Annotated in this window: 46 protein-coding genes, 2 pseudogenes and 3 riboswitches (1 of these 51 cut by a window edge); of the genes and pseudogenes, 23 read left to right on the top strand and 25 right to left on the bottom strand. The window is 74.6% G+C overall.

Annotated features, from left to right (window positions below; all coding sequences use genetic code 11):
• The 3 genes from ABT112_RS24825 to ABT112_RS24815 all read right to left on the bottom strand — a co-directional run.
• Positions 1-21, bottom strand: partial view of a substrate-binding domain-containing protein gene (locus tag ABT112_RS24825; protein WP_351513072.1) — the 5' portion only. It extends 861 nt beyond the left edge of the window; 21 of the gene's 882 nt are visible here — the first part of the coding sequence; the start codon lies at positions 19-21; its stop codon lies off the left edge, out of view.
• A 431-nt stretch (positions 22-452) separates the two neighbouring features.
• Positions 453-1,589, bottom strand: coding sequence for a helix-turn-helix domain-containing protein (locus ABT112_RS24820; RefSeq protein WP_351513070.1), 1,137 nt, complete (start codon positions 1,587-1,589; stop codon positions 453-455).
• Positions 1,590-1,725: 136 nt separating this feature from the next.
• On the bottom strand, positions 1,726-2,970 hold the full coding sequence (locus tag ABT112_RS24815; RefSeq protein WP_351513068.1) for a helix-turn-helix domain-containing protein: 1,245 nt from the start codon (positions 2,968-2,970) through the stop codon (positions 1,726-1,728).
• A 156-nt stretch (positions 2,971-3,126) separates the two neighbouring features.
• On the opposite strand from ABT112_RS24815, the gene ABT112_RS24810 reads away from it, so the two are divergent.
• On the top strand, positions 3,127-3,546 hold the full coding sequence (locus ABT112_RS24810; RefSeq protein WP_351513066.1) for an ATP-binding protein: 420 nt from the start codon (positions 3,127-3,129) through the stop codon (positions 3,544-3,546).
• Positions 3,547-3,645: 99 nt separating this feature from the next.
• Positions 3,646-3,833: riboswitch (cobalamin riboswitch) on the top strand.
• A gap of 170 nt (positions 3,834-4,003) precedes the next feature.
• Complete coding sequence (metE, locus tag ABT112_RS24805; protein ID WP_351513064.1) at positions 4,004-6,334, top strand: 5-methyltetrahydropteroyltriglutamate--homocysteine S-methyltransferase; 2,331 nt, start codon at positions 4,004-4,006, stop codon at positions 6,332-6,334.
• Positions 6,335-6,448: 114 nt separating this feature from the next.
• Here the strand turns inward: metE and ABT112_RS24800 are convergent, their stop codons facing one another.
• Together ABT112_RS24800 and ABT112_RS24795 are read right to left on the bottom strand one after the other, a co-directional pair.
• Positions 6,449-6,970: a GNAT family N-acetyltransferase gene (locus tag ABT112_RS24800; RefSeq protein WP_351513062.1), complete on the bottom strand. Its 522-nt coding sequence runs from the start codon at positions 6,968-6,970 to the stop codon at positions 6,449-6,451.
• On the bottom strand, positions 6,967-8,232 hold the full coding sequence (locus tag ABT112_RS24795; RefSeq protein ID WP_351513061.1) for a helix-turn-helix domain-containing protein: 1,266 nt from the start codon (positions 8,230-8,232) through the stop codon (positions 6,967-6,969). Before ABT112_RS24795 ends, ABT112_RS24800 begins: the two co-directional genes overlap by 4 nt.
• A 227-nt stretch (positions 8,233-8,459) precedes the next feature.
• Here ABT112_RS24795 and ABT112_RS24790 point away from each other — a divergent pair, with 227 nt between their 5' ends.
• From ABT112_RS24790 to ABT112_RS24730, 13 genes are all read left to right on the top strand, one after another.
• Positions 8,460-8,873 carry an ATP-binding protein gene (locus ABT112_RS24790; RefSeq protein ID WP_351513059.1) on the top strand — a complete coding sequence of 138 codons (414 nt, stop codon included), beginning with the start codon at positions 8,460-8,462 and terminating at the stop codon, positions 8,871-8,873.
• A complete protein-coding gene (locus tag ABT112_RS24785; protein ID WP_351513057.1) occupies positions 8,870-9,070 on the top strand; it encodes a hypothetical protein in 201 nt (66 codons plus the stop codon). The genes ABT112_RS24790 and ABT112_RS24785 overlap by 4 nt, the downstream gene beginning before the upstream one ends.
• Before the next feature lie 74 nt (positions 9,071-9,144).
• Positions 9,145-9,927, top strand: coding sequence for a GntR family transcriptional regulator (locus ABT112_RS24780; protein WP_351513055.1), 783 nt, complete (start codon positions 9,145-9,147; stop codon positions 9,925-9,927).
• Positions 9,928-10,101: 174 nt separating this feature from the next.
• Positions 10,102-11,223 carry a TIGR03364 family FAD-dependent oxidoreductase gene (locus ABT112_RS24775; protein WP_351513053.1) on the top strand — a complete coding sequence of 374 codons (1,122 nt, stop codon included), beginning with the start codon at positions 10,102-10,104 and terminating at the stop codon, positions 11,221-11,223.
• Positions 11,224-11,228: 5 nt separating this feature from the next.
• Complete coding sequence (locus tag ABT112_RS24770; RefSeq protein ID WP_351513052.1) at positions 11,229-11,957, top strand: phosphonatase-like hydrolase; 729 nt, start codon at positions 11,229-11,231, stop codon at positions 11,955-11,957.
• Entirely contained in the window at positions 11,954-13,114 is a 1,161-nt protein-coding gene (locus tag ABT112_RS24765; RefSeq protein WP_351513050.1) for an ABC transporter ATP-binding protein, read from the top strand. The genes ABT112_RS24770 and ABT112_RS24765 overlap by 4 nt, the downstream gene beginning before the upstream one ends.
• Complete coding sequence (locus tag ABT112_RS24760) at positions 13,107-14,078, top strand: 2-aminoethylphosphonate ABC transporter permease subunit (RefSeq protein WP_351513048.1); 972 nt, start codon at positions 13,107-13,109, stop codon at positions 14,076-14,078. Before ABT112_RS24765 ends, ABT112_RS24760 begins: the two co-directional genes overlap by 8 nt.
• Positions 14,065-14,862, top strand: coding sequence for an ABC transporter permease subunit (locus tag ABT112_RS24755; protein WP_351513046.1), 798 nt, complete (start codon positions 14,065-14,067; stop codon positions 14,860-14,862). The genes ABT112_RS24760 and ABT112_RS24755 overlap by 14 nt, the downstream gene beginning before the upstream one ends.
• A gap of 27 nt (positions 14,863-14,889) precedes the next feature.
• Positions 14,890-15,948 carry a 2-aminoethylphosphonate ABC transporter substrate-binding protein gene (locus tag ABT112_RS24750; protein WP_351513045.1) on the top strand — a complete coding sequence of 353 codons (1,059 nt, stop codon included), beginning with the start codon at positions 14,890-14,892 and terminating at the stop codon, positions 15,946-15,948.
• A 302-nt stretch (positions 15,949-16,250) separates the two neighbouring features.
• A complete protein-coding gene (locus ABT112_RS24745) occupies positions 16,251-16,754 on the top strand; it encodes a hypothetical protein (RefSeq protein ID WP_351513043.1) in 504 nt (167 codons plus the stop codon).
• 102 nt (positions 16,755-16,856) lie between these two features.
• Positions 16,857-17,621: a DsbA family protein gene (locus ABT112_RS24740; protein WP_351513041.1), complete on the top strand. Its 765-nt coding sequence runs from the start codon at positions 16,857-16,859 to the stop codon at positions 17,619-17,621.
• Entirely contained in the window at positions 17,618-18,442 is an 825-nt protein-coding gene (locus tag ABT112_RS24735) for a cytochrome c biogenesis CcdA family protein (RefSeq protein ID WP_351513040.1), read from the top strand. Before ABT112_RS24740 ends, ABT112_RS24735 begins: the two co-directional genes overlap by 4 nt.
• A 389-nt stretch (positions 18,443-18,831) precedes the next feature.
• The gene (locus ABT112_RS24730; RefSeq protein WP_351513038.1) at positions 18,832-20,277 is read left to right on the top strand and encodes an FAD-binding oxidoreductase; all 1,446 of its coding nucleotides are present in this window, start codon (positions 18,832-18,834) and stop codon (positions 20,275-20,277) included.
• 78 nt (positions 20,278-20,355) lie between these two features.
• On the opposite strand, the gene ribA is transcribed toward ABT112_RS24730, so the two are convergent.
• A complete protein-coding gene (gene ribA, locus ABT112_RS24725; RefSeq protein ID WP_351513036.1) occupies positions 20,356-21,009 on the bottom strand; it encodes a GTP cyclohydrolase II in 654 nt (217 codons plus the stop codon).
• Between the two features lie 217 nt (positions 21,010-21,226).
• Between ribA and ABT112_RS24720 the strand changes: the two genes are divergently transcribed.
• Positions 21,227-21,964: a creatininase family protein gene (locus ABT112_RS24720; RefSeq protein ID WP_351513034.1), complete on the top strand. Its 738-nt coding sequence runs from the start codon at positions 21,227-21,229 to the stop codon at positions 21,962-21,964.
• Between the two features lie 57 nt (positions 21,965-22,021).
• Positions 22,022-22,834: pseudogene (locus ABT112_RS24715) on the top strand (RibD family protein); the annotation flags it as partial.
• A gap of 108 nt (positions 22,835-22,942) precedes the next feature.
• Here the strand turns inward: ABT112_RS24715 and ABT112_RS24710 are convergent.
• The 5 genes from ABT112_RS24710 to ABT112_RS24690 all read right to left on the bottom strand — a co-directional run bounded on the left by ABT112_RS24710 (position 22,943) and on the right by ABT112_RS24690 (position 27,486).
• On the bottom strand, positions 22,943-23,947 hold the full coding sequence (locus tag ABT112_RS24710; protein WP_351513032.1) for a lysylphosphatidylglycerol synthase transmembrane domain-containing protein: 1,005 nt from the start codon (positions 23,945-23,947) through the stop codon (positions 22,943-22,945).
• Entirely contained in the window at positions 23,947-24,861 is a 915-nt protein-coding gene (locus ABT112_RS24705; protein WP_351513030.1) for a methyltransferase domain-containing protein, read from the bottom strand. The genes ABT112_RS24710 and ABT112_RS24705 overlap by 1 nt, the downstream gene beginning before the upstream one ends.
• A complete protein-coding gene (locus ABT112_RS24700; protein WP_351513078.1) occupies positions 24,858-25,928 on the bottom strand; it encodes a glycosyltransferase family 4 protein in 1,071 nt (356 codons plus the stop codon). Before ABT112_RS24700 ends, ABT112_RS24705 begins: the two co-directional genes overlap by 4 nt.
• 47 nt (positions 25,929-25,975) lie before the next feature.
• Entirely contained in the window at positions 25,976-26,374 is a 399-nt protein-coding gene (locus ABT112_RS24695; protein WP_351513029.1) for a 6-pyruvoyl trahydropterin synthase family protein, read from the bottom strand.
• Between the two features lie 119 nt (positions 26,375-26,493).
• Positions 26,494-27,486: a zinc-dependent alcohol dehydrogenase gene (locus ABT112_RS24690; RefSeq protein WP_351513027.1), complete on the bottom strand. Its 993-nt coding sequence runs from the start codon at positions 27,484-27,486 to the stop codon at positions 26,494-26,496.
• Between the two features lie 109 nt (positions 27,487-27,595).
• Between ABT112_RS24690 and ABT112_RS24685 the strand changes: the two genes are divergently transcribed.
• Positions 27,596-28,438: a CDP-alcohol phosphatidyltransferase family protein gene (locus tag ABT112_RS24685; protein ID WP_351513026.1), complete on the top strand. Its 843-nt coding sequence runs from the start codon at positions 27,596-27,598 to the stop codon at positions 28,436-28,438.
• Between the two features lie 58 nt (positions 28,439-28,496).
• Here ABT112_RS24685 and ABT112_RS24680 read toward each other — a convergent pair.
• The 3 genes and pseudogenes from ABT112_RS24680 to cobN all read right to left on the bottom strand — a co-directional run bounded on the left by ABT112_RS24680 (position 28,497) and on the right by cobN (position 34,653).
• Positions 28,497-30,001, bottom strand: a pseudogene (locus ABT112_RS24680) (cryptochrome/photolyase family protein).
• Positions 30,002-30,432: 431 nt separating this feature from the next.
• Positions 30,433-30,879 carry a hypothetical protein gene (locus ABT112_RS24675; RefSeq protein WP_351513024.1) on the bottom strand — a complete coding sequence of 149 codons (447 nt, stop codon included), beginning with the start codon at positions 30,877-30,879 and terminating at the stop codon, positions 30,433-30,435.
• A 147-nt stretch (positions 30,880-31,026) separates the two neighbouring features.
• Positions 31,027-34,653, bottom strand: coding sequence for a cobaltochelatase subunit CobN (gene cobN / locus ABT112_RS24670; protein ID WP_351513022.1), 3,627 nt, complete (start codon positions 34,651-34,653; stop codon positions 31,027-31,029).
• 110 nt (positions 34,654-34,763) lie between these two features.
• A riboswitch (cobalamin riboswitch) is annotated at positions 34,764-34,834 on the bottom strand.
• Between the two features lie 115 nt (positions 34,835-34,949).
• On the opposite strand from cobN, the gene cobG reads away from it, so the two are divergent.
• The 3 genes from cobG to ABT112_RS24655 are packed head-to-tail and all read left to right on the top strand — an operon-like array spanning position 34,950 to position 38,442.
• Positions 34,950-36,260: a precorrin-3B synthase gene (gene cobG / locus ABT112_RS24665; RefSeq protein WP_351513020.1), complete on the top strand. Its 1,311-nt coding sequence runs from the start codon at positions 34,950-34,952 to the stop codon at positions 36,258-36,260.
• The gene (locus ABT112_RS24660; RefSeq protein ID WP_351513019.1) at positions 36,257-36,898 is read left to right on the top strand and encodes a precorrin-8X methylmutase; all 642 of its coding nucleotides are present in this window, start codon (positions 36,257-36,259) and stop codon (positions 36,896-36,898) included. Before cobG ends, ABT112_RS24660 begins: the two co-directional genes overlap by 4 nt.
• A complete protein-coding gene (locus tag ABT112_RS24655) occupies positions 36,895-38,442 on the top strand; it encodes a precorrin-2 C(20)-methyltransferase (protein ID WP_351513017.1) in 1,548 nt (515 codons plus the stop codon). Before ABT112_RS24660 ends, ABT112_RS24655 begins: the two co-directional genes overlap by 4 nt.
• Positions 38,443-38,573: 131 nt before the next feature.
• Here ABT112_RS24655 and ABT112_RS24650 read toward each other — a convergent pair whose 3' ends face one another.
• A complete protein-coding gene (locus ABT112_RS24650; protein WP_351513015.1) occupies positions 38,574-39,326 on the bottom strand; it encodes a cobalt-precorrin-6A reductase in 753 nt (250 codons plus the stop codon).
• An 80-nt stretch (positions 39,327-39,406) separates the two neighbouring features.
• Between ABT112_RS24650 and ABT112_RS24645 the strand changes: the two genes are divergently transcribed.
• On the top strand, positions 39,407-40,543 hold the full coding sequence (locus ABT112_RS24645; RefSeq protein ID WP_351513013.1) for a cobalt-precorrin-5B (C(1))-methyltransferase: 1,137 nt from the start codon (positions 39,407-39,409) through the stop codon (positions 40,541-40,543).
• A 192-nt stretch (positions 40,544-40,735) separates the two neighbouring features.
• Here the strand turns inward: ABT112_RS24645 and cobM are convergent, their stop codons facing one another.
• The 7 genes from cobM to ABT112_RS24610 form a co-directional block, all read right to left on the bottom strand.
• Entirely contained in the window at positions 40,736-41,554 is an 819-nt protein-coding gene (gene cobM, locus ABT112_RS24640; RefSeq protein WP_351513011.1) for a precorrin-4 C(11)-methyltransferase, read from the bottom strand.
• Positions 41,551-43,083, bottom strand: a complete 1,533-nt coding sequence (cbiE, locus tag ABT112_RS24635; RefSeq protein ID WP_502975432.1) for a precorrin-6y C5,15-methyltransferase (decarboxylating) subunit CbiE — start codon at positions 43,081-43,083, stop codon at positions 41,551-41,553. Before cbiE ends, cobM begins: the two co-directional genes overlap by 4 nt.
• A 263-nt stretch (positions 43,084-43,346) precedes the next feature.
• On the bottom strand, positions 43,347-44,003 hold the full coding sequence (locus ABT112_RS24630; protein ID WP_351513007.1) for an NADPH-dependent FMN reductase: 657 nt from the start codon (positions 44,001-44,003) through the stop codon (positions 43,347-43,349).
• Positions 44,004-44,643: 640 nt separating this feature from the next.
• Positions 44,644-45,813 carry a (2Fe-2S)-binding protein gene (locus tag ABT112_RS24625; RefSeq protein ID WP_351513006.1) on the bottom strand — a complete coding sequence of 390 codons (1,170 nt, stop codon included), beginning with the start codon at positions 45,811-45,813 and terminating at the stop codon, positions 44,644-44,646.
• On the bottom strand, positions 45,810-46,757 hold the full coding sequence (locus ABT112_RS24620; protein WP_351513004.1) for an ABC transporter ATP-binding protein: 948 nt from the start codon (positions 46,755-46,757) through the stop codon (positions 45,810-45,812). Before ABT112_RS24620 ends, ABT112_RS24625 begins: the two co-directional genes overlap by 4 nt.
• A complete protein-coding gene (locus ABT112_RS24615; protein WP_351513076.1) occupies positions 46,754-47,728 on the bottom strand; it encodes a FecCD family ABC transporter permease in 975 nt (324 codons plus the stop codon). The genes ABT112_RS24620 and ABT112_RS24615 overlap by 4 nt, the downstream gene beginning before the upstream one ends.
• 76 nt (positions 47,729-47,804) lie before the next feature.
• Positions 47,805-48,806 carry an ABC transporter substrate-binding protein gene (locus tag ABT112_RS24610; RefSeq protein ID WP_351513002.1) on the bottom strand — a complete coding sequence of 334 codons (1,002 nt, stop codon included), beginning with the start codon at positions 48,804-48,806 and terminating at the stop codon, positions 47,805-47,807.
• Positions 48,807-48,842: 36 nt separating this feature from the next.
• A riboswitch (cobalamin riboswitch) is annotated at positions 48,843-49,020 on the bottom strand.
• Between the two features lie 230 nt (positions 49,021-49,250).
• Between ABT112_RS24610 and ABT112_RS24605 the strand changes: the two genes are divergently transcribed.
• Positions 49,251-50,690, top strand: a complete 1,440-nt coding sequence (locus tag ABT112_RS24605) for an NAD(P)/FAD-dependent oxidoreductase (RefSeq protein WP_351513000.1) — start codon at positions 49,251-49,253, stop codon at positions 50,688-50,690.
• Between the two features lie 191 nt (positions 50,691-50,881).
• Here ABT112_RS24605 and ABT112_RS24600 read toward each other — a convergent pair whose 3' ends face one another.
• From ABT112_RS24600 to ABT112_RS24590, 3 genes are all read right to left on the bottom strand, one after another.
• The gene (locus tag ABT112_RS24600) at positions 50,882-52,219 is read right to left on the bottom strand and encodes an NAD(P)/FAD-dependent oxidoreductase (protein WP_351512998.1); all 1,338 of its coding nucleotides are present in this window, start codon (positions 52,217-52,219) and stop codon (positions 50,882-50,884) included.
• On the bottom strand, positions 52,216-53,724 hold the full coding sequence (locus ABT112_RS24595) for an NAD(P)/FAD-dependent oxidoreductase (RefSeq protein ID WP_351512996.1): 1,509 nt from the start codon (positions 53,722-53,724) through the stop codon (positions 52,216-52,218). Before ABT112_RS24595 ends, ABT112_RS24600 begins: the two co-directional genes overlap by 4 nt.
• Positions 53,725-53,954: 230 nt before the next feature.
• Positions 53,955-55,424 carry an FGGY family carbohydrate kinase gene (locus ABT112_RS24590; RefSeq protein ID WP_351512995.1) on the bottom strand — a complete coding sequence of 490 codons (1,470 nt, stop codon included), beginning with the start codon at positions 55,422-55,424 and terminating at the stop codon, positions 53,955-53,957.
• Between the last annotated feature and the right edge of the window lie 863 nt (positions 55,425-56,287).

The raw sequence follows: 56,287 nt of genomic DNA, 5'->3' as shown, positions 1-56,287 counted from the left end.
CCACTCCGTGCTGTGTGCCATGCGCCCCACCCCAACTCTCGCTGTTCGATGTCTCCGGAGAGCATCACCGTCTGCCTGCCCTGGAGGTTCATCGTTCACTCATTCAGTTGGTCACTGATTCACCGTGCGTACCCGGCAGGGAAGTTGGGGACCGGCTCGTCCGATTCCGGTTGCTGAGCCGCCCCGTCCGGTTCCGGTGCCGAGCAACCCCGTCCGGTTCCGGCCGGGGGCCGGCTCGTCCGGTTCCGGTCCGGCCGCCGGGTACGGGACGACCGTACTGCCGCGTCCGTCGATGACCAGGGCGGAACCGGGCCGGAAACCGCGGGCGCCGGTCCGGCACGACACCGCGCACGCCGGTCCGGCAGGTGAACGGTGCTGACCGCGAGGTCGGAGGGGACTGGGGTGGCCCGGCTGCGCAAGCAACAGGTGTGCGTAGTCCGCCGGTCCGCGTCCTACCCGGCTGCTGCCACCTCGCGGGCGGTGTCCGCGAGCCACGACGGGGCGTCGCAGTCGATGGCGCGCAGCGTGGACCGGAGGCGGACGCGGGTCCGGGACGACGTGACCGTGCGCAGGATCGGTTCCAGCCGGAGGAGCGGCGCTTCGGCGTCCCGCCACGCCCCGAGCTGCACCAAGGCGGTCAGCTCCGCGAGCACGTTGCCGAACTCCCGGCGGCCCCCGCCTCCCCGGGAGCCTTCCGAACTCCGCTGAAGGTGCGGCAGCGCCGCGCGCGGGTCCCCGAGGCTCAGCAGCGCCTCGCCGGTGTGCAGCTCCACTTCGGTTCTGTCGATCCACCACGTGAACGCGGGGTCGTTGGCTTGTATCGAGTCCTGGAGACCCCCTGTGGCCCGCTCCAGGGCGTCCAGCGCCCGGCGCTTCTCTCCGGCCTGCGCAAGGCTCCGTGCGCGCCGAACGCGAGCCATGAGCGCCACACGGCCGGGTACCTCACGGCCGGTCAGCATCTCGTCCGTGATCGCCACGGCCTCACCGGCACGGCCGGTGTGCACGTCGACCATGGCGATCATGTCCAGGATGAACCACTCCAGCGGGGCGTCACCGGCGAGGCGGGCCAGGGTGTGCGCCTCCGCGAGCGTGGCGCGCGCCTCGTGGAACCGGGCCGCGTCGTGCAGCAGCCACCCGGCCACTTCCCCGATCTCCGCCACCTGTGCGAGGTGCTGCTTGTCGTCACCGGTGATCCTGCCCCGTTCGGCCTCCCACACCTGCGCGGCGGCGTCCGCCACGTGGTCCCCACCGTGGCGGTTGTCGTGCGCGAGCAGCCACCCCACGGCGTCCTGCACGTAGGTGTCCGGCGCACGGTCGGCGCAGACCTGTGGCTCGGCTTCGCCCCGGGCCCGCGCGGCTTCCCGCTCCAGGCCGTCCAGTGGCACCGCGAGCACCTGCGCGAGCGGTGGTAACCAAGCGTCCGGGATGTGCCCGCCGCGCTCCCACCGGGAAACCTCATGACGCGTCAAGGTGGTGATCCCGGCAGTGACGCACAACCGGAGCGCCAGCGAGCGCTGCGAGAGACCCGCGCGCTTGCGCAGGCCCGCCAGATGGGCGCCGAACCGGGCGCGTCTCGCTTGGTCGTTCATGCAGTGCCTCCCTGCGACCAAGCTACTCGTCCTGGCCCCTCCCCCTGGCCTCCCGTGCGGCCCCTCCCCTCGATCGGGAACGCCGGTTACCTGAACGCACAGCGCCCCGGCGACCGTGCGAGCCGGAGTGGCCCCGTCACGCAAGCAACAGATGTCCGAAGTCGGCCAGCACCTCGCGCACCTCCGGCACGTCCTCGAACTCCTTCAGGCGGCGCAGCACCGTTCGGGCCCGCTCCGCCGTGCGCTCCGACGTCAGATCGCCGGACGTGTCGATGACCCGACGCGCTTCGTCGGCGGCTTGCTCGGGCTCGTTGGCGTCGGCCAGCGCCACCGCCAGCCACGAGCGGTACAGCGCCATCTCCCGGGCGTGGGTGGCGTCGTAGCGCCCCAGCACGTCCCGCAGCAGTGGCACCGCGCGCAGCGGGCGGTGCAACTCGGTGAACACCCGGGCGTCCATGACCTCCAGTTCTTCGCGGCTCACCCAGTACGCCCAGGTGGGCGCCGGGGCGCCGTCCGTGGTGTCCAGGGCGGCGTGTGCCTCCCCGAGTGCCCGGAGAGCCGGTCGGTGTTCTCCCACGCGGGTGTGCGCCCACGCCACGCGGTCCAGGAACAGAGCGCGCGTCGCGGCCGGGGCGTCCGGTCCGGCCTCCGCCACCGCCGCCTTCGCCAGCTCCAGGCCCTCGCGTTCCCGGCCGCTGTTCGACAGGTGATAGCCGAGACTGCCCGCGAGCTGCGCCACGAGCACCGCGTCCCCGGCCTGCCGGGCCGCGGAGATTCCCAGCCGGTAGGCCCGTTCCGCGTCCGCGCCGCGCCCGGCGTCGGAGGCGATCCAACCTGCGATCTGCCCCAACTCCCCGATCCGGACCAACAGGCCCCGTCCGGTGTCCTCGGAGTGGTGGGACTCACGGAACAGGCGCACCGCGGCACGCAGCTCCCGGAAGGCAGGCACGATCAGGTCTCCCCCGGACAGCATGTCGTCGGCCAACCGGAGGCCGTGCACGCGGGCGGCCAAACCGTCCACGGCGGCGGTACCGACCCGGCGCCCGCAGGGACCGGACCGCTCCAGTGCGTCCCCGTCGGGCAACAGATCTGCCAGGGTGGCCGCGACCCCGGGAAGGGCGGCCCGGGCGTCGCCCCGGGCGTATGCGGCGGCCTGTTCGAGCTCATACAGCGGCACACCGAGTACCTGAGCGAAGGCGGGAAGCCACACGTCCGGAATCCGCACACCGCGCTCCCACCGGGAGACCTCGTTCCGGGTGATCGACTGGGCGCCGGAGACAGCGCACAGCGTCGCGGCGAACCGGCGCTGCGAGTGACCGGAGTGCCGCCGCAGTCCGGCGAGGTAGGCGCCGAACTCCCGCCGCCGGTCAGTGCTCGTCATTCCGGCCCCCTTCCGCATTCCGTATCCATGGTGGCCCCTCCCTGGCCCCCTGGTTGGCTCCTCCGCACGATCGAGCAGACCGGTTTCCTGAACGCACAGCGCCCCGGCGGCCGTGCGACCGGCCCGGGGCCCGGCCGATCCGAGAGAGCAACCGACATGCCGCAACCCACGACTCAGGCGCGCCCGACCGGCTGCCCCGGGTACAGCGAGACCCTGCCGCGCGAGCCCGTGAGCGCCGCGGCCGCCCGGCGCCTGGTGCGCGTCGCACTCGCCGCCTGGGGACTGGACGAGTTGTCCGACGACGGCGCCCTGATCGTCTCCGAGCTGGTGTCCAACGCCGTCCGGCACGCGCGCAGAGAATCCATCCGGGTCGTCGTCGACCGCCCCGAAGCGCGGCGCGTGCGGATCGGCGTCGTGGACTTCTCCCCGGCCTGTCCAGTGCGCGGAAACCCCAGCGCCACGGATGAGAACGGGCGCGGCCTCGCGCTCGTGGGGGAGTTGGCGGAGGTCTGGGGGACCGACCCGCTGCCGTGGGGCAAGCGGGTGTGGGCCGAGTGCGCTCTCAACGTCGACTGACTCCGGCCCGTGGACGGCGTCGGGCCGGAGACCGCGGGCGCCGGTCCGGCATGTGAACGGTGCTGACCACGGCGCCGGACGGGGCTAGGGTGGCCGGTGCAGCTGGTTCGCCGTGTCCGCCAGGCAGGGCGTCGCAAGAGGGAACCCGGTGGAATTCCGGGACTGCCCCGCAGCGGTGAGTGGGAACGACCGCCGTCATACGCACTGGGTCCGACGGGCCTGGGAAGCGACGGCCAGTAGGGGTCTGCCCGGCAGACGTGCCCGCGAGTCCGAAGACCTGCCCGTTGCCCGTGCGCCCACCCGGCGCGCGGAGATCCCGGTGACCTCGAGGGCGGGTCGGCGCACGGAAGCAGGCGGGTACCGCGGCAGCACCGCGTACGGCCTGTCCTCCGGTCGTCCCTTCGCGCCCTCGGCCCGTGCCGGGGTTCTCAGGAGCACACTCGCGAAGGAGAGTTCTGTGACCAGCACATCCGCAGCCGCGCCCGCACGGGCCACCGTGCACGGCTACCCGCGACAGGGCCCGGACCGGGAGCTGAAGAAGGCCGTCGAGGGCTACTGGAAGGGCACGGTCACCGCCGGCGCCCTGCACGACACCGCGGCCGGGCTGCGCCGTTCCCAGTGGCGGCAGCTCGCCGAGGCGGGCCTGGACGAGGTCCCCACCGGCGGCTTCTCGTACTACGACCACGTCCTGGACACCAGCGTCATGGTCGGCGCGATTCCCGCCCGGCACCGCGCGGCCGTCGAGGCCGACGCGCTGGACGGCTACTTCGCGATGGCGCGCGGCACTCAGGACGTCGCGCCGCTGGAGATGACCAAGTGGTTCGACACCAACTACCACTACCTGGTGCCGGAGCTGGGCCCGGACACGGTGTTCACCGCCGACCCCGGCAAGCAGACGGCCGAGCTGCGGGAGGCCCAGGCTCTCGGTCTCGCCGCCCGTCCGGTGCTCGTCGGGCCGGTCACCTATCTGCTGCTGGCCAAGCCCGGGCCGGAGGTGCCGGACGACTTCGATCCGCTCACCCTGCTGGACCGGCTGCTCCCGGTCTACGCCGAGGTGCTCGCCGCGCTGCGGGCCGCCGGGGCGGAGTGGGTCCAGCTGGACGAGCCCGCCCTGGCCCAGGACCGCACCCCGGCCGAGCTGAACGCCGCCGCCCGCGCCTACCGGGAGCTCGGCGGCGCGACGGACCGGCCGAAGCTGCTGGTGGCCTCGTACTTCGACCGGCTGGGCGAGGCGCTTCCGGTGCTCGCCAAGGCACCGGTCGAGGGGCTGGCCCTGGACTTCACCGGCACCGCCGCCGGCAACCTGGAGGAGCTGGCGGCGGTCGGCGGACTGCCCGGCAAGCGGCTGGTGGCCGGTGTGGTGAACGGCCGCAATGTGTGGATCAACGACCTCGGGGCGTCCCTGACGACACTGGGCACCCTGCTCGGCCTCGCCGGCCGGGTGGACGTCGCGTCCTCCTGCTCGCTGCTGCACGTGCCGCTGGACGCCGCGGCCGAGCGGGACATCGATCCGCAGATCGCCCGCTGGCTCGCCTTCGCCCGGCAGAAGACCGCCGAGATCGTCACCCTGGCCCGCGGGCTGACGCACGGCACCGGCGCCATCACCGCCGAGCTCGCCGCCAACCGTGCGGACCTGGCCTCCCGCACCGGCTCGCCCCTCACCCACGACCCGGCGGTGCGCGCCCGCGCCGCGGCGGTCACGGATGCCGACGGCCGGCGGTCGGCGTCGTACCCGGAGCGCTCGGCCGCCCAACGGGCCCATCTGGGGCTGCCGTTGCTGCCGACCACCACCATCGGCTCGTTCCCGCAGACGGGCGAGCTGCGCACGGCACGCGCCGAACTGCGCGCCGGCCGCATTGACGGCGAGGCGTACGACAAGCGCATCGCTGCCGAGATCCAGGAGGTGATCGCCTTCCAGGAGCGGGCCGGAATCGACGTGCTGGTGCACGGCGAGCCCGAACGCAACGACATGGTGCAGTACTTCGCCGAGCGGCTCACCGGCTACCTGGCCACCCGGCACGGCTGGGTCCAGTCCTACGGCACGCGCTACGTCCGCCCGCCGGTCCTGGCCGGCGACATCTCCCGGCCGGAGCCGATGACGGTCCGCTGGACCCGCCACGCCCAGTCGCTCACCGAACGCCCCGTCAAGGGCATGCTCACCGGCCCGGTCACCATGCTCGCCTGGTCCTTCGTCCGCGACGACCAGCCGCGCGCCGAGACCGCCCGGCAGGTCGCCCTCGCCCTCCGCGAGGAGGTGAAGGACCTGGAGACGGCCGGGACTTCGGTGATCCAGGTGGACGAACCGGCGCTGCGCGAGACGCTGCCGCTGCGCTCGGCCGACCGGCCGGAGTACCTCGCCTGGGCCACCGAAGCCTTCCGGCTCGCGACCAGCGGGGTCCGTCCGGACACCCAGATCCACACCCATATGTGCTACGCCGAGTTCGGTGACATCATCCGGGCCATCGACGACCTGGACGCCGATGTGATCAGCCTGGAGGCCGCCCGCTCCCACATGCAGGTCGCCGGGGAGCTGGCCGCCGCCGGCTACCCGCGGGAGGTCGGGCCGGGCGTCTACGACATCCACTCGCCCCGTGTCCCGGATGTGGCCGAGGCGGCGGGCCTGCTCCGCCGGGGCCTGGACGCGATCCCGGCCGAGCGGCTCTGGGTCAACCCGGACTGCGGGCTGAAGACCCGCGGCTGGGCGGAGGTCCGGACGTCACTGGAGAATCTGGTCGCGGCGGCCCGCGAGGTCCGGGACGGACTGCCGGCTCCGACGACGGAGTCCTGACCGGGGCCGACCGGAGGGTGGTGCCGGATGCCCCTGGTGTCCGGCACCGCCCGCGGGCCGCGGGACCGACGGGGCCCCCGCCCACGCATCGCACGGACGTGCAAGCCGCGCGGCTCAGGTCAGCGGCAGATCCAGAAGCATCACGGCGAACACCGGGGAGTCCGGGAACGGCTGGTCCTCCCCCACCTTCCGGTACCCCCAGGACTCGTACAGCGCTTGGACCTTCGGGTGCGTCACATCCACCAGCAGCGCCGCGAGGTGTTCGGTCCGGGCCTCCATGAGCGCCCGGTGCAGCCGCTCGGCCGCACCCGTCTTCCGCCACCGCTCACGCACCATCAGCTCCGAGAAGTGGAACGTGCGCCCCCTCTCCGGCGCCGGATCCACGTGCTCCCGCCACCACTCGCGGCCCTCGGCACCAGGGGCACCGTAGGCGAAGCCCGCCACCTCGTTGCCGTCGTGCGCGATGACGCAGGCGAAGTCCGGGTGGCCGCCCCAGCGATCCACGAACCAGGGAAACCGCTGGTTGAACTCGTCCATCTCGGCCGCGTAGACATCGGCGTGTACATCGATCAACGTCTGCCGGATCTGCGGCAGGTCGTGGTGGCTGAAATGGCGCAGCTCCAAGGCTGAGGTCATCGATCCTGACTCCATTCCGATCGGTGGCGGTCCGTCCACTCTCGCGCGGTGCCGGAGTCCGGCGAAAGCGTGATCAGGTCGCGACAGAAGTCCCCCAAGCGCGACCTCATGCGGCCCGGCAGAGTGGTGCCCTCCATCAACACGAACACCTGTTCCGCAGTGGCGCATGCCTGGTCGATGTCCCGTTGGTGAAGCTGGGTCAGGGCAAGTTGCAGGGTGGCCAACGCGCGATTCCGGCGGAACCTCTCCGGGATGGCGGCCAAAGCACGATGTGACGCAGCCTCAGCCTCGGCAGCGTCCCCGGTGCGGTCACGCACGATGGCCGTGATCGCCAACAGCTCGGCGGGACCGTAGAACGCCACCCAAGCAGGCCGGGGAGTATCCGCAGCTGCCTTGCCCAACGCCTCTTCGGCACACCCCAGCGACCTCAGGGCTCCTCGTCTGTCCCCGGCGTTGGAGTACCCGATGGCCGTGCGCGCGTGGGCGAGGGAAGCGAACAGCGGGTCCCGGCGGGTTACGGCTGTCGCCTGGGCGGCTTGCGCGGCGCTCACCGCTAGGGCATGGTCCCGCTGCTGCCCAGCTGCCATGGCATACAGGTTCCACACATCCAGTTCCGCGATGGAGTCCTGTGCCATGCCCGCCAGGTACAGCGCCCGGTTCAGGTGGCCCTGTGCGCGGTCGCTCCGGCGAGCATCCACGGCCGACCATGCCGCGGCAGTCGTGAATTCGGCGGCCACGCTGAACAGGCGCTGCCGGATCCGTTGGGAGGCCGCCCGCTTCTGGAGGTCCAGTGCCTCGGCGGCACCCGCGAGCGCGGCCCTTTCCAGTGCCTCGTGACCTCCTCTGGCGGCGTCCAGCGCCGTCAGGGCGTCCAGGCCACTGCGGAGGCGCATCACATCGGTGGTGCCGACCGCGTAGGGTCGGGCCGCGACCAGGGGCACGGCTGCTGCCGTCGCCCCGGTGGTGGCGGTCAGGAAGTTCCTGCGGTGCACAGGGTCCTCCGTCCTGGTAACGCTCGGTCGGCCCGCCGGAGGGGTGAAGCCCAGCACCTCGGCGGTACGACCGAATATGGCCTCCAGTGCTTCGCGCTGCCGAGGGTGGGGCCAGCGGGACTTTCCGGTCAGCCAGTGGCGCACCGTGCGGTCGCTCACGGTGCCTTCCCTGCCGAGGGACCGAAGGTAGTCGTTCACGGCCTCCGCCAACTCGACCTGTGTCAGACCCGCTTCACTGAGCGCGGCCGCCAACTGTTCGTTCGCCTGCACGTCTTCACGGTAGCGAGGTGGCCGGGATCACGACGCCGGACCAGCCGTGAAATTTCCGGTTTCCCGCGCTGCACGTCGAAGCGAACTTTCCTCACAGCCTGTCACCGTCCGTCGTTCACTGAGTGACAGGCCGCCGCCGAAGGGACAGTTCGGCGACCGGCCGGAGTGGCCCGTGCCCGCCCCCGTCGGGGCGGGCCGCACCGCCCGATCACTGACGAGGGTTCCTGATGAACATGACCACCACCTCCCGCGCGACCGGACACCCCGGATACAGCGAGACCCTGCCGCGCGAGCCCGGGAGCGCCGCCACCGCCCGGCGCCTGGTGCGCGTCGCACTGGCCGCCTGGGGCCTGGACGACGTGGCCGAGGACGGCGCTGTGATCGTCTCCGAGCTGGTGTCCAACGCCGTCCGGCACGCACGGCGCGAGAGCATCCGTGTGGTGGTCGAGCGCACCGCCGTGCGAACCGTCCGGGTGGCCGTCGCGGACTTCTCCCGTGCGCGGCCCGTACCGCGAGCCCCCGGGAACGGCGAAGAAGGCGGGCGCGGTCTGTTCCTCGTGGCGGCACTGGCGACCGCCTGGGGCACGGACGAGCGGCAGTGGGGCAAGGTCGTGTGGGCGGACGTGGAAGGACGAGGGTGAGCGTCTTGGGGCGGACCCCCTGGGTGGGCGACCTGGTCCAGCACGAGGACGCCGACCGGCGCGGTGTCGTCACGGACGTGCGCGGTGGTGCGCTGTGGGTGCTGCGGCCGGAGCACGGGCCGGGGCAGTGGGCCTCGGAGCATCCGGAGCGGCTGACCGTGGTGACGCCCCGCGAGGAGATGCAGGACCGCCTGTAGGTGCGGAGAGGTCGCGGCACGGCGACGGTCGCCCGCCTGATCGGCCACCGGTGCGCGTCTGCGACGATCCCCCCGTGGACTACCCCAACGACCAGTCGCCCGGCGCCCCCGTGCGGTCAGGCATCCCCGAGCACGGACGCGTACCGAAGTACTACGCCGTCAAGACCCGGCTGAGCACGCTCATCGACGAGCTGGGCGAAGGGCAGACGCTGCCGACCGAGCGCGACCTCTCCGTGCGGTACGAGGTCTCGCGCGAGACCGTGCGGCAGGCACTGCGCGATCTGCTCCTCGAAGGGCGGCTGCGGCGCATGGGGCGGGGGACGGTCGTCGCGGGCCCGAAACTGGAGCAGCCGCTCTCCCTCGCCAGCTACACCGAGGGCGTGCGGCGCCAGGGCCTCCGCCCGGGCCGCACCCTGATCTCCCTCGACCGTTTCCCCTGCCCCGCCGGGCTCGCCGACGAGACCGGTCTCACGCGCGGCGAACCCGTCTGGCACCTGGAGCGGGTGCTGCTCGCCGACGACGAGCGGGTCGGGCTGGAGAGCACCTATGTGGCGGTGGCGCGGGTGCCGGACCTGGACACGGACTTCGACCCGGACTCCTCCTTCTACGGCTATCTGCACGACCGGCTCGGGATCGGCTTCGGAGACGCGGACGAGCGGCTGGAGACGGTGCTCGCCACCCCTCGGGAGGCGCTGCTGATCGGGACGCCGCCGGCGCTGCCGATGCTGCTGATCCACCGGGTGTCGCGGGACGTCGCCGGGCGTCCGCTGGAGCGGGTCCGGTCGCTCTACCGGGGCGACCGGTTCAGCTTCACCACCCGGCTGGGCGGGGCGTCCGCGGCCGGCGCCCCGGACTGATCGCGGGGCGCCGGCGGCCCGCGGGGCAGCGCCGAGAATCATCATGATCCGGGCGATACCCTCCTCCAAATATCACGGAAAGATAACGGGTCTAGGCCAAGCTTGGGTCCGTGTTCACCACGGCGACGCCGACCCGATTCATCCGGGCCACCCGGTACGAGGAGCGTCGTCGCCATGCGAGTAACCGTTGTCGGAGCCGGCGTGCTGGGCACCCTGCACGCCTGGCAAGCAGTCGAACGCGGCCATGAGGTCGTCCATCTGGAACGCGAGACCGAGGCCCGGGGCGCCTCCGTGCGGAACTTCGGCCTGATCTGGGTCGGCGGGCGGGCCGGGGGCGAGGAGCTGGAGACCGCGCTGCGCGCCCGCACGCTGTGGGAGGGGATCGGCGCCCGGGTGCCCGGGCTCGGTTTCCGGCCCGCGGGCTCCCTGACCGTCGTCACCACCGAGGCCGAACGGGCCGTCGCCGAGGAGGTGCTCCGCCGGCCCGACGCCGCGGAGCGCGGCTACCGGCTGCTGGGCGCGGAGGAGACCCGCCGGGCCAATCCGGCGCTGCGGGGCGACTTCCTCGGCGCCCTGTGGTGCGGGCGGGACGCCGCGGTCGAGCCCCGTACCGCGCAGCGCGCCCTCCGGGCCGAACTGCTGCGCTCCGGCCGGTACACCTACCTCGGCGGCCGCGAGGTCCGGGAGGTGGTGGGCCCGGCCGCCGTCCGGGACGACCACGACGAGGTGCACCGCGGCGACGCGGTGGTGCTCTGCACCGGTGCCTGGCTCGGCGGGCTCGTGCGGGAGCTGGTGCCCCGGCTGCCGGTGCGCCGGGTCCGGCTCCAGATGATGCAGACGGCACCGCTGGGCGAGACCCTGACCACCGCCGTGGCCGACGCGGACAGCTTCCGCTACTACCCGGCGTACGGCGGCCCGGCCCTGGACGCGCTGGCCGCGGCGCAGGCGCAGCCGCCGGTCGCCGAGGAGCACCGGATGCAGCTGCTGATGGTGCAGCGCCGCGACGGCGGGCTGACCATCGGCGACACCCACGCGTACGAGGACCCCTTCGACTTCGACGTCCTGGAGGACCCGTACGAACACCTGACGGGCGTGGTCGAACGGATGCTGGGCCGCCCGCTGCCCGCCGTGCGGCGCCGCTGGGCCGGGGTGTACGCGCAGTGCGCCGACCCGGCCCGGGTCGTGCACCGGCAGCAGGTCGCCGACGGGGTGCACCTCGTCACCGGGCCGGGCGGCCGCGGCATGACCTGCTCCCCCGCCATCGCCGAAACCACCGCGAACGAACTGGGCTGGTGACACCGATGACCGACACCACCGACAGCAGCATCGATCTGGTCGTGCTCGACATGGCCGGAACCACCGTCGCCGACGACGGGCTGGTCGAAGAGGCCTTTTCCGCGGCGGCCGAACGGCTCGGCGTCGCACCGGGCTCGCCGGAGCACGCCTCGCAGCTCGCCCATGTGCGCGCCACGATGGGCGAGTCCAAGATCTCCGTCTTCCGGCACCTCTTCGGCGACGAGGAGCGGGCGCGGCGCGCCAACTCCGCGTTCGAGGAGGCCTATCACGACCTCGTCGACGGCGGACGGTGCGCGCCGCTGCCGGGAGCGGTCGAGGCGATCGAGGCCCTGCGGGCGGCGGGCCGGCGGACCGTGCTCACCACGGGCTTCTCACGGGCCACGCAGGACCGCATCCTCGCCGCGCTCGGCTGGCAGGACCTCGCCGACCTCACCCTCTGCCCGGCCGACGCGGGACGTGGCCGCCCCTACCCGGACCTGGTGCTCACCGCGCTGCTGCGGACCGGGGCGGACGACGTCCGCCGGATCGCGGTGTGCGGCGACACCTCGTACGACATGCTCACCGGCCGCCGCGCCGGGGCGTCGGTCGTCGCCGGTGTGCTGACCGGGGCGCACGGCGACGCCGCGCTGCGGGAAGGCGGGGCGACGCATGTCCTCGGCTCCGTCGGCGAGTTGCCCGCCGTGCTGGCCGTCGCCGACGCGGAGGCCGCCCGGCGGCCGGGAGCCCCGCGGTGACCGGGCGGCAGGGCTCGGCGCAGGACGCCCCGGCGGGCATCCGCTTCGACGGGGTGTCGGTCTCCTACGGCGGGACCCCGGTGCTGGACTCGTTCGACCTGACCGTGCGGCCGGGTGAGGTCATGGCGCTGCTCGGGCCGTCCGGCTCGGGCAAGACCACCGCGCTGCGGACGGTCGCCGGATTCGTCACGCCGTCCTCGGGGCGGGTGTTCCTCGGCGACCGGGACGTCACGGAGCTGCCGCCGTACCGGCGGGGCATCGGGATGGTCGTCCAGCAGTACGCGCTCTTCCCACATCTGCGGGTCGCGGACAATGTGGCGTTCGGCCTGCGGGCGCAGAAGGTGCCGCGCCGCGAGATCGGCGCCAGGGTCGCCGAGGCCCTCGACATGACGGGCATGACCGGCCTCGCCCGGCGGTATCCGCGGGAGCTGTCGGGCGGTCAGCAGCAGCGGGTGGCGATCGCGCGGGCGCTGGCCGTCCGGCCGGGGGTGCTCCTGCTGGACGAGCCGTTGTCGGCCCTGGACGTGCAGCTCCGCTCGGGCATGCTGGCCGAACTGGGCCGGCTGCACCGCGAACTGCCGGACGTCCCGGTCCTGTACGTCACGCACGACCAGGTCGAGGCGATGACGCTGGCGGACCGGATCGCCGTCATGGACGGGGGCCGGATCCAGGACTGCGGAACGCCGCAGGAGCTGTACCGCAGGCCCCGCACCGAATTCACGGCCTCCTTCGTCGGACACGCCAATCTGCTGCGGGTGACGGTGCGGGAGACGGCGGCGGACGGTGCGGTCGTGGCCACCCTCGCCGGTACGCGGATCCGCGCCACCGCCGCGGGCGGCGGCCGGCCCGTGCCGGGAGCGGGCGCCGTGCTCTGTGTCCGTCCCCATCTCGTCGCCCTGGGGCCGGGGCCCAACGTGCTGCGCGGCACGGTCGCCGAGGTGCAGTGGCGCGGCCCCACGCACCGGATCCTCGTGGACACCGCGGGCGGCCGGGTCACGGCCGACGTCCGGGAACTCCGGGAAGCCCCCGCCGTCGGCGCGGACGCCGAGGTGCACTTCGCGCCGGAGGACGCGGTGCTGCTGCCCGCACCGGCGGACGAGCCGGCCGCCCGGGAACCGGCGGCTGCGGGTGCGGCTGCGGGGGTGGCCCATGGCTAGCGCGGTACGGTCCGGCGGGCCCGGGCGGCCCGTTGCGGCCGGCGCCGGACCGGACGCGGGCGGGAGCGAGGTCCGCGGGGCGGAGCGGCCATCCCTCCGTGAGCCGGGCGCTCCTCCCGGCGCCCACCGTCCGGGGCGCCGCCGCACCCTGATCCGTCTGCTGTGGGTGCTGCCGCCGGTGGCCGTCCTGGCAGCAGTCTTCCTCCATCCGCTCGCGCTGGTGGTCCGGCAGTCCGTGACCCCCGACGAGGGTGGCGTCTCCGTCGAGCCGTACACCGAGGTGTTCGCCTCCGCGGTGTTCCGGGAGGCGCTCGGGACCACGGTGGGCATCGCCCTCGCCGCGACCGCGGGCTGCCTGGTGCTCGGCTTCGGGCTCGCCGTGGTGATCGCCTTCGTGCCGTTCCCCGGTGCCCGGGCGGTGTCCCGGTTCGTCGACGTCTTCCTCTCCTTCCCGTCCTTCCTGATCACGCTCGCGCTGCTCTTCCTCTACGGCACCGCCGGGATGGCCAACGGCATCTGGACGGACGCCACCGGCGCGGCCACCGGGCCGTTCCGGTTCCTCACCACGCCGTGGGGTGTGATCCTCGCGGAGATCACCTACTTCACGCCGTTCGTGATGCGTCCCCTGCTCGCCGCCTTCGCGCAGCTGGAGACCGCCCAGCTGGAGGCCGCCGCCTCGCTCGGCGCCCGGCCGGCCCGGATCGTCCGGCGGGTGATCCTGCCGGAGGCGATGCCGGCGCTCGCCGCCGGCGGCAGTCTCGTTCTGGTGCTGTGCCTCAACGAATTCGGCATCGTGCTCTTCACCGGCGCCAAGGGCGTCACCACGCTCCCGACGCTCGTGTACGGCAAGGCCATCCTCGAATCCGACTATCCGGCGGCCTGTGTCGTCGCCGTCGTCAATGTGGTGATCTCCGTGGGCATCTACGGCCTCTACAGGACGGTGAGCCGCCGTGCTGGTGCATAGCCGGGCCGGCCGCCGGGCCGTCCACACCGTCTTCTTCACCCTGTTCGTGCCGCTGTTCGCGATACCGTTGCTGGTCGTCGTGGCCGCCTCCTGCGCGACGCACTGGAGCGGCGCCTTCCCGTCGGGGCCGACGGGAAGGCACTACGAGGCGGCGGTCCAGGGCGCCTCCGTCCACGCGCTGACCACCAGCCTGGTCACCGCGGCCGTGGCCAGTGCTCTCGCGCTGCTCCTCGGCACCTGGGCGGCGCTCGCCGCCGCCGCTCTCGGCCCCCGCGGGCGGCGTCTGGTCGACGCACTGTTCATGCTGCCGGTGGCGGTGCCGTGTGTGGTCGTCGGCCTCGCCGTCCTCGTGGCGTTCAGCAGTCCGCCGCTACTGCTCAACGGCACCCGGTGGGTCGTGATCATCGCGCACACCGTGCTGGTCACCGCGTTCGCCCAGCAGTCGGTGTCGGCGGCCGTGGCGCGCCTCGACCCGATGTACGAGCAGGCCGCCGCCGGCCTCGGCGCCCGCCCCTGGTACGTGCTGTGGCGGGTGAAGCTGCCGCTGCTGCTGCCCTCGCTGTCGGCCGCCGCCGGACTCTGCTTCGCCCTGTCCATGGGCGAGTTGAGCGCCACGATGATGCTCTATCCGCCGGACTGGATGCCGCTTCCGGTCCAGATCTTCGCCGCCACCGACCGGGGCTCGCTGTTCACCGGCTCCGCCCTGGCCGTGGTCCTCATGGGAACGACGCTGCTCGTGCTGCTCGCCGTCTCCCGCCTCCGCACCCGGGCCTCCTACCGCTGACCCGTATCCCCGAGGAGTCACAACGTCATGTTCCGTCACAGCAAGCCGGTCACCGCCCTCTCCGCAGCCCTGTTGCTCACCGCTCCGCTCTCCGCGTGCGGCACGCCCTCCGCCTCGCAGGACAAGAACGTCGTCACCGTCTACAGCGCCGACGGCCTCAAGGGAGAGAAGGGCGACGGCTGGTACGACCGGGTCTTCCGGGACTTCGAGAAGAAGACCGGCATCACGGTGAAGTACGTCGAGGGCGGCTCCGGCGAGATGGTGCAGCGCGCCGTCCGCGAGAAGGTCAACACCCAGGCGGACGTCCTGGTCACCCTGCCGCCCTTCATCCAGCAGGCGGACGCGAAGGGGCTGCTGGCCCGGTACGAACCCGCCGGTTCCGACAAGGTCGCCCCGGCGGGCAAGGACCCCGACGGCGCGTGGACCGCCGTCGTGAACAACTACGCCGGCTTCATACGCCACCGCAAGCAGCCGAAGGAGGCCCCCACCACCTGGGAGGACCTGCTCGACCGCGGCTACCGGAACAAGCTGCAGTACTCCACCCCCGGGGTCGCCGGTGACGGCACCGCGGTCCTCATCAAGGCGATGCACGACTTCGGCGGCAAGGAGCCCGCCATGGCCTTCCTGAAGAAGCTGCAGGCCAACAACGTCGGCCCGTCCTCCTCCACCAGCAAGCTCGCCCCCAAGGTGGACAAGGGCGAGATCCTGGTCGCCAACGGGGACGTGCAGATGAACCACGCGCAGTCCGCATCGATGCCCAACCTCGGCATCTGGTTCCCGGCGAAGCAGGGGAAGAAGCCCACCACCTTCGCCCTCCCCTACGCCGCCGGACTGGTGAAGAACGCGCCGCACGACGCCAACGCCAGGAAGCTCCTCGACTTCATGCTCGGTGCGGCGGCCCAGAAGCAGGTCAGTGAGATCGGCGGCGGTTTCGCGGCCCGCACCGACATCGAGGCCACCGACCCGAACGCCAGGGAACTCGACCGGATCGTCCGGGGCGTCGAGGTCTTCCAGCCGGACTGGCAGGACATCCACCGGAACCTCGACACCTATCTGGACGCCTGGCGGACCGCGACCGGAAGCTGAACGCCTGGCGGACCCCGGCCGGAAGCCGACCGCCTGGCGGACCGCGGCCGGAAGCCGACCGCTTGGCGGACCGCGACTGGAAGCCGACCGCCACCCGTGGCGCGGAGTCGCCGGCGCTCCGCGCCACGGGCAACTTGGGGCCGGGGATGGCGACCGCCCCCGGACGCGGTGCGCCGCTTCATCGCGCCGGGCAGGAGCGGCGTCCGGGGCGGGACCGGAGCGTTGCCGGGGACCCGCTCGTGCCCCCGCCGGGCGGGAGTCGGTAGCATTCCGGAGCAATTCCCCCTGGACGAGGACGGCTCATGAGCACCACCCCGGCACGACGGCGCGCGACCGCCGTCGTCGTGGGTGTGCTCCTGGCGCTGACCGGGGTGCTGCTGTGCAAGCCGTGGGTACCGGCCGGCCCCCAACAGGCCGCCGCAGCCCCGGTCGGTACAGCCCCGGTCGACGCAGCCCCGGTCGACGCAGCCCCGGTCGGCACAGCTCCGGCCGCCGCGGACCCGGCCACTACGGGCCCGGCAACGGCCCCGTTCCGCACCGATGCCGACGGCTCCACCCGCGTCGACGACGCCACCGGACTCGACGGCTCCGGCGCACCGGGCTGTCAGGAACGGGACCGGGACACCGGCTCCCAGCCCGCCGTGCCGCCCCGCAGCGGGCCTTCGCAGGACCATGTGTCGCTGCTGGCGGAACGGCCCCGGCCCGACTGCCGGACCGTGCTGAGCGTGGTGCACACCCGGCCGGCCGTGACTGCCGCGGCGCTCACCGCGCCCACCCCGGTCGAACTCTCGGTGCTGCGGGTGTAGACGACGCCGGGCCTCCGCCCGTGCCTTCGTCCCCCGTACTTTCCCCGGTGCGCGCGGCGCTCAGCGCTCGCGTGCTCCGTCCTGCACCCTGAGGAGATCCTCATGGCTCCGGCCACCCCATCCGGTCGCAAGACCTCCCGGCGCGGCATCGTCATCGGTATCGGTGTCGCGTTCGCCGCGCTGCTGCTCGGCTTTCTGTCCCAGTTCGCCACCGGCTCGTCGGACGGCTCCGGAGGGGCCGGCGACGCAGCGTCCGACGCGGGAGCCTCCGGTTCCGAGGCGGACACCTATGCCCAACTGACGAAACTGGCCCGCCGCGACCCCGGCGACAAGCTGGCGCAGGGCCGCGCGGACGCTCCCGTGGTCATGATCGAGTACGCGGACTTCGGCTGCTCGTTCTGCGGGAAGTTCGCCCGCGACACCGAACCCGGCCTGGTGAAGAAGTACGTCGACCGCGGTGTGCTCCGCATCGAGTGGCGCAATCTGCCCATCTTCGGCAAGGCCTCCGAGCGGGCCGCGCGCGCCTCCTGGGCAGCCGGCCGGCAGGGCAGGTTCTGGGAGTTCCACAAGGCGGCCTACGCGGATGAGGACTCCAAGGCCAAGGGCTTCGGCGCGGACCGGCTCGACGCGCTGGCCCGCGAGGCGGGCGTGGACGACCTGAAGCGGTTCCGGAACGACCTCGACAGCGCGGCGGCGCGGAAGGCCGTGCGCCGCGACCAGCAGGAGGGCTACCGGCTCGGCGCCTCCAGCACACCGTCGTTCCTGGTCAACGGGCGTCCCATCGCCGGGGCCCAGCCGCCGGAGGCGTTCGCCCAGGCGATCGACGCGGCGCGGGAGGCGGCCGGCCGGAAGGCGGCCGGGAAGTGACCGACATCGGCTACCTCGCGGCGTTCCTCGGCGGGCTGCTGGCGCTGCTGAGCCCGTGCAGCGCCCTGCTGCTGCCCGCGTTCTTCGCCTACTCGATCGACTCGGCGTCGCGGCTGCTGGCCCGGACCGGCATCTTCTACCTGGGGCTGGCGACGACGCTGGTCCCGCTGGGTGCCGCGGGTTCGCTGGCCGGGCGGCTCTTCTACGGGCACCGGGACCAGCTGGTCACCGCGGGCGGCTGGCTGATCATCGCCCTGGGCGCCGCCCAGATCCTGGGGCTGGGCTTCGTGTCCCGGCGGCTGCAGGCCGCGTCCGGGCGGATCCGGCCGACGACCGCGCTGTCCGTCTACGCGCTCGGCGCGGTCTACGGGCTGGCGGGCTTCTGCGCGGGGCCCATCCTCGGCAGTGTGCTGACCGTCGCGGCGGTGCACGGCTCTCCGGCCTACGGCGGTGCGCTGCTGGCGGTGTACGCGCTCGGCATGGCGATGCCGCTGTTCCTGCTGGCGCTGCTCTGGGAGCGTTTCGACCTGGGCCGTCGCCGCTGGCTGCGGGGCCGGCCGCTGCGCGTCGGGCGGCTGGAACTGCACACCACGTCCCTGTTGTCGGGGGCCTTCTTCATCCTGCTGGGCACGGTCTTCCTGGTGTACGACGGCACGTCCGCACTGCCCGGGCTGCTCGGCGTGGACGACTCCTACGAGGCCGAGCGGTGGGCGCAGCAGGTCGGGACGGCCGTCCCGGACGGTCTGCTGCTGGCCGGGATCGTGGCCGCGGTGCTGGTGGTGCTGCTGGTCCGGGGGCTGCGGAGCCGCAGGGAGCAGTAACCCGGGCCTGCCGACGGGCCGAGGGGACTCGGGCCGCTCGTTGCGCCGGTGCGCGTACGGGCGGCCCGACTCCGTGGGGACCAGCTCCGTGTGGGGCCCGGTTCCTTGGAGCCCAGGTCGTCGGGGCCCGGCTCCTCGGTGGCCCGCATCCGCTTGGGTCCGGTTTCCGGGCCGATGATCAGTGCGGCCGTCCGCCGCTCAGGAGACGGCCGTTCGTCGATCGGGTGATGTCCGGCCGGCAGGCCGTGGCTCGCCGGTCGCGGCGGGCGGGAGCCGGGAGACTGCTCCCGCATCGATGGTCACGCTGTGAAGTGGGTGGGCGAATGCGGCCGGTCAGCCGACGACGGGTACTCCAGGGCAGTGCGGTCACCGCCACGGCGGTGACGGGCGTGGCGGGTTCCCCGTTCGCCGGGTTCGGCGGGCTGGTGCAGGCCGCTCCGCGCGGGACCGTTCCCGACTCCGCGTGGGAGGAGTTGAACCGGTCGCTGGAGGGGACGCTCATCCGGCCGGAGGACGACGGCTACAACACGTGGGGACACCCGCAGAACCTGCGGTACGACGCGAAGCGGCCGGCGGGCGTGGCGGTCTGCCACACCGCCCGCGGTGTCCGGACGGCCATCCTCTGGGCGGCGCGGACCGGGGTGCACCTGGCCGCCCGCTCCGGGGGCCACAGCTACGGCGGCTACTCCGCCACCACCGGGCTGCTGGTGGATCTGGGCCAGCTCGACCGGGTCCGGGTGGACCGGCGGGAGGGCACCGTCACCGTCGGTGCGGGAGCCCGGAACACCGATCTCTACAACGCCCTGCAGCCGTTCGGCGCGGCCGTTTCGGCGGGGCGGTGCCCCACAGTGGGGATCAGCGGGCTGACGCTGGGCGGCGGCTTCGGCTTCAGTTCCCGGATGCTGGGCCTGACCTGCGACAGTCTGCTCCGGACCACGGTGGTGACGGCCGCGGGCAATCTGCTGGAGAGCGACGCGGTCCGGCACTCCGATCTGTTCTGGGCGTGCCGGGGCGGGGGCGGCGGGAACTTCGGCATCAACACCGGGTTCACCTTCCGTACGACCCCGGTCGACCGGGTGTCGGTGTATCAGCTCGACTGGGACTGGGAGGACGTGCCGGCGGCGTTCGCGGCGGTCCAGGCCCTGGTCATGGAGGCGCCGAACGCCTTCTCCTGCCGGATCGGCGGCGGGGCCGCCGGCCGGACCCGGAAGGAGATCCGGTCCCGGCGGACCCTGTCCGCGCTCGGGCAGTACTTCGGCCCCGCGGACGAACTCCGGGAGCTGCTCGACCCGGTGCTGCGTGCCGCGCGGCCGCAGCGGGTGCTGATCGAGAACCGGACCTTCTGGCAGGCGAAGGACTTCTTCTACCACAGCGTCCCCAGCGGCCGGTACGCCGTGGGCTCCCGGTACCTCGACCGCCCGCTGCCCGACCGGGGCGTCGAGGCGTTCGTCGACGCCGTCGACGTCTGGCCCGGCAGTTCGAACCCGGACGGGGCGGGCATGGCGCTGTTCGCCTGGGGCGGGGCCATCGGCGACACCGGTCCCCGGGAGACCGCGTTCTGGCACCGCTCGGCCCGCTTCCTGCTCGCCACCGAGACGACCTGGGCGGAGCAGGACCCACCGTCCCTGGTCCGTGCGAACCTCGACTGGCTGAACGCCCTGAACCACGCGCTGGAGCCGTACGACAACGGGTACGCCTACCAGAACTTCATCGATCCGGCGCTGCGCGACTGGAAGCGGGCCTACTACGGCGGGAACTACCCCCGGCTCACCGAGGTGAAGCGCGCCTACGACCCCGGGGATCTCTTCCGGTTCCGGCAGAGCATCACGGGCTGACCGCGCGCGGCGGCGCCCCGGACCGGCCGGTCCGGGGCAGGCCGTGCACCGGCCGGCGGAGCCTCGTAGGCCGCAGGGTCACTCGGCCACGCCGTCCAGGTGCGGCAGATAGTGCTCCAGGCGCTCCCGCTTGGCCCGCAGATAGCGGATGTTCTCCTCGGAGGGCGGCATCAGCAGCGGCACCTGCTCGGCGATCTTGACGCCGTGGCGCAGCAGCGCCTCGCGCTTCAGCGGGTTGTTCGACAGCAGCCGCACGGACCGCACATCGAGGTCGTGCAGCATCTCCGCGGCCACCCGGTAGTCGCGGGCGTCGACCGGGAGCCCGAGGGCGAGATTGGCCTCGACGGTGTCCAGGCCCTCGCTCTGCAGCTTCATCGCCTGGAGCTTGGCCAACAGGCCGATGCCCCGCCCCTCGTGGCCGCGGAGGTAGACGAGGATGCCGCGCCCCTCGGACGCGATGGCGCGCAGCGCCGCGGTGAGCTGGTCGCCGCACTCGCAATGCGTGGACCCGAAGCCGTCGCCGGTGAGGCACTCCGAATGCACCCGGGTGAGAACCCCCTCCCCTCCCTCCACATCGCCGTATACGAGCGCGACTTGTTCTTCCCCGCTCGCTCGGTCCAGATAGCCTATAGCGAGAAAATCGCCGTGCACGGTAGGCAGTCGGACATTTACCACGCGCTCGGCGCCTTGCGGCCGAGTACTGCCGTCGAACACGACATCACTAACTGTCATGGCGGGATCCTACCTCTGCCGGTAATCGCTCAGCTGTGTAGGCGAACAATGCCATAAGAACGCCAACGAAGCACCCCCGCCATCCAGTTCGGCCGACGTTCCGGCAGGTCCGCGTAGGGTACTCCTGCGGACGCGTTCGGAAAGGCCGGTTGCGCCCGTTCATTCTGGCCGCCCGGTGGCGGCACCCGCAGCGCAAAGAACGAAAGGCCGGAAAGACATGAGCGGTTCGGGAACGCACGACAGGCCCTCCGGCCTGCTGCCGCGGAGCACCACCGAGGAGGTCCGGGAGCGGCGGCCGGCCGTCGCGATCCTGCCCGTCGGCAGCTTCGAGCAGCACGGCGCCTTCCTCCCGCTGGCGACCGACACGGTCATCGCCTGCACCATCGCACGGGAGATCGCCGCAGCGTACCCGGTGTTGCACCTGCCTCCGGTGACCGTCTCCTGCTCCCACGAGCACGCGGACTGGCCGGGGACGGTGAGCATCTCGGCCGCCACCCTGCACGCCGTCGTGGGAGACATCGCGGCCTCGCTGCGGCGGTCCGGCATCGGATCCTTGATTCTGTTGAACGCTCACGGCGGGAATTACGTACTCCGTAACGTGGTTCAGGAATCTGCCGGCAGTGGCACCCGCATGGCACTTTTCCCGGGACCCGCGGACTGGGATGCCGCGCGGAACCGGGCCGGTGTACAGACGTCCTCGCACAGTGATATGCACGCGGGAGAACTGGAGACGTCCATCCTGCTGCACGCGCATCCGGAACTGGTCGGAACCGGCTATGAAACGGCGGACTGTCTTGCGGACGACCGCCGGCATCTGCTCAGTCTCGGTATGGCGCCCTATACGGAGTCCGGAGTGATCGGCCGTCCTTCCCTGGCGTCCGCGGAGAAGGGAAAGGAGTTGCTGGCCGGTCTCGTCGATTCCTTCGACGAGTACCTCACGCTTCTCACCGCATAGCAGACATTCACCCCGTCCTGTCCCTTTCGGCGAGCCCCGCGGGCGGCCGGTGACAGGATGCGTTCCGCATGCCCCGACGGACATGCCCCGACAGAGGGGAGAGACACCGCGGCCGTACCGCGGACCCCTCTCGTGACGAAAGGCGCCCATGACCCGATCGACCGACTCCGCCGTCGTCCCCCGGCTGGTCCGTTCCCGGCAGGTGACCCGATGACCGGCCCCGCCGAGCAGCGCGGCGGCGCCCCGCTCGACGCCGGGAGCGCCTGGGACCGGATCCGCGGAATCCGCTCCGCGGCGGACGCCGGGGCCGCCGGGCTGGTCCCGGACGGGAACGGCGGTCTGCGCTGGGAGCAGGACGCCTCGCCGGAGGCGGCGCTGCTGGCCGACCGGTATCTGCCGCTGTGCCTGGGCGGCCCGCGGCTCGCCTTCGCCCAGCTCGGGCAGAGCCTCGACGGGTTCATCGCCACCCGCACCGGCGACGCCGACTACGTCACCGGCGAGGAGGACCGCTGCCATCTGCACCGGCTGCGGGCGCTGGCCGACGCGGTGCTCGTCGGCGCCGGGACGGCGGTGGCGGACGATCCGCAGCTCACCGTGCGGGCCTGTACCGGGGTGAGCCCGGTGCGGGTGGTGCTCGACCCGGACGGCCGGGTGCCGCTGCGGCGCCGGGTGTTCACCGACGGGGCCGCACCGACCCTGTGGGTGGTCGGTGCCGGCCGCGAGCGGGAGCGCGCCGTGCCGGACGGGGTCGAGGTGCTGACCCTGCCGGACCGCGCCGCGTTCGCTCCCCGCCGCCTGGTCGAGGCCCTCGCCCGGCGCGGTCTCGGCCGGGTGCTCGTCGAGGGCGGCGGCGTCACCGTCTCCCGCTTCCTGGACGAGCGCGCCCTGGACCGCCTCTATGTGACCGTGGCTCCGGTGCTGCTGGGGGACGGCATACCGGGGCTCCGCTTCCCCGGCACACCGGTGATGCGCGATGCGCTACGCCCGCCGGTGCGCCGCGCCGCTCTCGGCGAGGACACGCTCTTCGAACTCGATCTGCGGGCGCTCCCGCCGCAGCCGGGTGACGAACGGGCCGGCGAGCACGCCGACGCCGGGCAGGCTCGCGGCGAAGGCCAGCACGCCGTACACCACGGAGACGGTCAGCCCCTGAGCCGCGCCTAGTCCGGCGACCCCGAACGCCCAGGCGGTGACGCCCTCCCGTGGCCCCCAGCCGCCGACGTTCAGCGGCAGGGCCATGGCGAGCAGTGCCAGCACCGCCAGGGGCAGCAGGGCCGCGACGGACGCCTGCGACCCGGCCACGCGGGCGGCGAGGACGAACATGCCGAGGTGTCCCGCGAGGACCGCCAGCGAGGAGACCACCACGCCGGGCCAGAGGTCGCGGGCGAGCAGCGCCCGGCGCGCCTCGGCCAGCACGGCGCGGACGGCCCGGCTCCGGCGGGAGGTGCCGGGCCGGCCGCGCAGCCACAGGACGGCGGCGGCGCCGGCCGCGGCCAGCACGGCGAAGGTGACGACGGCGCCGGGGGTGGTCAGTGCGTGCCGGACGGCGGCGGACGCCGGGGACAGCGGGGCCAGCACCACGGCGGCCCCGACGGCGATCAGCGCCACCTGGCCCGCGGCCCGTTCGAGGACCACCGCGCGCACCCCCCTTCCGAGGTCGCCGGCGTGCTGCCCGTGCTGGACGGCACGGTGGACGTCGCCGAGGACACCGCCGGGCAGTGCCGCGTTCAGGAACAGCGCCCGGTAGTAGTCGGCGACCGCCCGGCCCAGCGGCAGCCGCAGGTCCAGCCCCCGGGCGACCAGGCACCAGCGCCAGGCGCTGCAGACGGTGGTGAGCACGCCGAGGGCGACGGAGGCCAGCAGGGCCGGGCCGTCGATCCTGCGCAGTCCGTCGAGGAACGCGCCGGTGCCCAGCCGCCACAGCAGCACCGCGAGGATGGCCACGCCGGCGAGGGTGCGGAGCCGTTCCCGTGCGGTACGCGACATCACGCGGCCGCCGGGGGCAGGGCGAGCAGGTCGCTGTGGTGCACCACCACCCGCAACTCCCCCGCCGCGCACGCCGCCAGGCGGCGCCGCAGATACTCCTCCGCGCGGTCGGTGAGCTCCGGGCGCTGTTCGCAGGCGGCGGCGACCCAGCCGCGGAGCCACTCCGCCGCGAGCGCGGACGCGTCGGGGCCCAGCCGCCACGCACTGGTGGCGACCCGTACCGTCGCGCCCGCCGCTTCGAAGGCGTCGGTGGCGGCGGCGACGGCGTCCGACCCCAGCAACTCCTCGCGCCGCTGGTGGGCGTTGAACGCGTCGGCGATCTCCGCGTCCAGCGGGTCGGCGGGGGTGATCTCCACCCGGCCGACGACGGAGAGCGCCAGCAGGGCCGGGCACCCGGCGCCGGTGCAGGCGGCGACGAGCCGGTGCAGTTCCTCGGGGGTGAGCACGTCGAGCAGCGCGGAGGCGGTGACGAGCGCGGTGCCCGCCAGGGCCTCCGCCGTCAGGCCGGCGATCGGACCGCACGCGGTGGCCACGGTGACGGGGCTGCCGTCGGCCGCCCCGGACGGGGCCGACGCGGCAGCCCGGGCGAGCAGTTCGGGGTCGTGGTCGTGCAGGATCCAGTGCTGCGCACCGGGCAGGCGCGGGGCGAGCCAGCGGCCCATGGAACCGGTGCCGCAGCCGAGGTCGCGGACGACCTGCGCCCCGTCCTCCGCGTCCCGCCGGCCGGACGCCAGGTGGTCCCGCAGCGGGCCGAGGAGTGCTTCGGCGCGGGCGGCGGCGTCCGCGGGCTCCCGCAGCTGCAGCCACTCCGGGGCGTAGCGCGTGGTGTCGTCGTCGAGTCCGTCCGCGGTGTGCGGGGCGGCGCCGGCCGCGTCCTGCGGGGTGTGGGGTGTCGTGGTGTCGGTGGTGCTCATGCGGCCCTCCGGGGCTCCTGTCGAAGCTGTTCCAGCACTCCGGCGAGACGCTTCGCGGTGCTGTCCCACCCTTCCAACGTGCTGCGTCGCTGCCGGGCGGCATCGCGCAGCCGGCGGCGCAGACCGGGCTCCTCCAGCCAGCGGCGGAGCGCCGCGGTGAGCGCGGCCCGGTCGCCCGGCGGCACGAGGATGCCGGGCACGGTGCCGTCGGGCGCCCGGCCGACGGCCTCCGGGAGGCCGTCCACGGCGGTCGCCAGCACGGGGGTGCCGCGGGCCAGGGCCTCGGTCACGACCATGCCGTAGGTCTCGGCGTAGGACGGCAGAACCAGCAGGTCGGCGGCGGCGTAGCAGGCGTCCAGTGCCGCGCCGGAGCGCGGCCCGACAAGCCGCAGCCGCTCCTGCAGGCCGTGTTCCTCGACGAGTTCGCGCAGCCGGGCGACGTGCGCGAGGTGCTGCTGGAGGCTGCCGACGCAGTCGCAGGTCCAGGGCAGGTCGGCGACGGCCGCCAGGGCCTCGGCGAGCCGGTGCTGCCCCTTGCGCGGCGTGACCGCGGCGACGCAGAGCAGCCGGGTGCCGCCGTCGGTGCCGGGCGCCTCGGGTGCGAGGTCGACGCCGGGGGCGGCGACATGGACCCGGGCGGCGTCGAGCCCGTGGTGGGCCACCAGCCGGCGGCCGGCCCAGGTGCTGGTGGCCACGACCGCCGGGACGGCGCGCAGGGTGCCGCGCTCCCGGGCGTCGAGGTCCGCGGCCAGGGCGGGGGCGAGCCCGGTCTCGTCGCCGAGCGGCAGGTGCACCAGGACCGCCAGCCGCAGCCGCCCGGCCTCGGGGCCGACGATGTCGGGGACGCCGCAGGCCACGAGACCGTCGAGGAGGACGACGGTGCCGTCCGCCAGCTCCGCGAGCAGCCGCGCCAGGTCCCGGCGCGCGGCCGTTCCGGCCTGCGGCCAGGCTCCCGGGACGGTGTGCTCGCGGACCTGCCAGCCGGCCGCGGGCAGCTCCTGGCAGATCCGGCGGTCGTAGGTGTTTCCGCCGCTCGGGGCGGCCGGGTCGTCGACGCCCCCGGGCATGACGACGTGCACCGTGCGCGCGTCGTCCGCCGCGGGGCCGGCGCCGTTCACAGCGGGCGCTCGTAACTCGCCCAGGCGACGTGCGACTCGTGCAGGGTGACCGTGATGCCGTCGAGCCCGCGGGCTCCTTCGCCGAGCGCGCCGGCGTGGACGCGGTCGGCCAGCCGGTCGGCGACGACCTTGGCCAGGGCCTCGGTGGAGGTGTTGATCCCGGTGAAGTCGGGTTCGTCGTCGAGGTTGCGATAGTTGAGGTCACCGAGCACGGCGGCGAGTTCCTGGCCGGCCAGCCCCATGTCGACCACGATGTTGTCGGCGTCGAGTTCGGCGCGGCGGAACGAGGCGTCCACGATGAAGGTCGCTCCGTGCAGGCGCTGTGCCGGGCCGAAGACCTCACCGCGGAAGCTGTGGGCGACCATGAAGTGGTCGCGGACGGTGACGCTGAACAACGGATGCCCCTCCGGGATTCTTGTGCCCCTGGGCGGGGCACGGGTGGCTCACCCGGGTCCGTGGTCCGGGCCCGGGTCGGTGCGTGTGCTGATGAGTACGGACCGGGCCGCGCTCCTGCTCAGACCGGATTCTCCGCGTCGTCGTACCGCACGCGGTGGCACAGCGCCGGGAGGTCGCCGGAGGCGAGCCGCGGCATGACCGCCGGCAGCTCGTCGAAGGCGCACTCCCCGGTGATCAGCGCGTCGAACGCCGGGTCGGCGAGCAGGTCGAGGGAGAGCGCGAGCCGGTCGGCGTAGGTGCGGCGGGAGCGCCGCGCCGGGGACACCGCCCCGACCTGGCTGCTGCGCACGACCAGGCGGCGCGAGTGGAAGGCCTCGCCGAGCGGCAGACTGATCCGGCGGTCGCCGTACCAGCTCATCTCCAGGACCGTGCCGTCCGGGTCGAGGAGTTCGAGGGAGCGGGCGAGGCCGGCCTCGGTGGCGCTGGCGTGCACCACGAGGTCGAGGCCGTCCGCGGCCTTCTCCGGGAGGGCGAAGTCCACGCCGAGGGCCTCGGCGATGCCGGCCTTCTCCGGGTCGGCGTCGACGAGCTGGACCCGGACGCCGGGGTACCGGTTCAGGAGGGCGGCGACGCTGCAGCCGACCATGCCCGCGCCCACCACGGCGATCCGGTCGCCGATCATCGGGGCGGCGTCCCACAGGGCGTTCACCGCGGTCTCGACCGTTCCCGCCAGCACGGCCCGGTGCGCGGGTACGGTGTCCGGCACCGGGGTCACGGCGCTCGCCGGGACGACGAAGCGGGTCTGGTGCGGGTAGAGGGAGAAGACCGTACGGCCGAGCAGTTCGGGCGGCCCCTCCTCGACGCGGCCGACGTTGAGGTAGCCGTACTTGACCGGCCCGGGGAAGTCGCCGTCCTGGAAGGGGGCGCGCATCGTGGCGTGCTGGCTCTCGGGTACCCCGCCGCGGAAGACCAGGGTCTCGGTGCCGCGGCTCACCCCGGAGTACCGCGTCCGCACCAGGACCTCGCCGGCGGCGGGCCCGTTGAGGGGGGCCGGCCGGATCTCGCCGTGGCCGGGAGACCGGAGCCAGAAGGCGCGTGCTGTGCGCTGCATCGACATCCTCCTGAACAGTCGGGCGCTGGCTCACGTACGTACGTCGTGACGAGGGCGCGGTCACGATACGCGGCCCTCACGCAGCTTGTCACACAACGGGAGGAGGCCCATGGCCGTCTACGAGGGCTACGGCACCCAGGTGTTCCACCGGGAGACCACCACGGGAATGGGCGCGCAGCTGGTCCTGCTGGGGCTGCTCTGGACAGCGGTCGGACTGGGTCCGGCGGGCTGGCTCACCGGGGCGGTCTTCGCGATGTCCACCTGGGTGGTGCTCACCCGTGCCCTGCGCCGGTCGTGGACCCGGTCGTTCGGACCGGCCAACGGCGTCACGCTGGCCCGCGCGATCCTGGTGGGGGGTGTGACCGCGCTGGTCGCGGACTCCTTCGTACGGGAGCCGTCGGTGGCGGTGCTGGTCGCCCTGGCGACGGTGGCGCTGATCCTCGACGGGGTGGACGGGCAGGTCGCCCGGCGCACCGGGACGGCGACCCCGCTCGGCGCGCGCTTCGACATGGAGGTCGACGCGTTTTTGATCCTGGTGCTCAGCGTGCAGGTCGCGACGGCGCTGGGGCCGTGGGTGCTGCTGATCGGCGCCATGCGGTACGCGTTCGTCGCCGCGGCCCGGGTGCTGCCCTGGCTGAACGGGGCGCTGCCGCCGAGCACCGCCCGCAAGGCGGTGGCCGCCTCGCAGGGGATCGCCCTGGTGGTGGCGGCGGCCGATGTCCTGCCGCAGGCCGCGGCGTTCGCCGTGGTCCTGACGGCGCTCGCGCTGCTGGTCTGGTCCTTCGGGCGGGACATCGCCGGGCTGTACCGGGGCCGGGAGATCCCGGCCACCGCCGCAGCGGCTGCCTCCGGCACGACGGCTCCCGAGGTCGCAGCACCTACGGTCGCAGCACCTGAGGTCACTGCACCCGAGGTCACGGCCCCCGAAGCGACGGTCCGGCAGGCGGCCTGACGGCCGTTCGTCCCCCGCGCACCCTGAGGAGCGCTCCGGCCACGGGGCTTCGCAGACGTCACGGCGGCTGGTCCCCGCGGGCGCGCTCCCGGCGGACCACCTCGGGCAGGTCGGCGAGCCGGTCCAGTCCGCGCAACGGCTGCCGCATCCGGGCGTTGCCGGCCAGTTCCGTGCGGTGCCGGTCGAGGAACCACCAGTACCCCGCGGAGTAGGGGCAGCCGGTGGGCCCGGTGCGCTCGCCGGGCCGGTAGGCGCAGGGCCCGCAGAAGTCGCTCATCCGGTTGATGTAGGGCCCGCCGCAGACATAGGGCTTGGTGGTCATCCGGCCGCCGTCGGCGTACTGGGACATCCCGATGACGTTCGGCACCATCACCCAGTCGTAGCCGTCGACGAAGCTGCGGTGGAACCAGTCGGTGACCCGGTCCGGGTGCCAGCCGCGCTGCAGCGCCCAGTTGCCGAGCACCATCAGCCGGGGGATGTGATGCACCCAGCCGCGGTCGCGGACCTCGGCGAGGACACCGGCCAGGCAGCGCGCGGTGACGGCGTCCGCGTCGAGCTCGGTGAACCAGCCGGGCAGCGGCCGGTGGTGGCGCAGCGCGTTGCGCTCCCGGTACCGCGGCCGAAGTGCCAGTACACCTGCCAGACGTATTCGCGCCAGCCGGCGATCTGCCGGACGAAGCCTTCGACCGCGTTGAGCGGTGCGGCCCCGGAGCGGTAGGCGCGCTCGGCGGCGGCCAGGCACTCGTCGGGGGTGAGCAGCCCGAGGTTGAGCGGGGCGGAGAGCAGGCTGTGGCTCATGGCCCAGTCGTCGGCGAGCATGGCGTCCTCCCACCGGCCGAAGGTGGGCAGACGCCGTTCGACGAAGGCGCGCAGGGCCCGGCGGGCCTCGGCGCGGTCGGCGGGGAAGATCCGCGGGCCGTCCCGGCCGACGAAGGAGACCTCGCCGGCCCGCTCCCACCGGTCGAGGTCGGCGCGGACCTCGTCGTCGACGGCGTCCTCGCGCGGACGGTACGGGCGGGGCACCGGCAGGGCGGAGGCGCCGCGGGGCGGGGGCTCCCGGTTGTCGGTGTCGAGGTTCCACCGGCCGCCGGCGGGCCGGTCCCCGTCCATCAGCAGATCGCGGCCGCGGCGCACCGTGCGGTAGAAGTCCTCCAGCCGCAGTCCCGGGCCGCGCGTGCCCTCCGCCCACCGGGCGAATTCCTCCCGGGGGACGAGGAAGCCGCGCGGCGGCAGGACGTCGGCCTGATCCAGGGAGTTCACCAGGGCGAGGGCTGCGTGCGAGGTGGGGTGATGGACGGTCACCCGGGCGTCGCCCACGGCCCGGCGCAGCCCTTCCCGGTAGGTGTCGGCCCGGATGTAGCGCACGGCGTCGCCGAGTTCGGCGGCGCGGTGGCGCATGGCGGAGAGCAGCAGATGGGCCTTGGCCCGGTGGAAACGGCGGCGGCGCAGCACGGCGCGGGACTCGATCATGACGAGGGTGGTGCCCGGCGGGGCGAAGTGCGGGCCGAGCTGGTCTCCGAAGATCCAGTGGAAGGGGGCGCTCCGGGCGGTGTGACGGGCCATCCGGCGCATTATGTCCTGACGGGTGGTCAGCCCCCGGGAATGGCGCGGGCGGTTCGCGGAGTGGAGACGCGGAGCGGACCGGACGCAAGCCGGACGGAGGCTTCCGCGATGACGCGCGGGCGCGGAAAGAGGCAGCGGTTCCCCGAACAACCCCCGTGCGTTCGGGGAACCGACATTCCTGATCGGGCGGCAGGCGGCGTACGGTCCTCGCCCGCCCCGACGCGGCGGCGCCGGCGGTTCGATCCGCGGCTCCTCGGTCGGCTCACCCGAAGGCAGGCGCACCCGGGGGCCGGTGGCTTCGAGCCGTTCCGGGGTCCGAGGTGCGCTGACGAGGTAACGCTAGGCGAGGCGGTCACCTGCGTCAAGTTCATTGGACAGCTGATGGACAGTCGGAGAACGGAGAGACGGAACCGGTCGGTCGGCCCAGTCCGTCAGGCCTCGCCGTGCGAAGGGTGGGGAGCGGCCGCCGCCGTGGGAGCGGCTCCGTCGGCCGCCCGCTCCTTGACCATGCGGAGCGCCCGCTCGATGGCTTCGAGCTCCTCGGGCCGCAGCAGCGCGAAACGGTACGCCAGGGCCTCGTCCAGCCGCCCGTCCCCGTCGCACGGAGCGGCGGTGACGGGAACGAAGTAGGAGGGCGGCAGCCCGAAGAAGCCGGCCAGCATGTCCCGCGTCTTGTCGGTGATGTTGGTCGCGTCACCGTTCAGGATGTTGTGGACGTGGCCGTGCGAGATGGTGGCGCCGTCGTTCGCCTCCCGGATGCACTGGGTGAGCTTCCGGACGGACGGCACGTTCCCCCGGCCGTACTTCTCCTCCAGGAGGCTCCACACCGTACGGGCGAGCCACACCCCGGAGGTGTCACTCGACGCGGCTGCGTTCATGCCCGGCGACCTCCCCTCAAGCGCCTGCATGTCCTCCCGAGTGTACCTGTGGGAGGACATGTCCTGAGGGGTACTCACATCCCTGACGGATCCGCCCCGCGCCGGCGGGAGGGCCGGGCGGGGCGGATCAGGAGGGACGGGGAGCGGTCAGTCGTCGCCGCCCTCGAGGTCGCCCTCGGTCTCCAGGAACACCTGACGCAGCTCGTCGAGCACGGCCGGGTCGGGCTTGGCCCACATGCCCCGGCTCTCGGCCTCCAGCAGCCGCTCCGCCATGCCGTGCAGCGCCCAGGGGTTGGCCTCCTGGAGGAACTCCCGGTTCTCCGGGTCGAGCACATAGGTCTGCGCGAGCTTGTCGTACATCCAGTCGGCGACCACGCCGGTGGTGGCGTCGTAGCCGAAGAGGTAGTCGACGGTGGCGGCGAGTTCGAAGGCGCCCTTGTAGCCGTGCCGGCGCATCGCCTCGATCCAGCGGGGGTTGACCACGCGGGCGCGGAACACCCGGGAGGTCTCCTCCACCAGGGTCCGGGTCCGCACGGTCTCCGGCCGGGTGCTGTCACCGATGTACGCCTCGGGGGCGGTGCCCTTGAGAGCGCGCACGGTGGCGACCATGCCGCCGTGGTACTGGAAGTAGTCGTCGGAGTCGGCGATGTCGTGCTCGCGGGTGTCGGTGTTCTTGGCCGCCACCGCGATCCGCCGGTAGGCCGTCTCCATCTCCTCGCGCGCCGGGCGGCCTTCGAGCTCCCGGCCGTAGGCGAAGCCGCCCCAGACCGTGTACACCTCGGCCAGGTCGGCGTCGGTGCGCCAGTCGCGGCTGTCGATGAGCTGGAGCAGTCCGGCGCCGTAGGTCCCCGGCCGGGAGCCGAAGATCCGGGTGGTGGCCCGGCGTTCGTCGCCGTGCTCGGCGAGGTCGGCCCGGGTGTGCGCGCGGACGAAGTTGTCGTCGTCGCCCTCCTCCAGGGAGGCGGCGAGCCGCACCGCGTCGTCCAGCAGCCCGATCACATGAGGGAAGGCGTCCCGGAAGAAGCCGCTGATGCGCAGGGTGACATCGATCCGGGGGCGGCCCAGCTGGTCGAGCGGGACCGGCTCCAGACCGGTGACGCGGCGGGACGCCTCGTCCCACACCGGCCGGATGCCCAGCAGGGCCAGCGCCTCGGCCACGTCGTCGCCGGAGGTGCGCATCGCGCTGGTGCCCCACAGGGACAGGCCCACCGACCGCGGCCAGTCGCCGTTGTCGGTGCGGTAGCGCTCCAGCAGCGAGTCGGCGAGGGCCTGTCCGGTCTCCCAGGCCAGCCGGCTGGGGACGGCCTTGGGGTCGACGGAGTAGAAGTTGCGGCCGGTCGGCAGCACGTTGACCAGACCGCGCAGCGGCGACCCGGAGGGGCCCGCCGGGACGAAGCCGCCGGCCAGGGCGTGCACCGCGTGGTCGATCTCGTCGGTGGTGGACGCCAGCCGCGGCACGACCTCGCGGGCGGCGAAGTCCAGGATCGCGGCGACGCCCTCGCGCTGCTCCTCGGGGAGGCCGAGGCAGACCTTCTCGGTGGCCGCCGGGTCCCAGCTGGCGTCCTCCATGGCCTGGACGAGGGCGCGGGCGCGCTCCTCCGCGTCGTCGGCGCCGGTGCGGGTGGCGGCGGACTCGTCCAGGCCGAGGGCCTCGCGCAGACCGGGGAGCGCGGACGTGCCGCCCCAGATCTGCCGGGCGCGCAGGATGGCGAGCACCAGGTTGACCCGCTCCGGGCCGCCGGGGGCCTGGCCGAGGACGTGCAGACCGTCGCGGATCTGGGCGTCCTTGACCTCGCACAGCCAGCCGTCGACGTGCAGCAGGAAGTCGTCGAAGCCGTCGTCGTCCGGCCGCTCCTCCAGACCCAGGTCGTGGTCGAGCCGGGCGGCCTGGATCAGGGTCCAGATCTGGGCGCGGATGGCGGGCAGCTTCGCCGGGTCCATGGACGAGATGGCCGCGTACTCGTCGAGCAGCTGCTCCAGCCGCGCGATGTCGCCGTAGCTGTCGGCGCGGGCCATCGGCGGGACGAGGTGGTCGACCAGCGTCGCGTGCACCCGGCGCTTGGCCTGGGTGCCCTCGCCCGGGTCGTTGACCAGGAAGGGGTAGATCAGCGGCAGGTCGCCGAGCGCGGCGTCCGGCCCGCAGGCCGCGGAGAGGCCGGCGTTCTTGCCCGGCAGCCACTCCAGGTTGCCGTGCTTGCCGAGGTGCACCATGGCGTCGGCGCCGAATCCGCCGTCCTCCTGCGCGGCGGCGATCCAGCGGTAGGCGGCCAGGTAGTGGTGCGAGGGCGGCAGGTCCGGGTCGTGGTAGATCGCGATGGGGTTCTCGCCGAAGCCGCGCGGCGGCTGGATGAGGACGAGCAGATTGCCGCGGCGGAGCGCGGCGAGCACGATCTCGCCCTCGGGGTCGCGGCTGGTGTCGACGAACATGCGGCCGGGCGGCGGGCCCCAGTGCTCCTCGACGGCGTCCCGCAGCTCCTGCGGCAACCGGCCGTACCAGCGCCGGTAGTCGGCGGCCGGGATGCGGACCGGGTTGCGGGTGAGCTGCTCCTCGGTGAGCCAGTCCTGGTCGTGCCCGCCGGCCTCGATCAGGGCGTAGATGAGGTCGTCGCCGACGCCGGAGGCGAGGCCGGGCAGCGCGTCCGGGCCGTCCTCGGGGCCGAGGTCGTAGCCCTCGGCGCGCAGCCGGCGCAGCAGGGCGACGGCGCTGGCGGGGGTGTCGAGGCCGACCGCGTTGCCGATCCGGGCGTGCTTGGTGGGGTACGCGGACAGCACCAGGGCGAGGCGCTTGCCGGCGGCCGGGACATGGCGCAGCCGGGCGTGGCGCACGGCGATGCCGGCGACGCGGGCGGCGCGTTCGGGGTCGGCCACATAGGCGGGCAGCCCGTCCTCGTCCACCTCCTTGAAGGAGAACGGCACGGTGATCAGGCGCCCGTCGAACTCGGGGACGGCGACCTGGGTGGCGGCGTCGAGCGGCGAGAGACCCTCGTCGTTCTCCTCCCAGGCGGTGCGCGGTCCGGTGAGGCACAGCGCCTGGAGGATCGGCACGTCGAGGGCGGCGAGCGCGCCGGCGTCCCACGCCTCGTCGTCACCGCCGGCGGAGGCGTCGGCGGGGCGGGTGCCGCCCGCGGCGAGGACGGTGGTGATCACGGCGTCGGCCGCGCCGAGGGCCTCGACCAGCTCCGGCTCGGGGGCGCGCAGCGAGGCCACGTACAGCGGCAGCGGGCGCCCGCCGGCGTCCTCGATGGCGGTGGACAGGGCTTCCACGAAGGCGGTGTTGCCGCTCATGTGGTGCGCCCGGTAGTAGAGCACCGCGACGACGGGGCCGGTGGCGTCCGCCCGCGGGGTGCGCTCCAGCGGGCCCCAGGTGGGGGCGGCGGCGGGCGGCTCGAAGCCGTGCCCGGTGAGCAGCACGGTGTCCGAGAGGAACCGGGCGAGCTGTTCGAGGTTGGCGGGCCCGCCGTGCGCGAGGTAGGCGTGGGCCTCGGCGGCGATGCCGATGGGGACGGTGGACGCCTCCATCAGCTGGGCGTCCGGCGCCTGTTCGCCGGTGAGCACGACGACCGGACGCGGCCCGGCGAGGAGCGTGTCGAGCCCCTCCTGCCAGGCCCGCAGGCCGCCGAGCAGCCGGACGACGACGAGGTCGACGCCGTCCAGCAGGGCGGGCAGGTCGTCCAGTGCGAGCCGCGCCGGATTGGCGAGCCGGTACGGGACCGGTCCGTCACTCGCGCGGGCGCTGAGCAGGTCGGTGTCGGACGTCGACAGCAGCAGGATCATGCGGCGCTCCCCAGGGCATCGGTGGTGGCGTCAGGGGTGCGGCGGGGGCATGTGCGCATGCGGCAGCGGCCTTCCTCGGGGTCCGCGCCCCGGGCGGTGGAGGACGGCGGGAGTTCCTGGCTCACGCGGCTGTGCCGCGGTCACAGTGGCGGGACCGCGCCGGACTCGCACCGGCTTCCTCCCCTGGCGCCGTCGCTGGCGTCCGGCGGTTCCGGTTGAACCGCCGTGAGCATCGTAAGGGCTGCCGCTCACCGGCGGTACATACACCCGTGGGGAGGGTCGGTATGCTCCGCGCCATGCCTCTCACACCCGCGACCAGCGCACGGAGGGCCGGACCGCCCGCTCGCGGGGGCGGGGACGCCTGCCCCGGCGCGCTGCGTCTGCACACCGCGGACGACGGTTCGCTGGCGCGGATCCGGCTGCCCGCCGGTCTTTTGACGTGCCGTCAGATCGACGCCCTGGCACGGGTGTCGGAGGAGCTGGGGGACGGGCACCTGGACCTCACCTCCCGCGGCAACGTGCAACTGCGGGGCCTGGCCGCCGATGACGGCGCCGAACTCGCCCGCCTGCTGCGGGACGCGGATCTGCTGCCCTCGGAACGGCACGAGCGGGTGCGCAACATCGTCGCCTCACCGCTGTCCGGACTGGACGGGGCGGGGCACGCGGATGTCCGGCCCTGGGTCCGCGAACTCGACACCCGGGTGTGCGCGAACCCGGACACCGCCATGCTTTCCGGGCGTTTCCTCTTCGCCGTCGACGACGGGCGCGGGGATGTCGCCGCGCTGGGCCCGGACGTGACATTGATCGCAGCGGAGCACGGGAGCGCCGTGCTCCACCTCGACGGGGACGGCCCGGGGCTGCGCATCGCCGCGGCCGACGGGCCGCGGGCCGCCGTGCTGGCCGCCGAGGAGTTCCTGGACGCGGCCGGGGCGGCGGGCGGCCGCGTCTGGCGGGTACGGGACCTGCCCCCGGCCGACGCGCTGCCGGCCCGGGTGCACGGCCGGCTGGCCCGCGAGGGCATCGACGCGCAGCCCGTCGAGGAGCCCCCGGCACACGGCGCGCCGCCCGCGGCCGGGGTGATCCACGGCCCGGACGGCCGCTGTTCGCTCTCCGTCGGGGCGCCGTTGGGGCGGCTGTCCGCGGCGCAGTGGCGGCTGCTCGGGGTCACGGCCGCCCGCGGCGGACCTGCGGAAGCGCGTGTGACACCCTGGCGCGGCATCGTGCTGCCCGGATTCCCGCCCGGTGCGGCGGCGGCCGGTCTCGACGCCCTGGAGCAGGCCGGATTCGTCACCGGCCCCGGGTCCCCGTGGCGGGGGGTGGGCGCCTGCACCGGGCGGCCGGGGTGCGCCAAGTCCCTGGCGGACGTGCGCGCCGACGCCGTGGCGGCGGTGGCGGGCAGCGGGAGCGGCAACCCCGGTCTGCTGCCCGTGTACTGGTCGGGGTGCGAGCGCCGGTGCGGCCACCCGCAGGGCCACTGGGTGGACGTCCTGGCCACCGGCCGCGGCTACCGGGTGACCGTCCGGGGCGGACCCGCCGGCGGCACGGGCACGGAAGCGGCAGCAGAGCAGACGGCCGGCGCGGTGGCGGCGGCTCGCGGAACGACATGAACGAGGACACAGTGTTCGACTACGAGAAGGACGGCGCGGCCATCTACCGCCAGTCCTTTGCGACGATCCGCGCCGAGGCGGACCTCGGGGCGCTGCCCCCGGACGTCAGCCAGGTCGCGGTGCGGATGATCCACGCCTGCGGCATGGTCGACCTCGTCCGGGACCTCGGCCACACGCCCGAGGTGGTGTCCCGCGCCCGCGCCGCGCTGCACGCCGGGGCGCCGATCCTCTGCGACGTCGCCATGGTCGCCAGCGGGGTCACCCGCAAGCGGCTGCCCGCCCGCAACGAGGTGATCTGCACCCTGTCCGACCCCGGGGTGCCGGAGCTGGCCGCCCGGATGGGCACCACGCGCAGCGCCGCCGCCCTGGAGCTGTGGCGGGACCGGATGGAGGGCGCGGTGATAGCCGTCGGCAACGCGCCCACCGCCCTGTTCCGGCTGCTGGAGATGATCGAGGAGGGGGCGCCGCGCCCGGCCGCGGTCATCGGCGTTCCGGTCGGCTTCATCGGCGCGGCCGAGTCCAAGGACGCCCTGGCCGGCCACCCGGCGGGCCTCGACCACCTGATCGTGCGGGGGCGGCGGGGCGGCAGCGCCATCGCCGCCGCGGCCGTCAACGCGATTGCGAGCGAGGAAGAGTGAGCGACCAGCAGGACGGGCGCACCGGCCGGCTCTACGGAGTGGGTCTCGGGCCCGGGGACCCCTCCCTGATGACCGTACGGGCCGTGGAGGTCATCGCCGAGGCCGATGTCGTCGCCTATCACAGCGCCCGGCACGGGCGGAGCATCGCGCGCTCCATCGCCGAACGGCATCTGCGCCCCGACCACATCGAGGAGCGGCTGGTCTACCCGGTGACGACGGAGACCACCGACCACCCCGGCGGCTACCAGGGCGCGATGGACGAGTTCTACGCCGAGGCGTCCGCCCGGCTGGCCGCGCACCTGGACGCGGGCCGGACCGTGGCGGTGCTGGCGGAGGGCGATCCGCTCTTCTACGGCTCCTACATGCACATGCACAAGCGGCTCGCCGACCGCTATCCGACGGAGGTCGTACCCGGGGTCACCTCGGTGAGCGCCGCCGCGGCCCGGCTCGGCAAGCCGCTGGTGGAGGGCGAGGAGGTGCTGACGATCCTGCCGGGCACGCTGCCCGAGGAGGAGCTGACGGCCCGGCTCGCCGCGACGGACTCGGCCGCGGTGATGAAGCTCGGCCGCACCTTCCCGACGGTGCGGCGCGCCCTGGAGCGGTCCGGGCGGCTGACGGACGCGGCGTACGTCGAGCGCGCCACCATGGCCGCCGAGCGCACCGCGCCGATGACCGAGGTCGACCCGGAGTCGGTGCCGTACTTCGCGGTGGCCGTACTGCCCAGCCGGATCGGTGTCCCGGCCGCGGACCCCGCGCCCGCCGCCGCGCCGGTGGCCGACGCGCCGCAGGAGGGGCAGGGCGAGGTGGTCGTGGTCGGTCTCGGCCCGGCGGGCCCGCTGTGGCTCACCCCGGAGGCCCGCGGCGAACTGGCCGCCGCCCAGGACCTGGTCGGCTACACCACCTATCTGGACCGGGTGCCGGTGCGCCCCGGGCAACGGCGGCACGCCTCGGACAACAAGGTGGAGGCGGAGCGCGCGGAGTTCGCGCTCGACCTCGCCAGGCAGGGGCGGCGGGTCGCCGTCGTCTCCTCCGGCGACCCCGGGGTCTTCGCCATGGCGACCGCCGTGCTGGAGGCCGCGTCTGAGGACCCGTACCGCGAGGTCCCGGTGCGGGTGCTGCCCGGCATGACCGCCGCACATGCGGCGGCTTCGCGCGCGGGCGCCCCGCTCGGCCACGACTACGCGGTGGTCTCGCTCTCCGACCGGCTCAAGCCGTGGGAGGTCATCGCCGAGCGGCTGCGGTCGGCCGCCGCGGCCGACTTGGTGCTGGCGCTCTACAACCCCGGTTCGCGGAGCCGGATCTGGCAGGTGGGCAAGGCCCGCGAGCTGCTGCTGGAGTACCGCGCCCCCGACACCCCGGTGGTGCTCGGCCGGGACGTCGGCGGCCCGGAGGAGAGCGTACGGATCGTCCGGCTGGCCGATCTCGACCCGGACGACGTCGACATGCGCACGATCCTGCTGGTCGGCTCGTCGCAGACCCGGTCGGTACGGCGCGGGAACGGCCAGGAGATCGTCTGGACGCCCCGCCGCTACCCGAAGGACTGACGGGCTGTCACCCCGGGCCCCGGCCCCGGCCCCGGGCGCGCCCTGCGGGCCGGGGAGCCGGGTGCTTCGGTCCCGGGGGTGCACGCCGTCCGCGGGCCTGCCTCAGCCGGGGGTGGGTGCTCCGGCCTGCCTCAGCCGAGGGTGCTCCGCAGCCAGGTCGCGGCCGCGGCCGGGTCCTCGGCGACCGGAACGCCCTCGGGCACCGGCGGGCGGCGGACCACGACCACCGGGATCCCGGCGTCACGGGCGGCGGTGAGCTTGGCGGCCGTCGCCCGGCCCCCGCTGTCCTTGGTCACCACCACGTCGATCCGGTGCCGGCGCAGCAGCTCGGCCTCGCCCTCGACGGTGAACGGCCCCCGGTCGAGCAGCACCTCCATCCGGGCCGGCTGCGGCGGCTCCGGGGCGTCGACCGAGCGCACCAGGAACCACAGCCGGTCCAGGTGGGCGAAGGCGGCGAGCCCCATCCGGCCGGTGGTGAGGAACACCCGCTCCCCCAGGCCGGGGAGCACCTCGGCCGCCGCGGCCAGGGAGTCCACCGGATGCCAGCGGTCGCCCGGACCGGCCACCCAGCCGGGACGGCGCAGGGCGAGCAGGGGAACATGGACCGCGGCGGCGGCCTCCGCCGCGTTGAAACTGATCGTGCCGGCGAAAGGATGGGTGGCATCGATGAGCGCGTCCACCCGGTGCTCGCGCAGCCAGCGGGCCAGGCCCGCGGGGCCGCCGAACCCGCCGATCCGCACCTCACCGGCGGGCCGGCGCGGCTCGGCGACCCGGCCCGCGAGGGAGCTGGTCACCCGCAGCGCCGGGTCCCCGGCGAGTTCCTCCGCCAGTCGGCGCGCCTCGGTGGTGCCGCCCAGCACCAGCACATGCCGTGTCCCGCTCATCGCCTGCTCCTCCGTGTTCCGCGGACCGGTGACGTCCCGGTCCCACGCACTGACATCGTCCGGCCCGGACCGGGTGCGCCGTGGCTGAGCCGAGCGCGTCCGGCCGCGGCGCACAGCTGGAGCGCACCGGGCTGCGCTCCGGCTGGACCACCGGCGCCTGCGCGACGGCGGCGGCCACCGCCGCGTACACCGCGCTGCTCGGCGGCGAGTTCCCCGACCCGGTGACGATCACCCTGCCCAAGGGCCAGCGTCCGGCGTTCGCCCTGGCCACCGAGGAGTTGACCGGCGGCGCGGCCATGGCCGGGGTGGTGAAGGACGCCGGTGACGATCCGGATGTGACGCACGGCGCGCTGGTCCGGGCCACGGTACGGATCCGGCCGGCAGGCAGCGGGGTGACGTTCCGGGCGGGCCCCGGGGTGGGCACGGTCACCCGGCCCGGTCTGCCGCTGCCGGTGGGCGAGCCCGCGGTCAATCCGGTGCCCCGGCAGCTGATGCGCGAGCACCTGACCGAGGTCGCCGCCCGGCACGGCCGGCCCGGGGCGGACGCCGAGATCGAGATAGCCGTCGACCACGGCGAGGAGATCGCCCGCAGCACCTGGAACCCGCGGCTGGGCATCCTGGGCGGGCTGTCCATCCTGGGGACGACCGGTGTCGTCGTGCCGTACTCCTGCTCCGCCTGGATCGACAGCATCCGGCGCGGCATCGACGTGGCGCGCGCCGCGGGGCGCACCCATGTGGCGGGCTGCACCGGTTCGACGTCGGAGAAGGTCGCCGTCGCCGTGCACGGGCTGCCCGAGGACGCGCTGCTCGACATGGGCGACTTCGCCGGGGCGGTGCTGAAGTACCTGCGCCGCCACCCCGTGCCGCGGCTGACCGTCGCCGGGGGCTTCGCCAAGCTGTCCAAACTCGCTGCGGGCCACCTCGACCTCCATTCCGCTCGTTCCCAGGTGGACAAGGGTTTCCTCGCCGGGCTGGCCCGCCGGGGCGGGGCCGGCGAGGAGCTGGCGGCGGCCGTGGCCGGGGCCAACACCGGGCTGGAGGCGCTCCAGCTGTGCGCCGCCCGGGACGTACCGCTGGGCGACCTGGTCGCCGCCGCCGCCCGGGACACCGCCCTCGGTGTGCTGCGCGGGGAGCCGATCGCGGTCGACGTCATCTGCATCGACCGGGCGGGGACGATCGTCGGGCGCGCCGCGCCGCGGGGGCCGGCCGGGCGCTGACCGGCGGGATCGGCGGCCCGCTCGCCTGTCGCCCCGGCTTCCCGCGCGTCGTCCGTCGCCGTGGGGCGCCGGGCGGCTGCTCCCGGGACCGGCCCTGCGACCAGGGCCGACGCCGTCCCGGACCAGCACCCGCCCGCCTGCCTCGCCAAGGGCGCGCGGCGGACGGACCGAGGCTCTCGCCTCCGGACGCCGTTACGGCGCCGCAGTGGTGCCGGTGGTTCCGGCGGTCCCGACGGCGCCGCTGTCCCCGGTGGCGTCGCACGGCGGGTGTGCCCGGTCGCGGTCGGCCGAGTAGAGGTGGCTGTCCCGGAACTGCTCGGCGCCCAGCGTCCGCCCCACCATGATCACGGCGGTGCGGACCACGCCGGCCTCCTTGACCTGCGCGGCGATGCCGTCGAGCCGCCCGCGCAGGACCAGTTCGTCCGGGCGGCTGGCCATCGCCACCACGGCGGCCGGGCAGTCGGCGCCGTAGTGCGGGAGCAGTTCCGCCACGACCCGGTCCACATAGCGGGCCGCGAGGTGCAGGACGAGCAGGGCCCGACTGCGGCCCAGGGTCGCCAGGTCCTCGCCCTCCGGCATCGGGGTCGCCTGCTGGGCGATCCGGGTGAGCACCACCGTCTGACCGACCGTCGGCACGGTGAGTTCCCGCTTCAGGGCGGCGGCCGCGGCGGCGAACGCGGGCACCCCGGGCACCATTTCGTACGGCACCCCGGCCGCGTCCAGCCTGCGCATCTGCTCGGCGACGGCGCTGAACACCGACGGGTCGCCGGAGTGCAGCCGCGCCACGTCGTGCCCCTCCTCATGGGCGCGCACCAGCTCCGCGGTGATCCGGTCCAGGTCGAGCCGCGCGGTGTCGATGAGGCGCGCGCCGGGCGGGCACTCCGCGAGGAGTTCCCGGGGCACCAGGCTGCCCGCGTAGAGACAGACCTGACAGGACGCCAGGGTGCGCTGGCCGCGCAGCGTGATCAGGTCGGCGGCGCCGGGCCCGGCACCGATGAAGTACACCGTCATCGTCGTTCTCCTCGGTCGGACGGGCCGGACGGGCCGGACGGGCCGGCTGGGCAGGCGGTTTCGGCTGCTCCGGCTGCTCCGGCTGCTCCGGCTGCTCCGGCTGCTCCGGACGGGGCCGGCGCGTGGGGTGGTTCGCCCGGGACGGCCGGATCGCGGGGGCCGGACGGTTCGAGCGGGCCCGAGGGCTCGGGCCGGGCGGGCACCCGGTCCGAGCCGGCGCCTGCCGGGTCAGCGCCTGCCGGGTCAGCGCCTGCCGGGTCGTCGCCGGGCGGGTCGTCGCCGGGCGGGTCGTCGCCGGGCGCGGGCTTGACGGCTGCCCATTGGGTGACCGGCATCGCCTGCCGCCACCCGGTGAAGCCGCCCACCGGTACCGCGTGGGCCACCGCGAGGCGGACCAGTTCGCCGCCGTGCCGCCGGTACCACTGGGTGAGCAGCGCCTCGGACTCCAGGGTCACGGTGTTGACGACCAGCCGCCCGCCCGGCGGCAGCGCGGCCCAGGCCTCCTCCAGCAGGCCCGGGGCGGTGAGGCCGCCGCCCACGAACACCGCGTCCGGCACGGGCAGTCCGGCCAGGGCGGCCGGAGCCGCGCCGGTGACGACACGCAGCGCGGGGACGCCCAGGGCCTCGGCGTTGCGCCCGATGCGATCGGCCCGGACGGGGTCGCGCTCGACGGTGACGGCCCGGCAGGTGCGGTGCGCCCGCATCCACTCGACGGCGATGCTGCCGGAGCCGCCGCCGATGTCCCACAGCAGTTCGCCGGGTTCGGGGGCGAGCGCGGCGAGCGTCGCGGCCCGCACATGGCGCTTGGTCAGCTGGCCGTCGTGCTCGTACGCCGCGTCCGGCAGCCCGGGCACGGTGCCCAGCCGCGTGGCGCCGTCGGCGCGCCGGCACTCCACGGCGATGACATTGAGCGGATCGCCGGGCGGGTGCGGCCAGGTGTCGGCCCGCCCCTCGGTACGGTGCTCCCGCTCCCCGCCGAGCTGTTCCAGCACCTGCATCCGGCTGGGACCGAAGCCCCGCGCGGTCAGCAGCGCGGCCACCTCGGCGGGGGTGTCCGCACCGGCGCTGAGCACCAGCAGCCGGCGGCGGGGGTGGAGCGCGGCGGTCAGGGCGGCGGCGGGGCGGCCCACCAGGCTGATGACCTCGGTCGCCTCCAGCGGCCAGCCGAGCCGGGCGCACGCGTAGGAGACGGACGAGGGGTGCGGCAGGACCCGCAGCCGGTCCGGCCCCAGCTCCTCCGCCAGCGCCCGGCCGATGCCGAAGAACATCGGATCGCCGCTGGCCAGGACCGCGATGCCGCGTTCCTCGTGGGCGGCGATCAGCCCGGGGACGGCGGGGCGCAGGGGTGAGGGCCAGGCCACCCGCTCACCGGTGCACTCCGCGGGCAGCAGGTCCAGCTGACGCGGGCCGCCGATCAGTACCCCGGCCTCGGCCAGCGCACGCCGGGAGGCCGCGGGGAGGCCGTTCCAGCCGTCCGCTCCGATGCCCACGACGGTCACGGGGCGGGTCGGTTCGGACGGGGCGGACAGATCGGAGCTCACGCCGGGGACACCTCGGAGAATCGGGCAGGGCTGGGCCCTGTGGGGGCGTGCCGACTCTACTGACCGGGGAACGTCCGGACACCGCCGGGGCCCGCATCAGCCTGCTCGCACACCGGGTGCGCCACCACCCGTGACCTGCGCGGAACGGGCCCGGCGAGGCGCCGGCCACGACGGTGGCACCGCCGGTGGCGGGCCCGGCCGGGCATCATCGGACGACCGGTGGCTGCTCCGCGGGGCGCGGGGCGGTGGCGTCACTCGGCACGCTGGGTGACGGGGGCGCTCGTCCGGTCCCCGAGGAACTCGTACCAGCGGTGCTGCAGACAGGGGTACAGCGTGTCCGCCTCGACCAGGTCGAGGAAGGAGTCCACGGTGTCGGACAACCGCGCCTGGAGGTCCCTGTCCTTCAGCCCGCCGTCCTCGTCGAAGCCCTGGTGGGCCTGGGCGAGGCTGAACATGTCCGGGTAGACCCGGGTCCCGAGGTGCTCCAGCGGGACGCGCAGGGACCACAGTCCGCGGTTTCCGCCCACCGTGGACGGTGACGCCGAGACGAGCAGCGCCTGCTTGTCCTTGAACGGCTGCGGCCGGAACCGTGACACCCAGTCGACGGCGTTCTTCAGCGCGCCCGGCATGGACGCGTTGTACTCGGGCGAGGCGATGACCAGCGCCTGGGCGGCCTCGATCCGGTCGCGGAGCTCGGCGGCGCCCTCGGGCGGGCCGTCGGCCGCCTCGTGATCCCCGTCGTAGGTGGGCATGGGGAAGTCCCGCAGCCGGGCGAGGTCGGCCGTGACTCCGGCCCGGGTCACGAGTGCGGCGACCAGGGCCGCCAGCCGGGCGTTCACCGATCCCGCCCGGGACGACCCCGAGAGAACGAACAGCCGCAGTGCGGAACGCCGGTCGGGGTGGGTCATGGGCGGGCACCTCTCGTCGCGCGCGGGACATTCCGTCCCGGTCATGCATGTCTCGTCGCCGCCCCGGTCTCCCGCCGGGAGTCCGGGACACACCCGTCGGGGTGCGTCCGCCGGTGGAATGCCCCCGGATGCGCAACGGAGTGGCTGCGCGTGCGGGCCCGGATTCGGTGCCGTTGCTCTCCCCGCTGTGCCGCGTCCCCCGCTCAGGCCCCCGGCCGCCCCGGCCCGGAGTACCGCCGGGGAGTGCCACGACCACCGTCCAACAGAGCACCACCGGCCGGCGCCGCCGCGCGCAGGCGTCACCCCGCCCCGGGAGGCAGCGGTTCACCCCCGCCGCGGGGGCCCTGACGATCATCCACGCGGGCGCCGCCGCTGTGCTCTTCCTCGGGTGGAGCAACACGCCCGCGGTCGGCGGCCTCGACGCGTGGCCGACGAACGCGGGCCGGGTCACCGGCCTGCGCGCGGGCTACGCCTGCGCCGCCGGCGGCCGGAACGGTTCGCGGCGGCCGTTGTCGGCGCGGGGCCGGCGCGGGCCGGCGCGGGGACGGTACGGGTCGGCGCGGGGCCGGCGCGGGGCCGGTGCGGGCCGGCGCGGGGACGGTACGGGTCGGCGCGGGGTCGGTGCGGGTGCCGGGCGCGGTCACGCCCTGGCGGCGTAGGCCCGCAGCCGTTCCGCCCGGCCGGTCAGGCAGCAGCTCGCGCAGCGGACCGCCTCGGCGCTGGTGTAGTAGAGACAGCAGGTGCGCCGGAGATAGACCAGCCGCGGGGTGCCGTCCGGGCGCCGTACCCGGGCCACCTCCCCGAGCTGCCCGATGCCGCCGGGCGCTCTCGCGCTGAACTCGTCCCAGCGCAGGGCCAGTTCGTCCGGGTCGGCCTGTGAGGCGCAGAGCGCGGTGGCGCAGCCGTGGGCGACCCCGCCGCGCAACTGGCGCAGCCCGGCCCGGGTGCGCCGGTGCAGGGCGTCCGCGAGCGGCAGCAAGTGTTCGTCCAGGACGGCCCGGTGAAGCAGCGGCAGGGTGGCGGCCCGGAAGCACGGGAGGCAGGTGGAGGAGCCCGGACCCGGTCGGGCGGACGCCTGCTCTCCGGCCGATGTCCCGACGTGTCCGCAGAGCGCGGCCGGTGCGGCCGCACCCGGCCGGACCGCCGCCGGCAGCCCTGCCGTCGCGGCCCCGGTCAGCATCCGGTTCCGGCGCAGCCACACGCCGCCGATGCCGTGCCCCGACGGCCGCACCAGGACGTTCTCCGCCCGCAGGTCCGGAACCCGTCCGTCCAGGGCCCATTGGAGTACGGCCGCCGCGGTGACCCGGCCCGCGTAGACGGCGATCAGGGTCAGCGCCGCGGCGTGGGCGGTGCGGTGGCCGCTCCCCTCGTACTCGCTGGTCAGCAGCCGGTCCAGCTCCTGGCTCCCGGGGTCCAGCAGCCGGTCCGCGGGCAGCAGGTCGGGGCCGGTGGCCCACGAGCCGCCTGTGCCGGACACCTGGCCCAGGGCGTAGCGCGGCCCGTGCGCGGCCGCTTCCGGAGCCGGCGGACCGGTCATGTCGGCGGCGGTACCGGAGGGGGCGTCGGCCCCGGTCATGCCGGTACCGGACGGGGCGTCGGACCCGGTCCCGCCGGCGTCGGCAGGGGCATCGGGCAGGGCCGCGTCGGGCACGGCCGCGTCGGTTTGGGCCGCTTGGGTCTCGGCCGCTTCGGTCCCGGCCGCTTCGGTCCCGGCGGCGTCGGCCGGGTCCCCCATCGCGGCGTCACCGGCGGCTGCACCGGCCGCGGCACCACCGGCACCACCGACGGCTCCGCCGGGCGCGGCGCTCACGCCTGCCCGCCCGTGGCCGCCCCCGACGCGGGCATACGCCGCCTGCCGGCCACCGGCGCGGCCCTCCCGCCCCGGTTCGTCTCCCGGTCACCGGCCCGGTGTTCGGGAGAGTGGTCTGCCCGGTGCTCGGCCCGGTGTTCGGCCTCCGGTGGCAGGTAGAGCACCGTCGGCGCGCCGGTCACCGGGTGGACGCCCACCTCCGCGCGCACCCCGTAGACCTCGGCCAGCATGTCCTCCGTCAGCACGGCCGCGGGCGGACCGCAGGCCACCGCCCGGCCCTCGGCCAGCACGTGGATCCGGTCGCAGTAGTAGGCGGCGAGGTTGAGGTCGTGCAGGGCCAGCAGGTTCGTGGTGCCGAGGGCGCGGACCAGGGAGAGGACCTCCAGCTGGTGCCGGATGTCGAGGTGGTTGGTGGGCTCGTCCAGGACGAGCAGCGCCGGGTCCTGGGCCAGGGCCCGTGCGACGAGGGCACGTTGGCGCTCGCCGCCGGAGAGTTCCTCGACGTGCCGGTCCGCCAGGCCGTCCGCGCCGACCCGGGCGAGGGCGTCCCGCACCCGGGCGGTGTCGTCGGCGGTGTCGGTCTCCCAGAAGCGTTTGTGCGGGGACCTTCCCATGGCGACCATGTCGCGGACCGTCAGCCCGAAGACGGCACCGGCGTCCTGTGGGACGGTGGCGATGCGCTGGGCCCGGCGCTTGGTGCCGAGTTCCGCCATGTCCCGGCCGTCGAGGAGGATGCGGCCCGCCGTGGGCCGCAGCGTGCCGTAGACACACCGCAGCAGGGTCGTCTTGCCGCTGCCGTTGGGGCCCACGAGGCCGACGGTCTCCCCCGGCCGGGCCTCGATGTCGACGGAGTCCAGGATCGGACGCCCGTCGGGGGCGCCGTCGACGCGGAAGGAGACGGCCTCGGCCCGCAGTTCCGCGGGCGCCGGAGTCCGGGCGCTCATCCGGTGATCCCTTCGGTACGGGAGCTGCGGCGCAGCAGCCACAGGAAGCAGGGGCCGCCGGCCAGGGCGGTGAGCACGCCCACGGGGACCTCGGCCGGGGCGGCGACGGTCCGGGCCAGCAGATCGGCGAAGATCAGGAAGGCGGCGCCACCGAGGGCCGACACCGGGAGCAGGGCGCGGTGTCCGGCCCCGACGGCCATCCGGGCGGCGTGCGGCACCACCAGGCCGACGAAGCCGATGGCTCCGCTGACGGCCACGAGCACCCCGGTGACCAGCGAGGCGAGGACGAACACGGCCGCCCGGAACCGTCCGGTGTCCAGACCGAGGACGGTGGCCCCCTCCTCGCCGACGAGCAGCAGGTCGAGCGGCCGGGCGAGGGCCATCAGCACGGCGGTGCCGACGGCGAGGGCGACCGCGGGCAGGAGCAGTGCGTCCCAGCGGGCGCCGCCGAGACCGCCGAGGGTCCAGAACAGCACGGCCCGCAGGTGTTCGGCCTCGGCGGCGGTGACGAGCACCAGGCTGGTGAGGGCGGAGAGGATGTACTGCACGGCCACCCCGGCCAGGACCAGCCGGCCGGTGGTCATCGTCCCGCCGCGGCGGGCCATGGCGTAGACGGCGACGAGAGCGCCGAGCGATCCCACGAAGGCACCGGCCGGCAGGGCGAAGGAGGTTGCTCCCGCGCCGAGACCGAGCACCACCACGAGGACCGCGCCGGTCGAGGCGCCCGAGGAGATGCCGAGGAGGAAGGGGTCGGCCACCGGGTTGCGGACCAGGGCCTGGAGGACGGTCCCGACGACGGCGAGTCCGGCGCCGACGACAGCGCCGAGCAGGACCCGCGGCAGCCGGACGTCACGCACTATCGTGGTGAACGGACCGGCCCCGGTGTCCCCGGCGAGGATGCGCAGCACGTCGCCGGCGGGGATCCGGACGGGTCCCAGGGCGAGCCCGGCGACCGCCGCCACGGCGAACACGGCCGCGAGCCCGGCGAGGACGAGGGAGCAGCGGAGCCGGCCCGCCGGGGTGCGCGGTATTCGGCGGAGCACCGGACTAGCCGCCGTGTCCGGGGTGGAGCTGCCGGGCCAGTGAGTCGACCGCCTCGGGCACCCGCACGCCGAGCACGGCGGAGGACAGTGGCAGCACCGCGAAGCGCTTGTTCCTGATCGCCGGGACGTCGGCCAGCGCCGGGTCCCGGAGCAGCCGCTTCTTCTTGGCCGCCACCGGGGTGCCGCCGTAGTCGTAGATCACGATCACTTCGGGACGCCGCTGGACGACCTTCTCCCAGGAGACGTCGCCGAAGGTGCGGTCGAGGTCGGCGAAGACGTTCCGGCCGCCGGCGAGGCGGACGATCTCGTTGCCGATGCCCTTGCCGCCCGCGGTGAACGCCGCGCTGTCGCCGCTGTCGTAGACCAGGACGGACGGCCGGTCAGCGCCCTTCAACCGCTTGGCCGTGGCCGCGAGTTGCCGGTCCTGGCGGGCCAGGAGGGCGTCGGCCCGCTCGGGGACGCCGAAGGTGCGCGCGGTCTCGCGGATCTCCTGCCGCAGCCGGTCCACCCGCACCGGACCGCGGCCGCAGCTCTCGATGTTGAGCCGGGTGTGCACCCCGCTCTTCTCCAGCGAAGCGCGGTCCCGGCCCTCGCTCTTGTCGAAGGCGCTGGTGTAGCCGCCGTAGACGAAGTCGGGCCCGGCGGCGATCAGCTTCTCGTACGAGGGGTACTTGTCGGACAGGACGTCGACGCCCCGGTAGGCGTCCCGGAAGCGGGGCAGCACCCGGTCGTCGAGGTAGGCGGTGCCGGCCAGCCGCTTCTCCAGGCCCAGGGCGAGCATGACCTCGGTGGCGTGCTGGTTCAGGGTGACGGCCCGCTTCGGCGGAGCGGTGAACGTGGTCTTCACACCGCAGTTGGTGACGGTGTACGGGAAGCCCTTCGCGGCGGCGGGACGGCCGTCGGCGGGCGGGTCGTCCGTGGGCGCGAGGCCGCAGCCGGTGAGCGGGAGCAGCAGCAGGGCCGCCGTGATGGTCCGGACGCGCAGTGACCCCGGGAACCGGGACATGGGCATGCCTCCTCCGGGGGATCCGCGTCCCCTGGTCGGTGCTGAAGGCGGCAGTCCGGTGTCTGACTCCCGGGGAGCGGCCCGTCCCGGCGCGGTGCGCCGTGCGGCACACCACCGTTCGAAGCGGCTTCCCGGTCACAGTGGCGGGACCGTGCCGGAGTCGCACCGGCTTCCCTGGTTCCGCCGCCTCGTGAACACCCGCATTCTGTCAGAGCGCGATCAGCCCGCCCAGGGCGCGGGCCCGTGACCTGCGCCGCTCGTCGCCCTGCGGGAACCGCGCCCGTGGGGGACGGCGCCCGCCCGGGACGCGGCAGGCCGGAGCGGCCGCTGTTCTCCGCCGCCCGGTGCCGACAGGGTGTTCCGGTACCGAGCGGGGTTGTGCGGGCCGGGCCGGCACCGCCTACGCTGAACGGTCTGCGACCACCGGGAATGCGGGGCCCACGGATGAACCACGGCCGGACCTCACCTCGTACGGCGCCCTTGGCGGACGGCTTCGTCAACGGCGGTGTCTCCTTCTGGTACCGGGACGGCGGCCCGCCCGGGCGCCGGCCCGCGCTGCCCGGGGACCGCGACTACGACGTGGCGATCGTCGGCGGCGGCTACACCGGTCTGTGGACGGCGTACTACCTCGCCCGGGACCGGCCCGGTCTGCGGATCGCCGTGCTGGAGCGGGAGTTCGCGGGATTCGGCGCCTCCGGACGGAACGGCGGCTGGCTCTACCACGGCTTCGCCGGGGCCCGGGAGCGTTACGCCGCGCAGCACGGCCGGCCCGCGGTGCGGGAGATGCAGCGCACCCTGTTCCGGTCCGTCGACGAGGTGATCTCGGTGGCGCACGCCGAGGGCATCGACGCGGGCATCCACAAGGGCGGCATGCTGCGCGTCGCGGTCGGCCCCGCGCAGCAGGCGCGACTGCTGGCCGCTGTCGAGGACCAGCGCGCCTGGGGCTTCACGGAGGCGGACCTGCGGCTGCTCGACGCGACGGAACGGGCGGAGCGGGTGCCGGTGGCGGGGGCGTCCGCGGCCGCCTGGACACCGCACGCCGCCGCCGTCCAGCCCGCGGCGCTGGCGTCGGGGCTGGCCCGGGCGGTGGCCGCCCGCGGAGTCGACATCCTGGAGGGCACCACGGTCACCGAGATCCTCCCCCGCAACGCCGGAGGGCGGGCCACCGCCCGCACCGACCGGGGCAGGGTGACCGCCGACTATGTCATCCGGGCGACGGAGGGGTTCAGCGCGAGCATCACCGGGCTGCGCCGTCAGTGGCTGCCGATGAACAGCTCGATGATCGTCACCGAGCCGCTGTCCGACGCGGTGTGGGAGCGGATCGGCTGGCGGAACCGGGAGGTGCTCGGCGACACGGCCCACGCCTACATCTACGCCCAGCGCACGGCGGACGGCCGGATCGCCCTCGGCGGCCGGGGAGTTCCGTACCGCTTCGGTTCGCGCACGGACACCGGGGGCGTCACCCGGCCGCAGACCGTGGACGCCCTGTGGCGCGCGCTCGTCAGGCTCTTCCCGCCCGCCGCGGACTCCGCCGTGGAGCACGCGTGGTGCGGTGTCCTCGGCGTGCCGCGCGACTGGTGCTCCACGGTCCGGCTGGACCACACCACCGGTCTGGGGTGGGCTGGCGGCTATGTGGGCAGTGGGGTGACGACGTCCAACCTGGCGGGCCGTACGCTGCGGGACCTCCTGCTGCGGCAGGACACCGACCTGACCGCGCTGCCCTGGGTCGGGCGGCAGGTGCGGCCCTGGGAGCCGGAGCCGCTGCGGTGGGCGGGGGTTCATCTGATCCACGCCCTGTTCCGGGCCGCGGACCGGCGGGAGAGCGCCGGCCTGCCGCACACCTCGGCGTTCGCCCGGCTGGCGGGGGTCATTTCGGGGCGGTGAGCGGCGCCGGGCGGGGGCCGCTCGTCCCCGCCGTCGGCCCATCGCCCCGGCCTCTTCTCCTGAACTTCTCCTGAACTTCTCCTGAACGGCGGCCGCCTGGAGGGCCGTTCAGGAGAAGGGGTTCCCCGTGACGCCGCCCCCGACAGCGCCCCGGCCCTCCACAGGGCATCTCCCCCTCCGCCGGCACCCGTTCACCCGACGGAGACCAGCACCGGACCCCCGTGGGCCACGGCCCGTTCGCGCCATGCCGCGGAGAGCCGCACCGGCCGCCCGGGCACGGCGGGACCCCAGACGCGCTGCCGGTGCAGGATCCGGCCGTCCTGCCGGACGATCAGCCGCGGCCGGACGAGCGGTTCCGCCGGTTCCAGGCTGAACCTCCCGGGCGCGGCAAGGGAGTTCGCCGGGCCGATCCGGTCGGGGGCAACCCAGGCCAGCGGTGCTTCGGCCAGCACGGGCACCCGGGTGGGCGGCCATCCCCCGTCGGCCAGGTGGCGGAGCACGGGCTCCGCGACGAGCGCGCCGTCCCGGGCGGCGGTACCGGCGGACTCGCCGGGGCGCAGCAGGGTGCCCACCGCGAAGACCCCGGGTTCGGAGGTGCGGAACGCGGTGTCGGCGGACGGCCCGCGGGAGCCGGGGGCGAGGGGGATGCCGCCGGTCCGGGCCAGTTCGTGGTCGGGGATCCAGTCGCCGGTGAACACCACCGTGTCGCAGCGGAGCGTCATGGTCCGGCCGTCGCGGTGCCGGAGCCCGATGCTCTCCACCCGGTCCCGGCCGTGGAGTCCGGTCACGGTGGTGTCCGCGAGCAGCGGGATCTCCCGGGCCGACCGGGTGGGGAGGGTCTGTGCCCAGGAGGTCCGGTGGCGGGGCAAGTCGGTGACTGTGGCGACGACTTCGGTCCCTGCCCGGCGCAGGGCGAGCGCCGTGGTGCGGCCGGACGGCCCGGCGCCGACGACGACGGCGCGGCGGCCGACCGTGTCGCGCTGTGCACCGTGCAGGGGCCACGGTCCACCGTGCAGGGACGGCAGTTCACCGTGCAGGGACCGCAGGGCCTGGCCGGTGGTGAGGACGCCCGCGGGGCGGGTGCCGGGCACCAGGCGTGCGCTGCGGGGCCGTTCCCGGGCGCCGGTGGCGAGGACGACGGCCCGTGCCGTGAGGCGTTCCGGTCCGGCCGGGCCGGTGACGGCCGCGGTGAGCGGGCCCGCCCAGCCGGTGACGCCGACCCCGGTGCGCAGGACGGCGCCGGCGCGGACGGCCGCGTCGGCCAGGTGCCGGGCGTAGTCCGGGCCGGTCAGCAGCCGGTGCAGGTCGCTCACGCCGAATCCGCGGTGACGGCAGTGGCGGGTGAGCCCGCCGGGGTGCGGCTCCCGGTCGACGACCTCCACGCGCCCGGCCCCCGCGGCGGCGAGCCGGGCGGCCGCGGTCAGCCCGGCCGGTCCGGCGCCGATGACGAGGACGTCCACGCTGCGCCGGAGCGGACCTGCGGCGGTGGGTGATGCTCCGGCAAGGGTGGGAGGCGGGTCGGCCGTCATGACGGGGTCCTCGTTCGCGGGGAGTCCGGTGAGTGCGGGGAGTGGGGAGAGTGCGGGGAGTCCGGGGAGTCCGGGGAGGCGGGGACGACGGGCCCGCGGCCCGGACCGCCGCCGCGGGCGAACAGCGCGTGCACGGCGGCGCCGCAGTGGTAGCCCTGACACCTGCCGCTCATGGCCCGGGTGCGGCGCCGGAGCCCGGCGACCGAGCCGGGCGGGACCGTCCCTGCGAGGGCGTCGCGGATCTCGCCCCGGGACACCCGCTCGCAGTGGCAGACCAGGGTGCCGTACTCCGGGTCGGCGGCGATCAGTTCGGCGCGCTGGTACGGGCGGGGGAAGGCCTCGCCGATGTTCGGCATCCGCAGCGGCGCCGGCTCGTGGGCGGTCCCCAGCTCCAGGCCCGTCGCGGCGAGCAGTTCCACCACGTGCGCGGCGATCGCCATCGAGGCGGTGAGGCCGGTGGAGCGGATGCCCCCGACGGTGACCCGGCGCTCCCCGGGGTGCGCCCGGATCCGGTAGTCCTCCTGCCCGGTGGCGGCGCGCAGTCCGGCGTAGACCGCGGTGACCTCCTCGTCGAGCAGGGCGGGCAGGATCCGTGCGCCGTGCTCCCGCAGGAACGCCAGCCCGTCTGCGGACGTTCCGGTGGCCGCCTTGTCGTCGAGGTCCTCCGCGGTCGGTCCCAGCAGGACGTTGCCGTACACGGTCGGCGTGACCAGCACGCCCTTGCCGCGTTCGGTGGGCACGGGCAGCAGGATGTGGTCGACGAGGGCGCGGGCGAAGGTGTCGAACACCATGAGCTGGCCACGCCGCGGCGTCACGGTGAAGTCGTCGTGGCCGCACATCCGGTCGACGTCATCGGCGTGCAGACCGGCGGCGTTGACCAGATGGCGGGTGCGCAGCACCCCGCGCGCGGTGCCGAGCTCCTGGTGGCCCGCGGGGCCGGCGGTGACGGACTCCACCCGGCAGTCGAGGTGCAGATCTGCTCCGCTGCGGACGGCCTGGGTGGCGTAGGCGAGCGTCGTCGTCCAGGGGCAGATGATGCTCTCGCCGGGCACGTCCAGGGCGCCGAGGGCTCCCGGCCCGAGGTGCGGCTCACGGCGGCGCAGCTCCTCCGCGCCGATGAGCCGGGTGTCGTGGCAGCCGTTGCGCCCGGCCTTGGCGGCGAGTGCGGGCAGCGCGGCGAGTTGCTCGTCGTCCCAGGCGACGAGCAGGGCACCGAGCCGTTCCACCGGGATGCCGACCTCCGCGGCGTATCCGGTCAGCCGCCGGTGGCCGTCGCGGACCAGCCGGGCCTCCAGGGTGCCGGGGGTGGCGTCGAACCCGGTGTGCAGGATGGCGGTGTTGGCCTTCGAGGTGCCGTTGCCGATGTCGTCCGAGGCCTCGACGACGGCGATGCGCAGCCGGTAGCGGGCCAGTTCGCGGGCGATGGCCGCGCCGACCACTCCGGCGCCGATGATGACCACGTCGTGGACCTCGTCCGGCAGCGGGCCGGTGGTCGTCACGCTCATGCGCGTCCTTTGCTCAGCGAGGCTGCGTCTCGGTGGTGCGTTTCGGCGGCTGCGTTGGGTGGCTGCGTTTCTGGCTGCGCTTTGGCGGCTGCTGCCATGAGCCGCGTAACGCGGGGAGCCGGTCGCTCCGGCGGTTCGGCCGGGGGCGGTCCGCGGCGGGCCCGGCGGGCTTCGGGTGCGTCCGCGGGCCTGCGTCGACGGGCTTCCCTCCCGGTGGCGGGCGCGGCTGGTCAGTGCGGTGCCGCGGGCGGTGGCGCGGGCGGTGGCGCGGGACCGTCCAGCAGTGCCGCCACCGCCGCCCGGAAGGCGCTCCGGCGTTCGGCGGCGCGGCCGGCGTCGATCCGTGGTTCGTAGACGGTGGCCGGTGCCCGCGGCGGGAGGGCCCGGTGGAGCGGGAGGCCGGGGTCCAGTCCCATGCGGGCGACCGCCCCCACCCCCAGCGCCGTCACATCCGGCACGGCGGACACCTCGACGGGGAGTTGCAGCAGGTCGGCCTGGGTCTGCATGAGCAGTGCGGAGCGGGTGAGACCGCCGTCGACCCGCAGGGCGGCCAGGGGTGTTCCCCGGTCGGCGGTGACGGCGTCGGCGAGCTCGGCGACCTGGGCGGCGATCCCCTCGCAGAGTGCGCGCACCAGATGTCCGGCGGTGGTGTCCAGGCCGAGGCCGGTCACCGAGCCCCGCACATCGCTGCGCCACCAGGGCGCCGCGAGTCCGGCGAGGGCCGGGACGAAGGTGACGCCGCCGGTGTCCGGTACGGCGGAGCCGACCGCGTCGAGGTCCCCGGCTCCGGAGACGACGCCGAGGTCGGTGAGCCAGCGGACCGCGGAGGCCGCGGTGTAGACCTGCCCGTCCAGGCAGTACTCGGTGCGTCCGCCGAGCCGCCAGGCGACACAGCTGACCAGGCCGCCGGTGCCCCGGCTGGGGCGGGGGCCGGTCGGCGCGAGCAGGAACGCCCCGGTGCCGTAGGTGCACTTGGCCGTGGACGGGCCGGTCACGTGCTGGGCGAGCAGCGCCGCCTGCTGGTCGACGAGCAGACCGGTGAGCGGGATCTCGGCGCCGAACGCGGTGGTGGTGCCGACGGGGCCGGCCGCGTCGACGATCCGCGGCAGCCGCTCCCCGGCGAGCCCGAAGATCTCCAGGGCCTCCGGTGACCACTCGACGCGGTCGAGGTCGAGGAGCTGGGTGCGGCCCGCGGTGGCGGCGTCCGTCACGAACGCGCCGGTCAGCTGGTGGATCAGCCACACGTCGCTGGTGGTGACGGTGCCGGCGCGGGTCAGACTGCGGCGGATCCAGGCCATCTTCGGCCCGGCGAAGTACGGGTCCAGGGGCAGTCCGGTGCGGGCACGCAGCGACTCGGCGTGCTCCGCGAGGCCGTGGCAGACGCTCTCCGCGCGGCGGTCCTGCCAGACGACGGCGTCGGTGAGCGGGGTGCCGGTGGCGGGGTCCCAGGCCAGCACCGTCTCCCCTTGGTTGGCCAGGCCGACCGCGTCGACCGGCTCGCCGGCGTCCGCCAAAGCCCGGCGCCCGGCGTCGACGACGGAGGAGAGGAGCTCGGCCGGGTCGGCCTCGACCACGCCGCCGGGCCGGTAGCGGGGCCGCACCGGCGCCGCGCCGCTGCCGATCACCCCGCGCTCCGGGCAGAGGACGAGCGCCTTCGTGCCCGAGGTGCCCTGGTCGACGGCGAGGACGCGCCCGGTCATCGGGGCTCCCCGGCTCCGGGGTGCGCGGCCCGCGGTAACGCGCCGGGCTCGGCGGAGGTCCCCGGTGGGGCCGTGGCGGTAGCTGTGCGGGGACGGAGCTCGGCAGCCGGCATCGTTCGCTTCTTCTTCTCTCGGATTCGTCTCTCGGAATTGCTCTGGTGGCATTCCTCTGGTGGCATTCCTCTGGCGGCATCCCTCTGGCGGTCTCCCGGATGCGTCCGGCGGCAGACGGGTGCGTTTCCGAGGCGCCCGTGAATGGCGCCCGTGAGAGGCACTCGTGAGACGCGCCCGTGACCGGATCACCGCAAGCGTGGATCAGCCCCGGGAACGGCGTCAAGGACACCCGCGCCCCCGGTTGATGGCCCGCACGTCCCCTCGATTCCCGCCGGTCGGGCTGGCGTTGACGGGTGCGCGGAATGGTTCCACAGCAAAGTTATCGATGAAGATCACTAAGGCTCCCCCGCACTGGTGATCGGACCTACACTGACCGCCGTGCAACAGCAGGACGTCAGCGGGGCGGTTCGGCCTCCCGGGTCCACGGCGGCAGTGCCGGGGGCGCCGGGCACCGGATCCGTCCCACCCCCACCCCGTCCCTGAGGACCCATGACGATCGCACCGCCGACCGACCGCAGCAGTGGATTACCGGACCGCTCCGGCCCGTTCGGGTCTCCGGCCGGGGGCGGATGCCGCCCCCGGGCCGCCTGCCCCGCGCCGCGGAGAGCGGCCCCGGGCTCCGGCCCGCCGGGGACCGCGGCCGACAGACCTCCGCCGCGCCCACGGAACCCCGGGGCGACCACAGGGCCGGGCGCCCGAACGTCAGGCGGTCAGGTGATCTGGCGGTCAGGTGATCAGGCGGTCAGCGC

The sequence above is a fragment of the Streptomyces sp. NPDC002055 genome, assembly GCF_040296705.1.
Classification (GTDB): domain Bacteria; phylum Actinomycetota; class Actinomycetes; order Streptomycetales; family Streptomycetaceae; genus Streptomyces.
This window is presented reverse-complemented; position numbering and strand designations above follow the sequence as displayed.

What these genes read in the sequence shown, in the direction of transcription:
- ABT112_RS24605 (WP_351513000.1), top strand. Translation starts at nt 49,251, where the DNA reads ATGAACCACGGCCGGACCTCACCTCGTACGGCGCCCTTGGCGGACGGC.
- ABT112_RS24660 (WP_351513019.1), top strand. Translation starts at nt 36,257, where the DNA reads ATGAACGAGGACACAGTGTTCGACTACGAGAAGGACGGCGCGGCCATC.
- ABT112_RS24790 (WP_351513059.1), top strand. Translation starts at nt 8,460, where the DNA reads ATGAACATGACCACCACCTCCCGCGCGACCGGACACCCCGGATACAGC.
- ABT112_RS24590 (WP_351512995.1), bottom strand. Translation starts at nt 55,424, where the DNA reads ATGACCGGGCGCGTCCTCGCCGTCGACCAGGGCACCTCGGGCACGAAG.
- cobM (WP_351513011.1), bottom strand. Translation starts at nt 41,554, where the DNA reads ATGACGGTGTACTTCATCGGTGCCGGGCCCGGCGCCGCCGACCTGATC.
- cobN (WP_351513022.1), bottom strand. Translation starts at nt 34,653, where the DNA reads ATGATCCTGCTGCTGTCGACGTCCGACACCGACCTGCTCAGCGCCCGC.
- ABT112_RS24800 (WP_351513062.1), bottom strand. Translation starts at nt 6,970, where the DNA reads ATGACCTCAGCCTTGGAGCTGCGCCATTTCAGCCACCACGACCTGCCG.
- ABT112_RS24815 (WP_351513068.1), bottom strand. Translation starts at nt 2,970, where the DNA reads ATGACGAGCACTGACCGGCGGCGGGAGTTCGGCGCCTACCTCGCCGGA.
- ABT112_RS24770 (WP_351513052.1), top strand. Translation starts at nt 11,229, where the DNA reads ATGACCGACACCACCGACAGCAGCATCGATCTGGTCGTGCTCGACATG.
- ABT112_RS24630 (WP_351513007.1), bottom strand. Translation starts at nt 44,003, where the DNA reads ATGACCCACCCCGACCGGCGTTCCGCACTGCGGCTGTTCGTTCTCTCG.
- ABT112_RS24750 (WP_351513045.1), top strand. Translation starts at nt 14,890, where the DNA reads ATGTTCCGTCACAGCAAGCCGGTCACCGCCCTCTCCGCAGCCCTGTTG.
- ABT112_RS24700 (WP_351513078.1), bottom strand. Translation starts at nt 25,928, where the DNA reads ATGCCCGGGGGCGTCGACGACCCGGCCGCCCCGAGCGGCGGAAACACC.
- ABT112_RS24690 (WP_351513027.1), bottom strand. Translation starts at nt 27,486, where the DNA reads ATGCAGCGCACAGCACGCGCCTTCTGGCTCCGGTCTCCCGGCCACGGC.
- ABT112_RS24740 (WP_351513041.1), top strand. Translation starts at nt 16,857, where the DNA reads ATGGCTCCGGCCACCCCATCCGGTCGCAAGACCTCCCGGCGCGGCATC.
- ABT112_RS24620 (WP_351513004.1), bottom strand. Translation starts at nt 46,757, where the DNA reads ATGAGCGCCCGGACTCCGGCGCCCGCGGAACTGCGGGCCGAGGCCGTC.
- ABT112_RS24650 (WP_351513015.1), bottom strand. Translation starts at nt 39,326, where the DNA reads ATGAGCGGGACACGGCATGTGCTGGTGCTGGGCGGCACCACCGAGGCG.
- ribA (WP_351513036.1), bottom strand. Translation starts at nt 21,009, where the DNA reads ATGACAGTTAGTGATGTCGTGTTCGACGGCAGTACTCGGCCGCAAGGC.
- cobG (WP_351513020.1), top strand. Translation starts at nt 34,950, where the DNA reads ATGCCTCTCACACCCGCGACCAGCGCACGGAGGGCCGGACCGCCCGCT.
- ABT112_RS24760 (WP_351513048.1), top strand. Translation starts at nt 13,107, where the DNA reads ATGGCTAGCGCGGTACGGTCCGGCGGGCCCGGGCGGCCCGTTGCGGCC.
- ABT112_RS24775 (WP_351513053.1), top strand. Translation starts at nt 10,102, where the DNA reads ATGCGAGTAACCGTTGTCGGAGCCGGCGTGCTGGGCACCCTGCACGCC.
- ABT112_RS24745 (WP_351513043.1), top strand. Translation starts at nt 16,251, where the DNA reads ATGAGCACCACCCCGGCACGACGGCGCGCGACCGCCGTCGTCGTGGGT.
- ABT112_RS24710 (WP_351513032.1), bottom strand. Translation starts at nt 23,947, where the DNA reads ATGTCGCGTACCGCACGGGAACGGCTCCGCACCCTCGCCGGCGTGGCC.
- ABT112_RS24720 (WP_351513034.1), top strand. Translation starts at nt 21,227, where the DNA reads ATGAGCGGTTCGGGAACGCACGACAGGCCCTCCGGCCTGCTGCCGCGG.
- ABT112_RS24595 (WP_351512996.1), bottom strand. Translation starts at nt 53,724, where the DNA reads ATGAGCGTGACGACCACCGGCCCGCTGCCGGACGAGGTCCACGACGTG.
- ABT112_RS24810 (WP_351513066.1), top strand. Translation starts at nt 3,127, where the DNA reads ATGCCGCAACCCACGACTCAGGCGCGCCCGACCGGCTGCCCCGGGTAC.
- ABT112_RS24600 (WP_351512998.1), bottom strand. Translation starts at nt 52,219, where the DNA reads ATGACGGCCGACCCGCCTCCCACCCTTGCCGGAGCATCACCCACCGCC.
- ABT112_RS24675 (WP_351513024.1), bottom strand. Translation starts at nt 30,879, where the DNA reads ATGAACGCAGCCGCGTCGAGTGACACCTCCGGGGTGTGGCTCGCCCGT.
- ABT112_RS24705 (WP_351513030.1), bottom strand. Translation starts at nt 24,861, where the DNA reads ATGAGCACCACCGACACCACGACACCCCACACCCCGCAGGACGCGGCC.
- ABT112_RS24820 (WP_351513070.1), bottom strand. Translation starts at nt 1,589, where the DNA reads ATGAACGACCAAGCGAGACGCGCCCGGTTCGGCGCCCATCTGGCGGGC.
- ABT112_RS24685 (WP_351513026.1), top strand. Translation starts at nt 27,596, where the DNA reads ATGGCCGTCTACGAGGGCTACGGCACCCAGGTGTTCCACCGGGAGACC.
- ABT112_RS24610 (WP_351513002.1), bottom strand. Translation starts at nt 48,806, where the DNA reads ATGTCCCGGTTCCCGGGGTCACTGCGCGTCCGGACCATCACGGCGGCC.